Raw genomic sequence first — 57,671 nt, 5'->3', positions numbered from 1 at the left:
ACGATCATTGACCGACAGCAGGCCGTGATGGCGGAAGAAGCGCACGAAGAACAGCAGCGGGAATTGCGCGATATCCGCGATGCTGGCAGACCAGATCGCCGCGCCCATCGGCAGCAGGTAATGCTCACGGAAGACCTGTGAGTAGCCATTGGCATCCAGGTAGCTGCCCAGGGTCGCGCCCTCGGCGAGCTTGCCGTTGTCCAGATCGGCGGCAGCCTGCTTGTTGAAGCGCAGGATGTCGCGCAACAGGCGATAGAAGCGCGGGCGCAACAGGTTGCGCTTCTGGGCGAACAGCGACAGCAGGGTGTGGCCGTTGTACTCGAAGTCCTCGGCGGTGGTGTGCACCGAGAAGCTCATCTCGGTGGGCTGGTAAGCCACGTCGAGGCGTTCCAGCAGACGCTGGAAATGCGGATAGGTGCGGTCGTTGAAGACGATGAAGCCGGTGTCGATGGCCCAGTCGCTGCCATCGGCGCACTGCACATCCATGGTGGCGGTGTGGCCGCCCAGGCGCTCGGCTGACTCGAAGACATGCACTTCATGCTTGCGACTCAGGTAATAGGCCGCTGACATGCCGCTGATGCCGCTGCCGATGACGGCAATGCGCTGGCGGGGTGGAGGCGCTGTCGCGTAGGTCGTTGTCGTGTTCATGCCACTCCAGAAGTAGAACGCACCATGTCGTCATGAGCAGAACTGTTGCCGGCCTATCGGCCTGGGCAGGTCTCGTCGGGCTTGCCTGCCGCGTACTCAGTCGCGGGTCATGCGTAGTCCGATGCTGCGTCGCAAGATGGCGGGCAGGATGCCCAGCAACTTGACCAGCAGCGTGAAGCGTCTCGGGAAATGGATATCGAGCCGATGACGCGCGAGTCCCGTCACGATCGCCTCGACCGCCTGATCGACAGTGACCTGCATCGGCATCGGGAAGTCATTGCGCTCGGTCAGCGGTGTCTTGACGAAGCCGGGGTGAATCACGCTGACATCGATGCCCTGGTTGTCGAGGTCCAGTCGTAGCGACTCCAGGAAGTAGCTCACTGCGGCCTTGGAGGCGCCATACGCCTCGGCTCGAGGCAACGGCAGATAGGCCGAAGCACTGGAGACCGCTGCCAGCTGCGGTCGCTCACCGTCGTCTGCCGCTGCCATGCGCAGCAGCGGCAGGGCGCTTTCGATCACATCCACGGCGGCCTGGAAATTGGTCGCGAATACGCGGTGGACCAGATCTGCCTCGAATTCCCGTGTATCCAGATATTCGCAGGTGCCAGCGTTGAGCAGTGCAAGGTCGAGTCCACCAAAGCGGGCCTCTATCTGGCTGGCCGCCGCGCGGATGGCCTCACGGTCGGTGAGGTCGAGCGTCACGACCAGCGCTTCCCCGGGGCCTTGCTCGGCATCGGCTGCGATGGCCTCCAGCTTGTCGGCGGAGCGGGCGCTGAGGGCGACCCGGTGGCCATCCGCCAGCAGCCGGCGCGCCAGTCCTTCGCCGATGCCGGAGCTGGCGCCGGTCAGCCAGATACGTTTGCGAGCCTTTGCGGATGTCGATGTGGTGCTCGAATCATGACTGGCCATTTCCCCTCCTTGGCGTAAGTGTGTCTGGTGTGCCTGTCTGCGTCTTCAGCCTGTGTCTGGCCGGTAGAGCCTTGCTGGCACTGACTCAGAGAACGCCGGGTGTGTCCGTATGGATGTCGCCAGGGCTCAACCCTCTGCTGCTCAGTCCATGCGCCGTTTCAGCAGGCCGATCACGCTGCGCAGGACGGGCACCTGCTCGTAGAGCAGCTCGCCGGCATCGAAGAAGTCACGGTGCTGGATGACTTTCCCGTCTCGGAACTCGAGGCGCGAGGCACCCTGCACGCTGATGTCCTTGCCCCCGTTCAGACGGGGATGGCGATAGGTCATCGTCCAGCTGAGCCAGGCAAGTCCCTGTTCATTGCCTTCATCCGCAGGGCCGGCGGCTTGCGCAGGTATCGGCCCCAGCGGGTGATGAAAGACGAAGTCGATGGCGGCGACATTCATGTACAACCCTGAGAAATAGGCGTTGAGTGCCGTCAGGCCGCGGACTTCATGCAGGGGGTCGCGAAAGACGATATCGTCACTGTAGACTGATTTGAGCAGTTCTGTAGAGGTTTTGTCCAGCTTTTCGTAAAGACGACATACCCGAGTCAGGGCTGGGCTCATCTCGTCGGGTAGCGATTGCATGGCAATGCTCCTGAGGGGGAGGTATACAAGAGCGGCCTGCTGGAGATCAGCAGGCCGCTTGAGGGGTCATTCGCTTTTTGACAGCGCCTTGAAGGTATCCAGCGCCCGCTGGCGGGCGGCCTTGTGGTCGACGATCGGTCGTGGGTAGCCCGTCCGTTGACAGTCATCCGCACTGGGCTGGTGGCGCCGCTTGGCCGGCAGCTCGGCCAGCTCCGGCACCATGCTCGCGATGAACTCGCCGTCCTTGTCGAAGCGTTGCCCCTGGGTGGTCGGGTTGAAGATGCGGAAATAGGGCGCGGCATCGGTGCCGGTGGAGGCCGCCCATTGCCAGCCACCATTGTTGGCGCCCAGCTCACCATCGACGAGATGGGTCATGAAGAAGGCCTCGCCACGCCGCCAGTCGATCAGCAGATGCTTGGTGAGGAACATCGCCGTCACCATGCGCAGGCGATTGTGCATCCAGCCGGTCTGCACCAGCTGACGCATGGCGGCATCGACGATGGGGTAGCCGGTGCGGCCCTCGCACCAGGCGGCGAAGCCTTCGTCATCCTCGCGCCACTGCAGGGCCTCGGTATGGCGCTGGAAGGGACGGTGGCGATTGACGCGCGGGAAGCCGACCAGGATGTGCTGGTAGAACTCACGCCAGATCAGCTCGTTGACCCAGCTGGTCAGGCCGACATTGCCATCGGCGAGGCTGCCATTCTCTGCCAGCACGGCGGCGTAGCATTGGCGAGCCGAGATCATGCCCAGCGCCAGATAGGGCGACAGCTCGCTGGTGCCCCGGGTGGCGGGGATATCGCGCAGCTCGTGGTAGCGGCGCGCGCGGAAGGTAAGGAAGCGTTCCAGACGCTCCTGTGCGGCCTCTTCGCCGGCCGGCCACAGCTCGGCGTCCAGCGCTGTCGTCGGTTCGCCCTTGAGTGTCTCGGGCAGTGGCGGGATGGCGTCGCCGTGGATCTCGCGCCCCATGGCATCGCGGGGCGTGGCTTGCACTTCAGGCGCCTCATTCAGCGCCAGACGTCGGGAATCGACTTCCTTGTGCCAGCGCTTGGAGAAGGGCGTGAAGACGCCGTAGTAATCGCCCTTGCCTGTCAGCAGCTCGCCGGGCGTGAAGGCCAGCATGTCGGTGTAGCGATGCAGGCGGACGTCGCTCTCGGCCAGGCGCTCGCGCACGAGCCTGTCGCGCTCACGCTCATTGACGGCATATTCGTCATTGAAGTGCAGGGCCCGGACGCCCAGCTGATCGCACAGTGCGGCCAGCGCCTCGGGCACCTTGGCGAAGGTGTCGCAGTCGAGCACCTTGAGCGGGATGTGATAGCCAGCGAGTGCCTGTTGCAGGACATGCAGGCCGCGGCGCATGAAGTCGAGCTTGTTGGCGCCGTGACCGTGCTCGACCCACTGCGCCAGGCAGGGGGCGACGACGGCCACGACCGGGCCGCGTGCGGCGGCCTGCGAGAGAGCCGTGTTGTCATGTACGCGCAGGTCACTGCGCAGCCAGACCAGCTGCAGGGGAGCCCCCGCTGGCGCGGAGGCGGAGGAAGAGGTGGATGGTGAGTCAGATGACATCGGGGCTCCTTGGCGATCGGTGAAACCAATGCCGAGCAGGAGCCTGCGTTCAACGTGCCATCAAGGACCTCAGGCGAGCGACCGCCTGAATCGGGTCGGCCCCCAGGCCTTCGATGGGCCCGTCTACCAGCTCCTGCTGGCGAATCTGAGCGACCGGGCCAGCGATGGCCAGCGGCACGCTCAATTGTTCTGCGACCCGCGGCAACTGACGGCGCATGACATCCGAGCGCTCTGCCTGGGTGCCGACCAGTACCACGGCCTGTGCCTGCAGGCGCTCTGCGGCCAGCGGCAGCTCCGCCAGCGGCAGTGGGCCATCCAGCAGACTGACGTGATAGCCGGCGTCGCTGGCGACCAGTGCGAACAGCAGCAGCCAGCTAAGGCCCGGTTCTTCCGGCAGGCGCGTCAGCGTGATGTGCGGGGCGTGACGCTCCTGATTGGCAAACACCAGCCGGGCACCGATGCGCGAACGCAGGAAGCTCTCGAAGAAGCACTGGGCCAGGCGGGTGCCGAAGGTGGCGGTACCGCGCTCCTCGAGCTGTTCGAGCAGCGGACGCCACAGGCGCTCGACCACGCTGCTGACCGGGTACAGTGCCAGACTCTGGTTGTACAGCTCGGCCAGACGCGCCTCGTCCTGGGCATCGATGGCGGCCAATGCCAGCTGCTGCTGGCCGCTCCAGCTGCCTTCGTCCGGCATCGGCGTGCTTTCCGGCTGCGGCTGGTCGAGAAGCTCGCGTACCTGGCTGACAGGTACTCCGCGGTTGAGCCATTGCAGGATGTGTTCGATCCGCTCGATGTCCTCGCGGGCATACAGGCGATGCCCCTTGGGCGTACGGCGGGGCTCGATCAGTCCGTAGCGGCGTTCCCAGGCTCTCAACGTGACCGAATTGACGCCGGTCAGGCGAGAGACTTCGCGGATCGGAAACAGCGGCGAACTGGCAGTTTCCGTGGCCTTGTCAGTCATGAATGGTGTTACCTCTGGCGGTGACGAGGCATCCCGGGTGAAGCACAGGTGAGGACGACACACAGGGTAAAGTTGAAGTGTCGTCACATGGGGCGCTGTGGGATACCGGCAATGCATCTTGTGCACTAGCTGTACATGTGGGCATCAGGATGGCGCAGCCGCCAGAGCCTGACAAGAGGCAAGCTGCGCCGCATCCTCGGTGCGCATGTTTTGAAGGTGCATCACAGCGCCTTCGACGCAGGAGGTCCCGTCATGAAATTGGCCATCTAGGCGTTGTCCTGTTGCTCCACAATCTGGATCAAGGCCTCGACAAAGGCCGGATGTGCTCCCACCGGGTCAAGCAGGCTGATGGGGCAGTCGGGGTGCTGGCGCTGCGATTCTTCCAGCATGGCGGGCACGTCTTCACGCAGATGACGGCCGGCCGCGAAGAACAGCGGCAGGATGTCGATACGCGCGGCACCGTCTGCCGCCAGGGCATCGATGGTGTCGGTCAGCAGCGGGTCGCACAGTTCCATATAGGCCAGGCGCGTCGGACGCTTGAGGCGGGAAGCCAGTGTGGCTTCCAGTGCCTCGAAGGGCTCGCGCCAGCGCGGGTCACGTGACCCATGGGCCAATAGAATCAAGGCGTTGTCGTGATCTGTGGACGTAGTCATGCAGCTATCCTGTGGGCGATGAGGGGTCGCGGCAGCGTATCAGCTGTCGGCGAGGGTGTTGAGCAGCTGTTCGGCTACCTCGTGCCCTGACAGCCAGGCGTCCTCGACTCGCGGGCCACGCAGGGCGTCTCCGGCCAGCCATAGCCCGGACGCCCCTTGGCCGCAGACATTGTGGGCTTGGGCGTTCTGGTCATCGCCATTCCGGCCGGCTGCCGCTGAGGTCTGCGGCAGTGTCTGGGTCGGATGGGCGTAACGCCAGCGATGCGCCGCGAGGGTGACCTTGCCCCGGCTCCAGCCCGGCGCCAGCTCGCAGATCTCGGGCAGTGTCTCGAAGGCCTTCCACAGCAAGGTCGCGACCTCCTGTGGCGACTTCTCCAGGTTCGCCCGGCTCCAGCCAGCGGTCGCCAGCAGGCTCAGGGTCTCCTTGGCATGTGACGGTGTCTGGCGGCCGGGGCGCGAATGCTGGCGCATCACGCAGCGCAGGGGGCCATCATCACCGCGGCTGACCAGCAACCCTTGCCAGTCATCGTCGCCCCCCAGCGCGGGAAGCGGCGTCTCCAGAGTGGCCATCAGTGTCCAGGTCGGTGCCATCTCCACTCGGGCCAGCGCCTCACTCAGTGCCGGGGCAAGCGAGTTCTCGCAGAGCGCCACCCCCTGGGTGTCGGTGCCGGCCGTGCTCAGCAGGGCACGTGCCTGCGGCGCCGGCGCGCTGATCACCACGTGATCGAAGGGGCCGTGCTGATCACCGTCGCTGTCCTCGAGCCGCCAGCGCTTGTCTGATGCCGTGCCATCGTCCGCGATCAGGCGCGTGATGCGCGTCTCGCTGTGCAGGCTGGCGTGGGCCGGCAGCTGTTCGCTGAGGTGGCGGCTCAGGGCGCTCATGCGCGGACTGGCCACGTAGCGGGTGGAATCATCGCGCAGCCGCTGCCATTGGCTCTCGTCAGACGCCGGCTTGCCGAGGCTCAACAGTCTCTCACCCCAAGTTGCGACGACGCCTGCGGCCCGCCACTGCTCGAGCGCGGACTGGAAGCGTGGATCACGCGCCGTGAAGTATTGCGCGCCGATGTCGATGGGGCCTTCGCTAGTGCGGCGACTGGCCAGGCGTCCGCCGGGGCCGCGCGCCTTCTCGAATAGCGTTACCGCATGGCCCTGCGCGGTCAGTCGGGTGGCGGCAGACAATCCGGCGATACCGGCACCGATGATGGCGATGGACGATACTGGCATCTGGAGGCGACTCCTGCGCGGGCGGTGTTCAGGGGGGACGGGTCGTCATGTGACCCGACAGCAGATACGCTAAAGTTAACTTCTTGCGCATAATTGTACAATATAAGTATAGATTCATGGCGAAAGTCGGCACACTCGATGCTTCATCGCCGAGGAGGGCAACATGCGAATATTGATAACAGGTGCAACGGGGTTCGTCGGCCTGGCGCTGTGTCAGTCACTGGCCGCTGCGGGCCACTCGCTGGCGGTCGTATCGCGCCGCCCGGAGCGTGCTGAGCGCCAGTTTGCCGACCTGGGGCTGACGGTGGTCGCGGCGGATTCGTCACTGGCCTTCAAGGATTGGCAGCCCGAGGGCATCGTCAATCTGGCGGGGGAGTCGATAGCCGGGCGGCGCTGGAGCGAGGATCACAAGCGTGAGCTGCGCCGTTCGCGGCTGGAGACCACCGAGCATCTGGTGATGCTGTGTCAGCAGCTGGCTGCCGAAGGCCATCCGCCGCAGGTGATGGTGTCCGGTTCGGCGATGGGCTATTACGGTGCACAGCCCAAGGCGGGCGAGCCGGGCGATGTCGAGATAGATGAACAGGCGACGCCCCACGATGATTTCAATCACCGCCTGTGTCGCGACTGGGAGGCGGCCGCCATGCCCGTCACCGAATACGGCGTGCGACTGGCCATCATCCGCACTGGCCTGGTGATGGAGGCCGATGGTGGCACACTGGCCAAGCTGCTGACGCCCTTCAAGCTCGGGCTCGGGGGGCGGCTGGGCGATGGACGCCATTACATGCCGTGGATCCACCGCCACGACATGATTCGCATCATCGAGCGCCTGCTGGCGGATGACAGCCTCAGCGGCGCCTTCAATGCCAGCGCGCCGCACCCGGTCACCAATATGGGCTTCACCCACGCTCTGGCCCGGAGTCTGGGGCGTCCGGCGATCCTGCCGCTGCCGGCCAAGGCGCTTGAACTGGGGCTGGGGGAAATGAGCACCCTGTTGCTGGAGGGCGCCCGCATGGTGCCGGCGCGTCTGCTGGCTGCCGGCTTCACCTTCGATTACCCGACCCTCGACGTGGCCTTCGCCGATATCCTGTCACGCAAGTGAGCCTTGGCAGGAAGGCGATGCTAGAAGGGCAGTGGCGCTTCCAGCACCAGTGGTAGGGCATCGCTGTCGCTGGCTGGCGGAATCACCAGGCGTGCCGCATGCAGCAACAGGCGCGGGCTGGCATTGAGTGCCGCTCCGCGCGCATAGAAGCCATCGCCGATGATCGGATGACCGAGCGCCAGCATGTGCAGGCGCAGCTGGTGTGAACGGCCGGTATGTGGCGTCAGCGAAACACGGCTGGCGGCGAGGGGCTGCGACGTACCATCCGGGCGCTGGCCCGCGAGCGTCAGATGCTGCTCGACCCGATAATGCGTCAGTGCCGACTTGCCATGCGTGAAGTCAACGATCTGACGCGGGCGGCGTGGCCAGTCACAGCGCAGCGGCAGGGCGATGCTGCCCTCGGCGGGCGTGAGATGACCTGCCACCACGGCCACATAGCGTTTCTCGATGGTGCGTGACTGGAAGAGCCGCGACAGCCGCCGCTGGCCCTCGACATTGCGCGCCACCAGCAGCACACCGGACGTCGCCACATCCAGGCGATGCACGGCGCGCGTATCCTCGCTCAGCTGGCACAGGCGCGAATGGACACTGTCGAAGCGCGAGGGATCACGCCCCGGCACCGAGGGCAGCTCGGCCGGCTTGTCGATGGCCCACCAGTCATCGCCTGCCGCCAGCAGCGACAGCCCCACCCTTGCGACACGCTCGCCTTCCTCGGCCAGGCGCTCTCCTTGCCAACCTTGCCCTGACGCTGCCTCGCCGCTCTCTGGATATGATCTCGCCATGGGGGTGCTCTGTAGTAATGAAACGAAAGGATGAAACGAAAGGGGTGCAACGCAAGTGGTGAAGCGTAAGTGATGAGCCGTGAGTCGTGACGCGCAAGCGATGGCATCGTCGCGGCCGCTGGGCGATCTGGCAAGTCCAGCGGGCCATTGTCGCTGGCGCATACGGCAAAACGCCCCGCCTGCCGATGGCAGGTGGGGCGTTTCAGGTTCATCACTGACGACTGCGGTCAGCTCAACGCTCGTGGGCATCCACGGTGACGATGACGCGCACGCTGTCCAGACGCAGACGGGTGGTCTCGATGGCACTGTCCAGCGCGGCACGCTCCTGGCGCAGTGCTTCGAGCTCTTCCTCGCGCACGGCCGGGTTGTGGCTGGCCAGGGCTTCCAGGCGCGCCAGTTCGGCACTGAGCTGCTCACGCATCTGCTGCTGGGCCTGCTCGACGATGGTCGGCAGTTCGCGTTCGGCTTCCTGCTCGGCATCGCTCATCAGCTTGCGCAGCGTGGCGTGGCTCTGCTTGATCAGGTCGCGCGCGACCGCCTTCTTGACCGGCTTGAGGTTCTTGGCCAGACCGCCGAAGGACACCTTGTCGGACAGGTTGCTGCCGGTTTCATCCAGCAGCACGCGGATGGCGGTCGGCGGCAGGAAGCGGCCAAGACGCAGGCCGCGCGGCGCGGTGGACTGGGTGCGGAACACCACTTCCGTCATCAGGCGGCCACCGGGAATCGCCGGGTGCTTGAGCAGCGCCAGCGCGGTGTTGCCCATCGAGCCGTCCAGGATGCGGACCAGCATCTCGCGCACCAGCGGGTGCTCCCACGACAGGTGCTGCACGTCTTCGCGTGACAGCGCGGTGGCGCGGTCACTGGTGACGCTGAAGCCTTCCTCGCCCTTCACCAGTCCCGGCAGGCCGTCGAGCATGTGCGGGCCCGGCGCCAGATAGGTGATGCCGTCGCCGAGGTCCCGGCTCTCGATGCCGAAGATGTCGAAGGCGCGCTCCAGATAGCCGGGCAATGCCTTGTCATTGTCCAGCGTCTCGATGGCGGCGATGACTTCCTCGGCGCGCTCGTGACGGCAGGCATTGAGTTCCAGCAGGCGGTTGCGGCCGGACTGACGTTCTTCCTGCAGGGTATCGAAGCGCTCGCGGGTCTGCTCGATGATGCTGTCGATCTCTTCGCTGTCGAGCAGGGCTTCTTCCAGCTCGTCGCCGAACTGGGCGTAGAGCTCGCTGCCGATGCCGTGCGGCGCGCTGAAGGCGTCCATGCCGTCACGGTACCAGCGCAGCAGCTGGGCGCCCGGTGAGCCTTCGAAGACCGGCACGTGGATCTCGATCGGGAACTGCTGGCCGATGCGATCCAGGCGCCCGATGCGCTGTTCGAGCTGGTCCGGGTGCACCGGCAGGTCGAACATCACCAGGTGGTGGCAGAACTGGAAGTTGCGACCTTCCGAGCCGATTTCCGAGCACACCAGCAGCTGCACGCCTTCCTCTTCGGAGGCGAAGGCCGCGGCGGCACGGTCGCGCTCGACCAGGCTCATGCCCTCATGGAAGACCGGCGCATGCACGCCGCCCAGCACGCGCAGGCCTTCGGACAGCTCACGCGCGGTATCGGCGGTATGGCAGATCACCAGCGCCTTCTCGTTGCCGAGGTCAGTCAGGGTTTCCAGCAGCCACATGACGCGCGGGTCGATCTGCCACCAGGGTTCCGCGTTCATGCGGTCATCGGGCAAGGCGCGATACATCTCGTCGAGGAACAGCACCACCTCGGGGTGGTTCATGCCGGTCTCGATCAGCAGGTCATCGAGGTAGTCCTCGTCACGCTCCAGCTTGCGCACCACGCGACGGTAGGAGGAGGGCAGTTCCAGTTCATGGACGTGCAGGCGACGCTCGGGGAAGCCGGCGACATGGGTGCGCGAGTTGCGGAACATCACGCGGCCGGTGCCGTGGCGATCGAGCAGCTGATCACGCAGCTGACGACGCGCGCTGTCGCGCTGGGCATCGTCGGCATCACTGGCCATCAGGGTGTCGAGCAGGGCGCGGCTGTCGCTGTCATCCAGCACGCTGGCGAGGCTGTCGAGGCCGGACTGATCGGCGGGCAGCGCTTCCAGGGCGTCGATGGCGCTGGCGACGGCCACATAGCCCTGTTCCTCGGCCTTGAAGCGCTCGATGTCGTGATAGCGCTCCGGGTCGAGCAGGCGCAGGCGCGCGAAGTGGCTCTCTAGCCCCATCTGCTCCGGCGTGGCGGTCAGCAGCAGCACCCCGGCGGTCTGGCGAGCGAGGGATTCGACACAGGCGTAACCCGGGCCCACCTTGTCTTCGCTCCAGTCGAGGTGGTGGGCCTCATCGACGATCAGCATGTCCCAGTCGCAGGCGGCAGCCTGGACCTGACGCGACGGGTTGGCGAACAGCCAGTCCTGGCTGGCCAGAATGATCTGGTTGCCTTCGAAGGGGTTGCGCGTGCCGTAGGCCTTGCACTGCTCTTCGTCGAGCAGCGAGACATCCAGCGCGAAGCGGCGCAGCATCTCGACCAGCCACTGGTGGGTCAGGCTGGCGGGCACCAGGATCAGCGCACGGCTGGCGCGGCCGCTGAGCAGCAGGCGGTGCAGGATCAGGCCGGCTTCGATGGTCTTGCCGAGGCCGACTTCATCGGCCAGCAGTACGCGCGGCGCGTGACGGCGCGAGACTTCATCGGCGATGTAGAGCTGGTGCGGCACCAGATCGACCTTGGGACCGGACAGGCCCAGCGCCGGGCTCTGCTCGACACGATGGAAGTGGCGCAGGGTGCGGTAGCGCAGGTCGAACCAGTCATTGCGGTCGACCTGGCCGGTCAGCAGACGGTCACGCGCCTGATTGAACTGCATCTTGTCGTTCAGGCGCGCTTCGGGAAGCTCGATGAGCTCGCCGGCATGCTCGCCGCTGCGCTCACAGATGTAGACGATCTGGCCGCGCACTTCCTTGAAGTCATCGACGATCAGCCATTCGCCATCGTCGGACTGGATGCGGTCGCCATTGCCGAAGGCCACCCGGGTAAGGGGCGCTTCGCGTAGACTGTAGGTGCGGGTTTCTTCGCTGGCGGCAAAGAGCACGGTGACGGTACGGAAGTCGACATTGAGGATGGTGCCAAGGCCGAGATCAGCCTCGCCGTCACTGATCCAGCGCTGACCGGGAATGAAGTCGCTCATGAAGCCTCGGGGTAGGACAAAGACGGGAATCGGGAATACAGGGGCGCGGTATCTTACCGGATCAGACGCCGTGGCTTAAGCGCCTTTTCTTGTGGCGAGCGTCTTTGTCGCACCAAGCGAGGCCACCGGCGTGTCGTCCTATGGCTGTGACGCCGGTAGCAGGGCGTCCAGCTGAGCGCGGCTCAGTTCGCCGATATGACGCTCGATCAGCTGTCCGTCGCCATCGAAGACCAGTGTCGCGGGCAGGCCCTGCGCCTCGGCCAGCGCCATCAGCTGCATGGCGGGGTCGAGCAGCGCGTACTCGAGCGTCAGCTGTTCGCTTTTCAGAAAGCGGGTCACCGCCAGCGCCTGCTCGCCCTGATTGGCCAGTACCACGGTGACGCCGGGTCTCCGATCGGCCTCTGCCAGCAGTGGCATCTCGCGGCGGCAGGGCGGGCACCAGGTGGCCCACAGATTGACGATCACTCGCTCGTTCTGGATGTCATTCAGCGCGACGGGGCGCCGATCCAGATGATGGAGGGTGATGGCAGGCATCGCGTCGAGGGCGGAGTCGTTGCCCAGCGGGTCGAGCTGCTTGAGGCCGAGGAAGGCGGTCAGGCCGAGGGTCAGGCTGCCCAGCGCGATGACCTGGCGAATCGTGCCATGCCGGCGCAGCAGCCACAGGCTGGCCAGGGTCGCGGCCAGCATGCCGCCGAACAGGTGATAGCCCGGTTGCCACAGCTTGAGGATATCCAGCGGTGCCTGCTGATAACTTGCCCAGTGCAGCGCGACATGAGTGAGGCGCGCACCGATCACCCAGCTGACCAGCATGCGATTGAACCAGCGCGAGGGGCTCAGCGGCGGTGAATCGTGAGCGGGCGCGGTCGTACCCCTGGCGTGCATGCGTGCCAGCAGACGAATCAGCAGCGAGAACTCGATCAGCATCACCAGGGCTGCCACGAAGGCATAGAGGCGTTCGACGGAAATCAGGGCAGGGCCCAGGGCGATGGCATCCATGCGGTTATCCTCTGGCGGTGTCCGGGAGAGCGTTCAGGGCAGCAATACCTGTCGGCCTGTATGTGGCAAGCGCTTGGAAAACGCTCGGCAGGCGCTGCAGGCGCGAGGCTCGAGTATGCGATAATCGATGGACTTCGACATCCACGCCCCGCGCGCTGAGCATTGCTCCGCCGCCGAGGACGCTCCAAGGATATCCCCATGCTGTCACATCATTATGACCGTAGCCGTGCCATCGCCGTTGCCAGTCAGGCCAGCGGCCTGATCGCCATCGTCGCGCTGGAGACCTGGCTTGGCGATGCCGCCCGCCTCTGGCAGGGGCTGGTATTCGCCCTGATGCTGGCCTTCGGACTCGGCCTTGCCCTGCGCAGTTACTACCTCAAGCAAAAGGCCCGCCGCGACCGTGAACGTGCTGGTCGCGAGCGGGCCCGCAAGGCGAGTGACAGCTGGATGTCCGACTGACTCGCCGCTCGATATGGCTCAGTGCGCGCTATGAATCAGTCACCCTGCAGGCGGTAGCCGTCGCGCTCCATGCAGTATCTCAACAGTGTGTGCATGGGGCATCCTGAGGCGTAGCGCGTCGGGGGGGGGCGTCGCAGGCGCGAGCAAGCAGAAGGAGGCTGGTGAGGCAGGAAAAACCTTCCAGCATCAAAAAAGCCGCTGATCAATGATCAGCGGCTTTTTCATATGTCTGGTCGGAGTAGCAGGATTCGAACCTACGACCTCTGCCTCCCGAAGGCAGCGCTCTACCAAGCTGAGCTATACTCCGATGCGTCGTGAGCTTGTCTCGACGGAGGTGAATTATACGCAGGCAGCTTTGCTTTGCAAGCCCTTGAGGCCAAAAAGTTTTATCTGAGTCTCAAGGGACAATTCGGCTGTCGAGAAGCGCGCTTCCATTCACCTCATCCTGCTGGCGCTTCTCGCCACGTTGACGGCGGTCTTCTCCTGCCATGATCGACTGACCGATGACCTGCCAGGCAGGCCATCGTCTTGCGCATATCAGGCCTGGCGGCCGACACTCAACAGCGCGATGCGCTCGAGGCTGTCGCGGAATTCGCTCTCCGGCAGCGCCTTGAGCTCGTTCAGGGCGTTGTCGGCCATCTCCTGGGCACGGCTGCGGGTATAGTCGAGACCGCCCGTGAGGCGTACCACTTCCAGTACCTCGTCGAGCTGCTCCAACCCACCTTTCTCGATGGCGCCGCGCACCAGGCTGGCCTGAGCCGGACTTCCGACCTGCATGGCGCGAATCAACGGCAGGGTCGGCTTGCCTTCGGCCAGGTCATCACCGACGTTCTTGCCCATGGTCTCGGCATCGCCCTGATAGTCGAGCAGATCATCGATCAGCTGGAAGGCGAGGCCCAGGTAGCGGCCATAGTTCTGCAGCGCGCTGACCTGTGCCGGCGTGACAGTGTCGTCGGTTTCCCTGGCCAGAATCGCGCCGGCATGGGCGGCCGCCTCGAACAGCATGGCAGTCTTGCCGTGGATGGTCTCGAAGTAGGCGGCTTCATCAATGTCGGCGTTGCCGATATTGGTCAGCTGCAGGACTTCGCCCTCGGCGATGGTGCAGGTGGCGGCGGAGAGTATCGCCATCACGTCCATCGAGCCGACTTCGACCATCATCTGGAAGGAGCGCGAATAGAGGAAGTCACCGACCAGCACCGAAGGCGCATTGCCCCAGGTGTCATTGGCGGTGGAACGGCCGCGCCGCAGGCTGGATTCATCCACGACATCATCGTGCAGCAGGGTCGAGGTGTGCATGAACTCGATCAGCGCGGCCAGATGAACGTGTTTCTCGCCTTGATAGCCCAGCGCGCGGGCTGCCAGCAGCACCAGCACCGGGCGCAGGCGTTTGCCACCACTCTGGATGATGTACTGACCGATGGTCTGGACCAGCGGCACGCGCGACTCGAGCTGCGCGAGGATGGTGCGGTCGACGGCGGCGAAGTCATCTGCCACTGCCGCGTGAAGGGTCGATGCGTCGGCTTGCATGAGATCGTCGTGCCCGTAGCGAGAGGTGAGGCCGCCGTGGCGTGCCGTTTGGCGGTAATGCTATGGGGCACCCCTATGGCCGTCAAGGCGTGCACCCGCGCAAGGACGCTGGCTGGCGGCCGATTGGTCGCGTAAACCTTGACATTGCTTGTCGGTCGCGGCACGTGGCGCTATAATACGCGGCCGTGACTCATCCCGCTCCCTGTCAGATGGCTCCAGAAGGGGCGCCACTCGCAGCAGGCCACCCAAGAGCACACCCTTGATGAGTTCGATGGAGAGAATCATGTACGCAGTTATCAAGAGCGGTGGCAAGCAGTACCGCGTTCAGGAAGGCCAGACCCTGAAGCTCGAGAAGCTTGAAGTCGCGACTGGCGAAGCTATCCAGTTTGACGAAGTCCTGATGGTCGCTGAAGGCGACGACATCAAGGTCGGCGCTCCGCTGGTTGAAGGTGCCAAGGTTTCTGCCGAGGTCGTGTCTCACGGCCGTGGCGACAAGGTCACCATCATCAAGTTCCGTCGCCGGAAGCACTCCATGCGTCGTGCGGGCCACCGTCAGTGGTTCACCGAAGTCAAGATCACTGGTATCTCTGCTTAATTGCAGCGCTACCCACCATAGGAGAATTATCCAATGGCACATAAGAAGGCGGCGGGCTCTACCCGCAACGGTCGCGATTCTGAATCCAAGCGCCTTGGTGTGAAGCTGTTCGGTGGCCAAGCGGCTATCGCCGGCAACATCATCGTGCGTCAGCGCGGCACCCGTTTCCACGCTGGTACTGGCGTCGGCATCGGCAAGGACCACACTCTCTTCGCTCTGGCCGACGGCCACGTGAAGTTCGAGACCAAGGGTCCGAAGAACCGCAAGTTCGTCAGCATCGTTTCTGCCTGAAACGTCTGACAGCTTACGCAGACTGGACGATGCCCCGGTATCGTGGGACGGTCTGCAAGGAAGCCCCGCTCAGGCGGGGCTTTTTTGTCGCATGACGGCCCGGGTCGTCGTCAGGAGAGAGCAGCATGCAGTTCCTTGATGAAGCGTCGATCATTGTAGAGGCCGGACGTGGCGGCAATGGTTGCCTGAGTTTTCGCCGTGAAAAATACGTGCCGCGCGGTGGTCCCGATGGGGGCGACGGTGGGCACGGCGGCAGTGTGTATCTGATCGGGGATGACTCGCTCAATACCCTGATCGACTTCAAGTTCCAGCGCTACTACCAGGCAGAGAGCGGCGATGCCGGTCAAGGCCGCCAGATGGCAGGCAAGGCGGGTGAGGACCTGATCGTCAAGGTGCCGGTCGGCACCACCGTGATCGACGAGGAAACCCTCGAGATCATCGGTGACGTGACGGAAATCGGCCAGCTGGTACTGGTTGCGCAGGGTGGACGTCGTGGGCTGGGCAACATCCACTTCAAGTCTTCCACCAACCGCGCGCCGCGTCAGACTTCCAAGGGGACCTGGGGCGAGCGCCGCAACCTGCGTCTCGAGATGAAGGTGATGGCGGACGTCGGTCTGCTCGGCATGCCGAATGCCGGCAAGTCGACGCTGATCCGAGCCGTCTCCGCCGCCAAGCCCAAGGTCGCCAACTACCCGTTCACCACCCTGGTGCCGAACCTCGGTGTCGTGAAGATCGGTAGCCACCAGCACTTCGTGATGGCCGATATTCCCGGTCTGATCGAAGGCGCGGCGGATGGTGCCGGCCTGGGACTGCGTTTCCTCAAGCACCTGACGCGTACGCGCCTGCTGCTGCACGTGGTGGATATCGCCCCCTTCGACGAGAGCGATCCGGTGCATGCGGTCGAGGCGATCCTCAAGGAGCTGGAGAACTTCTCCTCGGCACTGACGGAGCTGCCGCGCTGGCTGGTGATCAACAAGGTCGATCTGCTGGCGGAAGAGGATCGTGACGCGATGGTCAAGGACCTCGTCCAGCGTCTGGGCTGGGAAGGCGAGCTGTTCGTCGTCTCCGCGGCCAGCGGTATCGGCACCCAGGAGCTGGTGCAGGCCGCACACCGCTGGCTGGGCGAGCAACGCCTGCAGCTGGCGGAAGATCCGGAAGCTGCCGAGGCACATGCCGCCCTGCTGGCGCGCATGGAGAACGAGTCGCTGGAGCGCGCTGAAGAGCGCCTGACACGTCGCAAGCGCAAGAAGGATGACGAAGAAGAGGACGATGACGACTTCAATGACGACGATTACGACGTCGAAGTCGAATACGCGCCCTGAGGTCTCAGTTTGTCCGGTGGCTGTCCTGCGCGGTAGCCACTGAGTGACGAGCGACCCGCTGCGCGATTCACGCCCCGCCCCGAACCTCATGGTCTCGCGGCGGGGCGTTTTCGTTGTCGGGGCCGGCGAGGAGTGATGACAGCGGGCTGGCGGGAGCAGACAATGGCAAGCAGGGAGGCAGGGCCTGCCGGCGAGGGATTACATGACAGGAGAGAGCGCGGTGTCGGAGCAGAAGGTGGCGGAAGTGGCGGAGCTGGGCAGTCAGACGGGGCGCGAGGCCTTGGCCAGTGCACGGCGCGTGGTGGTCAAGATCGGCAGTGCGCTGCTGACCGACGACGGCCGCGGGCTGGATGACGCCGGCATCGGGCGTTGGGTCGATCAGATCGCGGCGCTGCACGCGCGGGGTGTCGAGGTGATCGTGGTGTCCTCCGGGGCGATCGCGGTCGGCATGTCGCGGCTGGGCTGGTCAGCTCGCCCCAGCGGTGTGCATGAGCTGCAGGCGGCAGCGGCGGTCGGTCAGAACGGCCTGACCCAGTGCTATGAAGAGCATTTCCATCGTCATGGCCTGACCACGGCGCAGATTCTGCTGACTCACGATGACCTCTCCAACCGCAAGCGCTACCTGAATGCACGCTCGGCGCTGCGCACCCTGGTCGACCTGCGGGTGGTGCCGGTGATCAACGAGAACGACACCGTGGTCACCGACGAGATCCGCTTCGGCGACAATGACACCCTCGGCGCGCTGGTCGCCAATCTTCTCGAAGCCGATGTGCTGTTGCTGCTCACCGATCAGGAAGGCCTTTATGATGCCGATCCGCGTCATGACCCGGCGGCCAGCCTGATCGAGGAAGCCCAGGCCGATGACCCGATACTGGTCAAGGTGGCCGGCGGCGGCGGTTTGCTCGGGCGTGGCGGCATGGCGACCAAGGTGCGCGCGGCGCGTCTGGCGGCGCGCAGTGGCGCATTGACCGTGATCGCTTCTGGTCGTCAGCCCGAGGTCATCACTCGGCTGGCTTCCGGTGAGCGCTTCGGCACGCTCCTCTTGCCGGAGCATGCACCGATCGCAGCACGCAAGCGCTGGATCGCGGGACAGCTGCAGGTGCGCGGCACCCTGACGCTGGATGCCGGGGCCGTCAATGTGTTGACCACGCGTGGCTCCAGCCTGTTGCCGGTGGGCGTCAGGAAGATCGAAGGCGCTTTCAAGCGCGGTGACCTGGTGCAGTGCGTCGATGAATCCGGCCAGCGCATCGCCAAGGGCCTGGTGAATTACAGCGCCGAAGATGCCGGACGGATTCTCGGCCTGCCCAGTCATCAGATCGAGGCGACGCTGGGCTATATCGAGGCGCCGGAACTGATCCACCGCGACAACCTCATCGTGCTGTAGCACCCATGAGGCCTGCTTCCTGGCTCTGTGCCTGGGTCTGTGCCTAGGGCCGGTACAGGCAAGCTCAGACTGGCGATATACGCTCGGGTCATGCTAGACTTTGCCGTCCTGTCGGGTGCTGGTCCGCCCCGATGGCGAAGGTTTGACGGGGCTTCCACGTCAAGTCGCTGATTTCTCGAAAGTCTTCACATCAGTGTCGAAAGACGAGAGATGATCGGACTCGCTGTCGCGGTGCGACAACGTCTTCCAAATTCAAGTTCATGAGTACGCGCCTACGGGTGGACTCATAAGGAGCATCAAAGTGGCAAATTCCAAGCAAGCACGTAAGCGCGCTCGTCAGGCTGAAGTTCGTCGTCAGCACAACTCCGCACAGCGTTCCGCCGTGCGTACCAGCATCAAGAACGTGCTGAAGACCGTCAAGACTGGCGATCACGCTGCTTCCATGGCCGCTTTCAATGTCGCGCAGAAGGTCCTCGACCGTTACGCCGACAAGGACATTCTGTCCAAGAAGAAGGCCGCTCGTCTGAAGAGCCGTCTGAACACTCGCGTCAAGGCACTGGCTGTCTAAGACGTGTGAGTGTGAAAAAACCGGCTTCGGCCGGTTTTTTTGTGTCTGTCTGTCGAGTGGATGGCATCGGTGTCAGGTCAGGGAAGCGAGAGGGGTGTCAGGGTGAGCAAGCCGCAGGATGAGTCGCCCGCAGGCGAGAAGGAAGTCAGGGAAGAAGATGGCAGGGCCGAAGCTGCCGCGCAGTCCGCTTCACAGGCGAGTGCCCAGGGCGAGACCCGTTCGGGCGACAGCCTGCCGGTGCGGGGTGGTCTGTTGCGCTCGGGGTTGATCGTCAGCGTGATGACGATGCTGTCGCGCGTGCTTGGGCTGGCGCGCGATGTGACCATCGCATCACTGCTGGGCGCCGGCAGCGGGGCGGATGCCTTCTTCGTTGCCTTCAAGGTCCCCAACTTCATGCGCCGCCTGTTTGCCGAGGGTGCCTTCAACCAGGCCTTCATTCCGGTGCTGTCGGAGTATGCGACTCGCCGGACGCGGGAGGAGGTCCGCGAGTTGCTGGACGCCGTCAGCGGCAGTCTTGGCGTCGTACTTGCGTTGATCACCGCGCTCGCGATGCTGTGCGCGCCCTGGCTGGTGTGGGTCTTCGCGCCCGGGTTCGGTGACGATGCCGGCAAGCTGGCGCTGACCGGTGACATGCTGCGCCTGACCTTCCCGTATCTGCTGCTGATTTCGCTGACCGCCTTTGCGGGCAGTGTGCTCAACACCTGGAATCGCTTTGCGGTGCCGGCCATCACGCCGGTGCTGCTCAACCTGAGTCTGATCGGCGCGGCGCTGTTGTTGGCCCCTCGCTTCGAGACACCCGCCATGGCGCTGGCCTGGGGCGTGTTGATCGCCGGTGGCGTGCAGCTGCTGTTCCAGGTGCCGTTCCTGTTGCGGCTTGGCCTGATGCCCAAGCCATGGCCGAATTTCGCCCATGAGGGCGTGCGCCGCATTCTCAAGTTGATGACCCCGGCGCTGTTCGGTGTCTCGGTCTCGCAGATCAATCTGCTGCTGGATACCGTGCTGGCCTCGTTTCTGGTCACCGGCAGCGTGTCGTGGCTCTATTACTCCGACCGTCTGGTCGAGCTGCCGCTGGGCATCATCGGCATCGCCATCGGGACGGTGATTCTGCCGGCGCTCTCCAAGCGCCACGCCGAGCAATCACTGGAGCACTTCCAGAAGATGCTCGACTGGGCGCTGCGCTCGGTACTGTTGATCGGTGTGCCGGCGGCGCTGGCGCTCGGCGTGCTGGCCGAACCCCTGCTGATCACGCTGTTCCACTACGGCGCGATGACCGACAACGATGTGGTGATGTCGGCCCAGAGCCTGCGTGCCTACAGCTTCGGCCTGCTGGCCTTCATGTTGATCAAGGTGCTGGCGCCGGGCTTCTATGCGCGTCAGGACACGAAAACGCCGGTCAAGATCGGTATCATCGCGATGGTCGCCAACATGGCCTTCAACCTGGCGCTGATCGTGCCGCTGGCGCACGCCGGGCTCGCGCTGGCCACGGCGCTGTCGGCCTTCCTCAATGCGGGCCTGCTGGCACGCGGTCTGTATCGTGACGGCGTGCTGCGCTTCCAGTCCGGTTGGGGACGCTATTCGCTGACGCTGATCGGCGGTTGCGCCCTGATGGGCGGCGGCCTGATGTGGCTGTCGCCGGACTGGACCACCTGGCTTGGTTGGGGCCTGTGGGAGCGCTGTGCGATGATGGGAGCGCTGGTCGTCGGCGGTGTGCTGGCCTATGCGGTGTGGTTGGGGCTGTGCGGTGTCCGCCCGCGCCATTTCCGCATGCAGAGCTGAGTCTGCTGCCCGGGTGCCACGCAGGTTGGTGTCCCCGGTTCCAGCTGTTTTCTCCCTGGTGGGGCAACGGTGGCTGTCAGCGCCGTGCCCCTTCGCTATAATCGACCACTTTCGGCGGCTTGTGTGATGCACGCATGGACTTGATCAGAGGACTCCACAATCTCGCCCGCCTGCGCAAGCAGGATGGCAGTCGCGGCTGTGTGGCCACCATCGGCAATTTCGATGGCGTGCATCTTGGCCACCAGGCGATTCTGGAGCAACTTCGCGAGCGCGCGGCGGCCTATGGCCTGCCCGCCACGGTGGTGGTGTTCGAGCCGCAGCCGCGTGAGTTCTTCGCGGGTGACAAGGCGCCGCCGCGGCTGACGCGTCTGGCGGACAAGGCGCGTCTGCTGGGCAGCCATGGCGCCGAGCGCGTACTGTGTCTGCCCTTCAATGAGACGCTGCGCTCGCTGTCGGCACGCGAGTTCATCGAGCAGGTGCTGATCGATGGGCTCGGCGTGCGTCATCTGGTGGTCGGTGACGACTTCCGCTTCGGCTGCGATCGCGCCGGAGACTTCGCGTTGCTGGAGCGCATCGGTGCCGCCGAAGGCTTTGCGGTGGAACATACCCGCACCTTCGAGATCGCCGGTGAGCGTGTTTCCAGCACCCGTGTGCGTGAGGTGCTGGCTGCAGGCGACATGGCGCTGGCCGCCTGGTTGCTGGGGCGCGCCTACCACTGGCAGGGACGCGTGGTCGCAGACCGCCAGCTGGGTCGCACGCTGGGCGTGCCGACCGCCAACCTGCCGCTGCCGAATGCGCCGCTGGCGGTCTCCGGCGTCTACGCGGTGATGGCGCACCTTGCCGACGGCCGCGACTGTCCGGCGGTGGCCAACATCGGCTGGCGCCCGACGGTCGGTACGCCGCGGCCGGTGCTCGAGGTCCATCTGCTGGACTTCGCAGAAGACCTCTATGGCCAGCCGATGCGCGTCAGCTTCTGCGCCTTCCTGCGTGGTGAACAGCGCTTCGATGGGCTGGAGGCCCTCAAGGCCGCCATCTACGCCGATATCGCCCTCGCGAAGCGTTTCTTCGCGCTGGCCGCGGGCGAGATGCCTGCCGGTGATGAGCAGGCGTTGCTCGATTGCATGACCTCGATGGCTGACCTGCCGCTGGCCAGCCGTCCGCTGAGCGCACTGATGACGGATGCGCCGACGGCACCCTTACACGGCACTGCTGAGGTGTCTGATTCCACAGCTCGGGAAGCCCAGGCTTCCCGCCCCCACGACGGCTGACCCGAAAGGCTATGAGCGACTACAAGCACACTTTGAATCTGCCCGATACCGACTTCCCGATGCGCGGCAATCTCCCCAAGCGTGAGCCGGAGCAACTGGCGCGCTGGAACGAGATTGACCTCTATGCGCGTCTGCGTGAAGCAGGCAAGGGCCGTCCGAGCTTCGTGCTCCACGACGGCCCTCCCTATGCCAACGGCAATATTCACATCGGTCATGCCGTCAACAAGATTCTCAAGGACATCATCGTCAAGTCCAAGACGATGGCGGGCTTCGACGCGCCTTACGTGCCGGGTTGGGACTGTCATGGTCTGCCCATCGAGCACAAGGTCGAGACGACCCACGGCAAGCACCTCGAGTCCGAGAAGGCGCGTCATCTCTGCCGTGAATACGCTGGCGTGCAGGTGGAAGGTCAGAAACACGAGTTCATCCGTCTCGGCATCGTCGGTGACTGGGGCAACCCGTATCGCTCCATGGACTTCGCCAATGAAGCCGGTGAGATCCGTGCGCTGGCCGAGATGGTCAAGGGCGGTTATGTCTTCAAGGGGCTGAAGCCGGTCAACTGGTGCTTCGATTGCGGCTCTGCGCTGGCGGAAGCGGAAGTCGAGTACGCCGACAAGACCTCTGATGCCATCGACGTCGCCTTCGCGGCAGACGACAGTGCGGCACTGGCCAAGGCCTTCGGCCTCGAGTCATTGAGCAAGCCGGCGGCGATCGTGATCTGGACCACCACTCCGTGGACCATCCCGGCCAACCAGGCGCTCAACGTTCACCCGGACTTCGTCTACTCGCTGGTCGACACCGGCGAGCGCATGCTGGTGCTGGCCGAGGAGCTGGTCGAGGACAGTCTGGCGCGCTTCGGTCTGAGCGGTGAGACGCTGGCGACCGTCAACGGCGCGGCGCTGGAGCTGATCAACTTCCGTCACCCGATCTACGATCGTCTGTCGCCGGTCTACCTGGCCGACTACGTCGAGACCGGTGCCGGTACCGGTATCGTCCACTCCGCGCCGGCCTACGGCGAGGATGACTTCCATACCTGCCGTCGTTACGGCATGAGCTTCGACGAGATCGAGAGCCCGGTGCAGGGCAATGGCGTGTACGTGCCGGACCTGCCGGAATTCGGTGGCCAGTTCATCTGGAAGGCCAATCCGAACATCGTCGCGCGTCTGGAAGAGCTCGGCGCGCTGATGGCGCACGAGAAGATCACCCACAGCTACATGCACTGCTGGCGCCACAAGACGCCGGTCATCTATCGCGCGACGGCCCAGTGGTTCGTCGGCATGGACTTCCCCGGCACCGATGGCGTGACCCTGCGTGACAAGGCGCTGTCCGCCATCGAGGACACCGCCTTCATCCCGGCCTGGGGCCAGGCGCGTCTGAAGAGCATGATCGCCAACCGTCCGGACTGGTGCATTTCGCGTCAGCGCAACTGGGGCGTGCCGATTCCGCTGTTCCTGCATCGCGCGACGGGGGAACTGCACCCCGACAGCGTGGCGCTGATGGAAGCGGTCGCCGATCGCGTCGCCGAGCACGGCATCGACGCCTGGTGGTCACTCGACAGCCAGGAGCTGCTGGGCGATGAGGCCGAGAACTACGAGAAGGTCACCGACACGCTGGACGTGTGGTTCGACTCCGGGACGACACACTGGCATGTGCTGCGTGGCTCGCACCCGCATGGTCATGAGGAAGGCCCGCGTGCCGACCTGTACCTGGAAGGCTCCGACCAGCACCGTGGCTGGTTCCACTCGTCACTGCTGACCGGCTGTGCCATCGATGGCCATGCGCCCTACAAGGCGCTGCTGACTCACGGTTTCACCGTGGATGCGCAGGGTCGCAAGATGTCCAAGTCCGTCGGCAACGTGGTCGCGCCGCAACAGGTGATGGACAAGCTGGGCGCCGACATCCTGCGCCTGTGGGTGTCCTCCAATGACTACTCCGGCGAGATGGCCGTCTCGGACGAGATCCTCAAGCGGACCGCCGATGCCTATCGTCGTATCCGCAACACCTCGCGCTTCCTGCTGTCCAATCTGAACGGCTTCGAGCCCGAGCGTGATGCGCTGGCCTTTGACGACATGCTGGCGCTGGACCAGTGGGTGGTCGATCGTGCCGCCCAGCTGCAGGCACGTGTCGAGCTGGCCTACGAGGAATACCGCTTCCTCGACATCTATCAGCAGGTGCTGACCTTCTGCTCGCGTGAGCTGGGCGGCTTCTATCTGGATGTCATCAAGGACCGCCAGTACACCACGCAGCCGAACTCGCGTGCGCGTCGTAGCTGCCAGACGGCGCTGTATCACGTGATCGAGGCACTGGCACGCTGGATGGCGCCGATCCTCTCCTTCACCGGTGAAGAGATCTACGCCAACATTCCGGGCCCGCGCAAGGACACCATCTTCCTCGAGACGGCCTACACCGGCCTGACCACCCTGGCGGATGATGCCCCCATGGGGCGTGAGTTCTGGGAGCAGGTGCTGCACGTCAAGCAGGCGGTCAACAAGACGCTGGAAGGCGCGCGTAACGCCGGTCTGGTCAAGAACGGCCTGGCGGCGGAAGTCACTCTCTACGTCAATGACGAGCTCAATACGCTGCTGGCAAGTCTCGGCGACGAGCTGCGCTTCGTGATGCTGACCAGCGGCGTGACCCTGGCGCCTCTCGAGGCGGCCGGTGAGGCAGAAGAGACCGACGTGTCCGGCCTCAAGGTGGCGGTCAAGGTCAGCGAGAATGCCAAGTGCGAGCGTTGCTGGCACCACCGTCCGGAAGTCGGCACCCTGCCGGAACATCCGACGCTGTGCAGCCGCTGCGTGACCAACCTGCCGGATGGCGAAGGCGAGACGCGTCACTTCGCTTGATCGCTGATGCGACCGAGGCATCGTTCAGCCTCCGCTGAGCGCTGATATCGAACGCCGGGCTCTGGCCCGGCGTTCGTGTCTTGCCGGTCGCAGACTCATTTCACGACAGGAAGGTAACATGACGTCTTCTTCACAAGGCCCCGCGACGGATACTCCCTCGGCCGGCAGTGAGCCAATGCGCTCGCCGCTGCGCTGGTTATGGTTGTCGCTGGTGATCGTGGTGCTGGACCTGGCCACCAAGTGGCTGGCCAGCAGTTCGCTGGTCTATGGTCAGGCCAACGAAGTGCTGCCGATCTTCAATCTGACGCTGCTCCACAACACCGGCGCGGCGTTCAGTTTTCTGGCCGGCCATGATGGCTGGCAGCGCTGGTTGTTTGCGGGCATTGCGGTGGTGGCAGCCATCGGCCTGAGCATCTGGCTTGCGCGCCTCAAGCGTCACGAGACCTTCACCGCGCTGGGCATCGCGCTGGTGCTGGGGGGCGCGCTTGGCAATCTCTATGATCGTGTCGTGCATGGCTACGTGGTGGACTTCCTGTCCTTCCACTGGGGCAATGCCTTCTTCCCGGCCTTCAACGTGGCGGATGTCGCCATCAGCCTGGGAGCCGTGGCACTGATTCTTGAATCTTTCCGTGGCCGCTCCGAATGAGCGCCACAAGCGAGGTCAGCATGAGCGAGCATCGTATCGCCGATAACATGGAGGTCAGCCTCCATTTCCGTCTGCGTCTGGAAGACGGCACCGAGGTGGACTCCACTTTCGACAAGACACCGGCCTCCTTCCAGGTGGGTGACGGCAATCTGCCCCCGGGCTTCGAGCGTTCGATCATGGGCATGGCGGCGGGCGAGACCGGCAGCTTCACGATCACGCCGGAGCATGCCTTCGGTCAGCACAATCCGCAGAACGTCCAGACCGTGGCGCGCAAGAGCTTCGATGAAGAGATCGAGGTCGGCATGGTGATGTCCTTCGCCGAGCCGTCGGGCTCGGAGCTGCCGGGCATCATCCGCGAGATCGATGAGCGTGACGTCAAGGTCGACTTCAATCACCCGCTGGCCGGGCGTACCCTGACCTTCGAGGTCGAGGTGCTGTCAGTCGCCCCCGCGACCACGCACTGAGTCTTCTTTCCCTAGGTGTGCTCCCCCGTGAGTGCACCTCGCCATCAAGCGGAGCCTGTCATGCAGATCAAGCTGGCCAACCCGCGCGGTTTCTGCGCCGGAGTGGATCGCGCCATCGATATCGTCAACGGGGCGCTCGACGTGTTCGGGCCGCCGATCTACGTGCGTCACGAGGTGGTGCACAACCGTTTCGTGGTCGACTCCCTCAAGGAGCGCGGCGCCATCTTCGTCGAGGAACTGCACGAAGTGCCGGATGACGTCATCGTCATCTTCTCGGCGCACGGTGTCTCACGTGCCGTGCAGGAAGAGGCCGAGCGTCGCAACCTCAAGGTCTTCGATGCCACCTGTCCGCTGGTGACCAAGGTGCACATGGAAGTCCTGCGCTATGCGCGCAAGGGCCAGGATTGCGTGCTGATCGGTCATGAGGGCCACCCCGAAGTGGAGGGCACCATGGGCCGCTATGACACTTCCAGGGGTGGCACCATCCATCTGGTAGAAGACGAGTCCGATGTGGCGAGTCTGGAGGTCAAGGACCCGGAGAAGCTGGCCTTCGTCACCCAGACCACACTGTCCATGGATGACACGGCGCGCGTGATCGATGCGCTGCGCGAACGCTTCCCGGCGATTCAGGGCCCGCGCAAGGATGACATCTGTTACGCGACCCAGAATCGCCAGGATGCCGTGCGCATGCTGGCGGAAGCCTGCGATGTGGTGCTGGTGGTCGGCAGCCCCAATAGCTCCAATTCCAATCGCCTGCGTGAACTGGCGGAGCGCATGCAGACCCCCGCCTGGTTGATCGACGATGCGCAGCAGATCGAGGCCAGCTGGCTCGAGGGGATCGGCAGTATCGGTATCACCGCAGGGGCCAGCGCCCCCGAAGTGCTGGTGCAGGGCGTGATCGATCGCCTGATGGCGCTGGGAGCCTCGGCACCCGAGGAACTCGAGGGTCAGGAGGAGAACATCGTCTTCTCCATGCCTAAGGAACTCAAGGAGCGCTTGATCGCCTCGGACCAGATCCGCGAGCTGTAACACCTTGTAAGTTCCTGCCGGTGAAGAAGCCGCGACTCTGTCGCGGCTTTTTTGTGGGTGCCATTCGCATTTTACCATTCAATTCAGCAGTTTCTTGTATAAGTGACAGCATTCTTGAGCACGATCGTTGATCAATCTGGTGCGCATTGAAAAAAAATGTAATACGTGGTTACCGAAATGATACATAATGGAGGTATAGTTCGTACTCTGGAGAATCCCCCATGCCACGACTGTTCTCGGTCACCGGTGTCAGCAGTGCAGGTGCACGCCGTGAGCCGAAACCGGGGCGCGGGGCACCTGGCAGGCGTCGGGCTCAGGGCTTCACCCTGATCGAGATGATGATGGTGGTCGCGATCATCGGCATTCTGGCGGCGGTCGCCATTCCCTCCTATCTCGGTTATGTGGAGCGCAGCTGGCGCTCGCATGCCCAGCAGGCGCTGGGGCAGCAGGCCAGACAGCTGCATGGCTTCTACTATCAGAATTTCTCCGAGGCACCCGTGGGGGATGATGACCAGCCGACGGATGGCGTCAGCCGTATAGAGGATGGTGGTGGCAATCTTCGCTACCTGATCACGTATCGCAGTCTGTCTGCCTCGTCCTTCGTCCTGCAGGCGACGCCTCAAGGGGCACAACTCAATGACGACTGCGGCGTACTGTGGATGGACCAGGACATGAATACCGGTGCCGAAGGAGGAGGCCGGTGCTGGTGATGATGAGTCCCCAAGAGACAGACTCGAGTCCGGCATGGCCGGTCGACCCTCAGCGGCAAGGAGACGTATCTCTCATGCGCCAATCCCGTGGTTTCACCCTGATCGAGCTGGTCGTGGCGGTGGCGATCATTGCCATCATCGCGACCTGGGCGGTGCCGGCCTGGCAAGGCCTGGTGCAGCGCTCTCAGGTGGAGTCCGATGTGCGTGCCCTGACCCATGCGCTCGGCATGGCGCGCAGCACCGCCACCACGCGCGGTGTCGATGTGAGTGTCTGTCCCTATGCGCCGAGCGTGGCCACCCCCAACCCCACGGCCTGCGACGATGACTGGGCGAGTGGCTGGGTCGTCTATATCGGGAGCACTTCCAACTTCACCCTCGACGATCGCCTGTGGATTCATCAGGACAGCAATGCGGTTGCCCAGTCGGGTGGCGCCGCCAGGATCACCTACAACGATCGCGGCACGCTGACTAGTGGCAACAGCACGCTGGTGTTCTGTGCGGCGTCCGATGCTACCTCTGTGGTAGTGGCTCCTTCAGGCCGTGTCCGCCTTGAATCCGGGGGGGACTGCTCATGACAGCATCGTTGATGACCACATCCCTCAGGAAAGTCCTACAGCCGAGAGCGCTGAGGGAGGCATTGCTGACGCGCCTGCAACGGCGCCGTTGCACCCGGCATTCTCAGCGCGGCGTCGGCCTGATCGAGGCGCTGGTCGCGGTCATGCTACTGGGGGTTTCCCTGTTGGGGCTGGGGTTGTTGCAAGTTCAGACGCTTCAGCATCAGCGCGTCAGCTACAGCAATACCGTGGCACAACTGCTGTCGCTGGACATGGCTGAACGTATCCGCGCCAACCTTGAGGCCATCGACCAATATGATGACGCCGACACCACCAATGCGCCGGCGGATGGATGCAGCTCGGACTGCATACCCTCAGAGCTGGCGGACCAGGACATCATTGATTGGCGTGACGCCATCATCGGCTCCACGCTGACCAGCGGCGTCGGCAGCGTGGAAGTCGACGAGCGTGTCGTCGGCGGCGCCGGCATCGGCGTTCACGACGTCAGTGTCCAGGTACAGTGGAGTGACCCCATCAGCGGGGGAGTTGACCAGCAGACCTATCGTTTCGAGGTAGAGCCATGAACCGCTGTTTACCTGCATCGGCCCGCCGACGCTTGGCCCCCGACACTGCCCGTCCGCATGGCTTGAAGCGCCAGGCGGGCGTGGGGCTTGTCGAGCTGATGATCAGCCTGGTGCTGGGGCTGCTGATCACGGCGATGGCGGTGCAGATGTTCTCGACCTCACGCAGCACCGTGAGCACCCAGGAGGCGCTTTCCTATCTGCAGGAATCGGCCCGTTACGTGTCCTTCCGGCTCCAGCCACTTATGCGCAATGTGGGCTACGCAGGTTGTGCCAATAGCCGCGATATCACCAATGCCAGCTCGGTGGATGCCTCCCACGACCTCACGGCGCCTTTCGGTGGTCAGCAGCGTACCCAACGGGGCCTCAGCTATTTCAATCTGACGTTCGTCGCTGCCAGCAAGGATGGCGATGAAACCACGCTGACCAGCAGCATGACGTCGCTGGGTGGCCCACTGTCCGTGCGCAACGGTAGCGAAGATGCCTTCGTGACCAACGAGTATGCGCTGGTCAGTGATTGCAGCAGCACCGATGTCTTCAGGGTGTCGGGCACCACCCAGGGCAATGTGGAAACCAATGACACTCTGTCACGCTCCTACGGCAGCTCTCAGTCCTCGAACGCCTATCTCTACCCGGTGCAGGCCTGGGAGCTGCGGCTGGATGACCAGGCCAACGATTCCTCGGTGCGTGCACTGTATCTCGATCGAATCGATGCCGCTTTCGCACGGGAAGAACTGGCCTCCGGCGTACAGGGCTTCGATGTCAGCTTCAGTCTGGATACCACCGGCAACGGCAGTGTCGATCGCGTCAAGGTGCCGGCCGCCACGGTGCGCAGCGAAGGCCGTTGGGATGAGGTACGCCGTATCGAGATCGCTCTGACGCTCGAGAGCCTGCCGGGAGTGGTACCGGGCGGGAATAACGATGGCCGTTTGACGCGAACCTTCAATCTCACGTTCACACCGCGCAATCTGCAACTGAGGGGCAGTTGATGAATACCTCGTCTTCAATGTCTACCGTCTGCGCGGCCACCCGGGGGCCAGCACGTCAGCAAGGCATCGCCTTGCTGATCGTGTTGATCATGCTGGTCGTGATCGGGCTGCTGGCCGTCACCGGGGTCGAGGACAGTCAGCTGCAGACACGCATGGCCGTCAACAGCCGGAACTTCGAGCAGTCCTATTACAACGCGGAAACCAGTCTGAGCATCGGTGAGCGTGCGCTGCAGGATAGCCTGGAGGATGGTACCTGGAGCCTTGACAGCTTCGATGATTCAGCTGGCCTGATGCTGGCACTGCCCGAGGATGCGCCGCCGATCAACCCGCTCTCGGAAGCGGATTGGCAAGCCAACGGTATCCAGACGCTGGACAGTGATACCGGTGCGGTCATCGGGGCCTATGTGATCGAGTATCTAGGCAAGGTCGGCGAGCCGCCGCTGAATGCCAGCAACGAAGTGAATGCGGTGGGCACGCGCCTGGATGCCTTCCGTATCAACGCGATGGGCACTGGGGGCGGCAATGGTGCCTCCTGGACAGTAGTGCAAAGCGAGATGGAACTGGGCCCTTACTTCTGAGAGGAGCAAGAACATGCGTTATCTGCTGAGTGGTGCCCTGTGCCTTGTCGCCTTGCCCTGTCTGGCGGCTCCCGGGGAAATTGCCCGCGCTCCGGTCACGGAAGCGACCGGAGTCCAGCCCAATATCCTGTTCATTCTGGATGATTCGGGCAGCATGGCCTGGGAGGATACCCTTAACAAGGGGGTCGAGCATTGGGGTTACCAGCCGGCTTCCTCGCTGATGGGGTACACCGGGGTGTATTCCAAGAGAGGGATCTGGATAGAGAACAATCATGATGCCGATGATCGTATCGTTTACTCATCAGACCTTGGCGGGGCGATCGGGGCCTGCATGGGCTTCAATGTCATGGCCTACAACCCTGCGCTGACCTACACCCCCTGGGCGGGCGCTGATCGAGCGGGAATCGCCTATCAGAACATGAGCCTGTCGAATGTCCGTGAAGATCCCTACGAGCCTACCAGCTGGGCCAGGATGAGCGATGACGCCTACTACGTCCGCTGGGACGACAATGGTGATGGGGACTATGACTACGGTGAATGCGGCGTCTATCGCAGCAATTCTGGGCGCCTGTATCTGGACGATGATCATGTCGTTGAAGTGGAAGACCTGTCCGCGGCTCAGCAAGTCAATTTCGCCAACTGGTTCACCTACTATCGCGACCGCATGCTGGTGGCCAAATCTGCCATGGCCGGTGTGATCAACGCCAATGAGTCCCGGGTCGGGCTGCGCACCATCCAGAGCCGCAACAATCGCAACGTTGCGGACATGACGGATACTGATGAGCGTGAAGCCCTGCTGGAGGAGCTGTTTACCGCCTATCCCTCCGGTGGCACTCCTCTGCGTACCGCGCTCAAGAGCGCCGGTGAGTATTACTCCAGCACTGGTCGTTCGGCTCCCATTCTGAGTGCGGATGAGGGCGGCATGTGTCAGCAGAACTATTCCATATTGATGACCGATGGCTACTGGAATGGCTCCAGCCCCAGTGTCGGTAACGTCGACGGTGGCAGCGGCGAATTCATCAGTGCCAGTCACCGTGACAGCTATTCCAATACGCTTGGTGATGTCGCGATGAAATATTATCGCGAGGACCTGCGGACTGACTTGATCGACAGCGTACCGACCATACCGGGAGTGGATGAAAACTCCGCTCAGCACATGGTGACCTACACCGTCGGTTTCGGTGTGGATGGCTCGCTGTCCGAGAACCCTGCTGATCTTGAATCTGCCTTTACCTGGCCGCAGCCGGTCGCCAACGCCAATACCACCATCGACGATCTTCGCCATGCGGCCTGGAACGGGCGTGGTGAATATCTCAGCGCCGCCAATCCGCAGGCATTGATTGATGCGTTGAACAATATCGCTCAGTCGATCGCAGGACGCGCGGCCAGTACCGGTAGCCTGGACATCAGCAGTGGTGGGCAGACCAGCGGCGCGTACGTGATTCAGACCATCTATGATCCCGCTGATTGGTCGGGCGATGTCGTTGCACGCAAGATCGGCACCAATGGCACCTTGAGCGCCACCTCTGATTGGTCCGTCGCGGAGTGGTTGCGTGAGGATGATAGCCGTAGCTCCAGCCGCAAGGTGATTACCTACAATCCGGGGATCTCTGAAGTGGATGAGAAGGCCTTCTTCTTCGATATCGAGGAGGCCGGATCACTGGAGGCCGAACAGATTCTCGATCTAGTCGGATTCCTCGATGAGACGCTATTGACCGATACTGTGCTGATATCCGTGCGTGAAGCTGCAAATGGCGTATCTGGCATCATTGGCAACGGGCTGGGTCTGGGGTTGGGCAATGGCAATGGCCTTGCCAATGCCGTGGGACTGACCGGTGGACAGAGCGGAGTGCTAGACCTGGTCGGCGATACCGTGACGCAGTTGACAGGGCAGATCCTGGATACCAGTGGCACCTTCCTGAAACTCAATGGCACCCCGCTGGCCGTGAGGACCTCAGAGCTCGAGAACCTCATCGGCTATCTCAAGGGCGATGACGAGTATGAAGGGACCTTGTTCCGCGATCGTGATGACAACTATCTAGGAGATATCGTCCACGCCTCGCCGGCGATCGTCGGGCCGCCTTCGGCCAGCTATCGCAATGACATGGAAGTGTCTTCGTACCGCTCCTTCAAGACGCTGTATGAGGACCGCCAGAACATGATCTACATCGGTGCCAACGACGGCATGCTGCACGCCATCGACATGGAGACCGGTGAAGAGAAGTTCGCTTACATGCCGTATGCCGCCTTCAGCATCGAGAGCGGGCGCGGTATTCGCCAGCTCGCTGATCAGAACTATGTGCACCAGTACTATGTCGATGCCACTCCGGTCGCGCGTGACGTGCATGTCCAGTTGGGCGATGAGGATGCGCCCGGTTGGCACTCGGTCCTGCTGGGTGGGTTGGGCGCTGGTGGCAAGGCGGTCTACATGCTGGATATCACCGATCCTGAAGGCTTCGAGTCATTGGGTGAATCCAATGGCACCTCACCGGCCGAGATCGTGCAGTGGGAATTCACCCACGAGGACCTTGGCTATACCTTCAGCGATATTCAGGTAGCGCGTCTGGACGACGGCAAGTGGTATGCCATCTTCGGCAATGGCTACAACGCCGACAGCGATGGGCGTGCCAAGTTGTTCATCGTGGACCTGGAAGACCCCGACAACTATGCGCTGCTGGATTCTCAACAGGGCAGCAATGCCGGCGGGTCGTGCACCTCTGCCAGCAGTGACTGCAATGGCATGTCGAGTCCTGAGCTGGCTGACATCGACGCCGATGGCATCACCGACTGGGTCTATGCCGGCGATCTGCATGGCAATGTCTGGGTGTTCGACATGCGCGAGTTCTCGCTGAGCAACATCGGCAGCAGCGAAATATCGCGTCTTTTCCAGTCATGTGCCGTTGCCCTGAACAGCACGTCATCGACCTGTCCGGCAGCTTACCGACAGCCCATCACATCGCGGGTAGCCGTGGCACGCAGCGGTGTCTTCAACAGCACCGTCGATACGCCGTACCTGAATGTGTACTGGGGCACCGGGCAATTGCTGACGCTGCAGGATGCGGTCGATACCTCGACCCAATCCTTCTACAGCGTGCTGCATACCGGGTCTTCGACTCGTCGTTATCACGGCGAGCTGGAAAAGCAGAGCTTCTCCAATATCAGTGGTGTGAGTGACGCGCGTACGGTCACAGGGGTAGGCGTCGATTATTCCAATCAGAACAACAATGGTATGCAGTACGGCTGGTACCTGGAGCTACCGGACTCCGGTGAGCGTCTGGTGACCATCCCGGCTGTCCGTGGTGATCTGATTGTCTTCAATACCACCATCCCGGGCTCCAATGGTCCCTGTACTGGCGGTGCCAGCGGTTGGCTGAATGCGCTCAGCTTGCGCAATGGGCTACAACCGGTGCGCAGCTACAACAATGTGCAGCAGGTCTTTGATTACAACGATGACGGCGAGGTCAACGCGAGCGACAACGTAAACAATCAGGTCGTGCTATCGATCAAGACAGAAGGCGAGCCCACCTCACCGAAATTCCTGGGTGATACCCAGTACGTCGGCCAGGGCGGTACCAATCAGGTGGTCGAAATGGCCATGGATTTCGGGATCGACGGCCTGGAAGGCCGTAGTGCCTGGTATCAGCTGCGCTAGGAGAGAGACCATGAAGACATCACGACTCAAGCTGACTAGTAGTGGACTGATGCTGGCGGCGGGCTTGCTCTTCACGAGCTGGAGCTCCCAGGCCCTGGCGGAAGATACCCCGATTCCGCTGGTCATGGAGCAGAGCGTTACCGGCGTCATCGATGAGCGTGAGGGAGATCAGCTGCTCGTCGACGACATGGGTTTCGTGCTTCAGCCGGAGAGCCGGATACTCACCCGCAATGGGCGCGAGCTGAAGGCCTTCCACCTCACGCCGGGGCAGAAGGTCGAGGTGCGCTTCGACCCACGTGGTGAGCCGAAGCAGGTCATCGACATCACGCTGCTGCGTCGGGGGCGCTGATGATCAGGCGAACTGCAGGTTCTCGAGCACAAGGCGGCTTCGGTCTGCTGGAGCTCATGATTGCCGTGGCCATCATCGGCATTCTGGCGGCGATCGCCTATCCCAGCTATCAGGACCAGGTGGAGCGCTCACGTCGCACCGACGCCACCACCGCCTTGCTGGCGCTTGCGCAGACCCAGGAGCGCATCATGGCAACCTGCGGTGAATACGCGACGGCCAGCGTGACAGCGGCGACCAGCTGTGGAGATGCGCTCGGAGCCGGCGGCGATGGTATCGGGCTGGGGCAGGCAGATGCTGTCAGCGAGGAAGGTTTCTATAATCTGGCCGTTGCGGGAGATGCAGACAGCTATACCCTGACCGCTACTGCTACCGGCAGTCAGGCCAATGATGAGGACTGTGCCACCTTTACGCTCACGGAGTTGGGAGTGAAGGGGGCGGCAGTCCTTGAGGACTCGGAAGGCACTGACAGCAGCGATTGTTGGTAGGCACTGACAGCCGACATTGCATGGCAAGCGCATGAAGCCTCGATCTACGATGATCGGGGCTTTTTGTTTGGTGAGTGAGGTCCAGTCGAGAAATATGGAATAACGGTGATTCTGGGGAGTTTTCGGGATGATGGGTAATCTTGTGTAACATAATGATTCCATCTGTGGTTCATAGACGTTAAATTGCCCAATTTCACGCCCTGCAGGGTGCTTTGGTCTGCGTGGCTTTCAGGGGTAAGACGATGCAGCTTTTTCCTGCACTTCGGCATGGATGTCAGCAGGGCCGCCAGCAAGGCTTCACGTTGATTGAGCTGATGATCACGCTGGCCATTCTCGTGATCACGATCACGGTTGCCGTCCCCGCCTGGCAGGGGGTGGTCGCGCGCAACGCCGTCACCGGCACGGCCGAGACGCTCGTGTCTTCCATCAACTATGCGCGTAGCGAGGCGGTGGCCAGCGGCAACGACATCACGCTCTGCCCTCTGAATGCGCAGGGTGACGCCTGCATGAATTCCACCAGCTGGAGCAATGGCTGGGCGGTGGTGCAGGGCAGTCAGGCCGAGGCCCGGGCGTCGCTGGGCGATGACCTGTTGCGCGTGTTTGATGCCGCCATCACCGTGCAGGCGGGTGTTGCCGGCGTGACTTTCGATGATCAGGGCGCGACCTCTGATTCCACCTGGTTGTTGATCTGCGATCAGTCAGGCGGGCAGGGCCATCGCCAGCTTGAATTGACTCCCATTGGACGAGTGTTGACGGAGACTTATGGCAGCGATGACCAGAGTTGCTGAGCTTGGCGTGTCCCGTGCAAGCGGTGGCCAGCAAGGTACCAGCCTGCTGGAGGCGTTGATCGCTCTGCTGTTGATGGGGCTGACATTGCTGGGGTTCGGGCTCATGCAGATGGAAAGTCTGCAGGCCAACAACGAGAGTTACGCGCGTACCGAAGCCCGTATTCTCCTGGTCAGCATGGCTGAGCGCATTCAGGCCAATCCCGATGGCGTGGATGACTACGATGGGCTTTCCACCGCGGGGGCAGGAAATCCGGGCGGTTGTCCCTGCAGTGTTGCCGAGCTAGCGGCCCGTGATGTGGCGGTGTGGGCGGACAGGCTTGAGGACAGCAGTCTGAACGCGCCAGTCGGGTCCATCGCCAGCAGCGGCAGTGACCTTCTCACCCTGACCCTCGGCTGGAGCGGTGCCGCGCAGCTCGGGCAGAACGAAGACAGCATGGACGCCGATGCTCAGGCATTGAGCGAGACCCTACAGATACGAGTGGTGCCCTGATGTCGTCGAAAGCCTCCCTCCCGCTGCGAGCCTTCGCGTCGCGCTCGCCTCGGGCGCCGCGCTCGATTCCCTCACGGCGTGCCCAGCAGGGCGTCGGCCTGGTCGAATTGATGCTGGCGCTGGTGCTGGGACTGTTCATTTCCGCCATGGCGCTGGAATACTTTCTGGCCTCGCGCTCTACCCTCAACACCACGTCTGCCGTGTCTTACCTGCAGGAGTCTGCGCGCCATGTCACACGCCGCCTGCAGCCATTGGTGCGCAATGCCGGCTTTTCCGGCTGTGCGTCGGTGAGCAGTGTCAGTGATGGTACCGGCAGCCATGCGCTGTCCGATTCTCCTCTGACGGCCGAGTCCGACACGGTGGCGGGGATTACCTACGACCGTCTGGCCTTGCAGGTACCGGCGCTGGGAGCGCAGCGCGGTTGGCAGCTCGGGGCGAGCGTCGCCCAGGGCGATACCTCGCTGACCCTTGAGGACTACACCTCCGGCACGCTGGAAACGGATAGCGTCGTGCTGCTCAGCGACTGTGAGAGCGGCGACATTGCACGCCTCTCGGGTGATGGAAACAACTCGCTCGAGCTGTCGAGCGCCGTCGAGCACGGCTATGGCGGCACCATACAGACCCAGGCGTATGTCTATCCGCTGCAGCGTTGGTACCTGTTGCTGTCACAGGCCGATGACGACTCCCCCGTTCGGCTCTGCCTGAACGGCGAGGATGTCGATGGCGATCCGGCAGCAGGGTGTGGCGAAGAAGTGGCACGATACGTCGAAGCACTGGACCTGACCTTCGATACGGCCTCCGGCAGCGGTAGCGCGAGTCGCTTTGCAGTGGAGCGCAGCGTGGCGGAAGTGGAAGCCGCGAACGACTGGAGCAGCGTCAGACGGATCCACATCCGCCTGACCCTCAAGACGCCGCCGACGATCAATGTCGAGGGAGAGGGGGGGGGGGAGTTGCAACGCACCTTCGATATCACTCTGAGCCCGAGGAATATCGGTCTATGAACCAGTCGAGTTCTCCCCGTCCGCCGCGCCAGCAAGGCATGGCATTGCTGGTCGTGCTGATCATGCTGATCGTGGTGGGCGTGATGGCGGTGACGGGCAATGAAGATACCCAGTTGCAGACCCGCATGTTGATGAATACCCAGTTCTATGACAACGCCTATGCGGAGGCCGAGAGCCTTCAGCAGCAGGCGGAGAGTCGTCTGCTCGAGGGGGAGCTGACCCTGGATGATTTCGATGGGGACGGCTTCTACGACGTGACGGCGGGGGAGGAGCTGGGCTTCGATCCTCTGCAGGCAGATGCCTGGGAGGGAGAGGGGGTCTTGAGCGGTGATGCGGCGGACAACGGCAACTATGTCATCGAGTATCTCGGAGAGACGACGGAAGGCGTGCTGAATGACGATAACCTGAGCAGCAGTCAGTTGTTGAATGCCTTTCGCATCACGGCCGCCGGTTGGAGTCTTGAGAGCGCTGGTGACCCTGATAGCAGGAAGCGTGCACTGGCAGTGGTGCAAAGCGAAATCATGATGGCCGATTGAAGGGAATCTATCGATGAAATCGAAGCACTCACCCCGCCGCAGCGGCTTGCGTCGTCTTCACCTTCCAGCCCTGATGTCAGGCGGACTGATGATGGTCACCCTGCCCGTGCTGGCAGACAGCGACACGCTACTCCAGTTGCCCACCACCCAGAGCGTCGGCGTCACCCCCAATGTCCTGCTGGTGCTGGATGACTCGGGCTCGATGTCTTTTGAAGACACTTTTGAGGGTGGAGAGTCTGAGCAGTCTTACGATCTGGTTTACAATGATTGTTGGACCAAGGGTAATCGCACGATTTGTGGAGATTATCAGCCACTGGACTTGGATAATAAGTTCTTTTGTGCGGAAGAGAATAAGCAGGCCTACGACCCGGATCAGACTTATCTTCCCTGGAAAAAAGGCAAGTCTGAAGAACGTTATGACAACATGGATCCTACTGCTGCATGGATTGACTTCAGTAAAGGAAGTTCATGGGATAATGTGGTTGATTTGACCGATCCGAAACTTAACTTTCGTTACTATACTGGGCAGGGGTGCAAAAGCAATACGAAAGTCATGATATCTAGCCCAACTCTTTCTAAGGAAGAAAAAGTTAACTATGCAAATTGGTTTACTTACTATCGTAATCGACTAAGCGTAGGTAAAGCCGCGAGTTTGGAGCTATTGTCTGGTACCGATTATCGCACTGGTTATTTGACTATAAATCCGCGATCTGGGTCAGAAAAAGTTATTGTTGATGATATAGTCGATAAAATTGTTGAGTTAGTGACCAATGTTTTAGGAGTTGTGGTCGAGTTAGTGACTACAAGTGATAGCGGTAACAAGCATCTAGAAGAGGTCCAAAAGGCTATAGTAGATACGGAGATAAGTGACAGTTCGAGCTATCGTGGGACACCCTTGCGGGAAGCACTTTACCATGCAGGTGAATACTATAAGGGAAATTATCCAACCTTAGGTAACTCTCCTATTCTCTCTAATGACGAGGGAGGGATGTGCCAACAGAATTTCACAGTGTTGGTTACAGATGGTTTTTGGAACTCAGGCAGTACAGCCTTATCATCTGAGCTCGAAGATACTATAGGCGATGCTAATAAAGATGGTAGGTCATGGTATAACCTGGTTTATTCTTGGTTCTCCTATAAGTATGTTGAGGCTGGTAGCACTACCTTGGCAGATGTGGCCTATTATTATGCTAATAATGATTTGCTTCCTGATTTTGGGAGCGGCACCTATGAAAATCAAATAATGACGACCTACACTGTCGCATTTGGAGTTGATTCAGACAGTGATGAATGGAGTGATAAAAAGCGTGTTCTGGAGAGCAGCTCCAGCACCATCGATGACCTGGAACAGGCCGCCATCGATGGCGGCGGCTCCTACTTCAATGCCTCCAGCCCGACGGACCTCGTCTCGGCGCTGGCGGCAATCGCCTCCGAGATCGTCGCGGTCGGCAACAGTGTCAGTGGTCTCTCCACCAACCTGACGACGGCCAGTGTCGAGACGGACAGCCGACTGGTCGAGAGCCGCTATTCCGCCTCGACCTGGACGGGAGACGTGGTGGCCTCGTCGGTCCAGGAGGGCAAGGAGGTCGAGGACGACGACCAAGTCTGGAGTGCTGCCACCCAGCTGAGTGAGGCATTGGAGGGTGAGAATGGCCTTGAATCGCGTACGGTCTTCACCATGTCCGGCGGCAATGGAGTCGAGTTCACGACCGACAACGTGGGTCGCTTGAGCTCCAGCCAGCGCAACGATCTCGCGCGCATGGAGGTCGGTGGCAACTCCACCGATGACCATGTGAAGGCGGCGATCGAGTGGTTGCGGGGCAGCGATGAATACGAAGGTGATGGTCTGCGTAATCGCACTGGCGTCCAGCTGGGAGACATCATCGGCTCATCGCCTGTCGTCGTGACTCGTGACGACTCGACGACACAGGGCAGTGTTTTCGTCGGGGCCAACGACGGCATGCTGCATGCCTTCGACCTCGAGACCGGCAACGAGCAGTTTGCCTACATTCCGGAGCTGCTCTACAGCGAGGAGGACGACGCAGGGCTGGGGTATCTGACGGATCCGGGCTATCAGCATCGCTACTACGTCGACGGTGAACTGCGTCTGGCCAGCCTGAATGGTGAGGAGTGGCTGGTATCCGGTCTCGCTGGCGGTGGACGCGGCCTGTTCGCACTGAATGTCACCAAGGCCGTGGCAGGCGAAGACTTCGACGAAGATGATGTGGTGCGCTGGGAGTTCGGTGCCAGCGACGATGATGACATGGGGCATGTCTACGGCAGCGCGCATATCGTGTCACTGAACAACGGTGATAGTGCGGTGCTGGTCGGCAATGGGCTGGAAACGGCCGATGAGAACGCTGCGCCGACGTTGTTCGCGCTGGAGCTTGATGGCGTCAACGCCGGCGGCGTGATCGCCAAGCTGTCCCCCAGCGGGGTGACCGGCGGACTGGCGAACCTGCAGGTCGCGGACCTCGACAGCAATGGCACCGTCGATTTCGCCTATGGCGGAGACCTGCAGGGGCGACTGTGGAAGTTTGACCTCAGTGACGACGACAGCAGCAAGTGGAGTGTCACGCGCCTGTTCACGGCCTGTGCTACCAGCCTGACTGGCGGGGAGTGCCAGACGGATGCGTTGCAACCGATCACGGTCAAGCCGACGCTGAGCCGTTACTCCGGAGGCACGCAGACCATGTCTTCGCCCAACCTGCTGGTGTCCTTCGGAACCGGGCAGGACATGTACGCTGATGCCGAGGACGAAGCCTGGGTCACCCAGAGCCTCTACACCGTGCTGGATGCCGGCGGCAGTCATACCAGCCTGACGCGCAGTGACCTTGAGGCACGCAACTTCGTCAGCGGCAGTTACACCAACGGCGAGCTGACAGGCCGGACCCTTGGCGGCGACAGCTTTGCCTACTATCCCAGCCAGCTCGAGGATCAAGACACGGATCGCTTCGGCTGGTATCTGGATCTGGATGCCTCCGAGCAGGAAGAGCTGGTCGAGCCGGCCAATCTGCTCTCCAACCTGGTGGTCTTCTCCACCAGCACGTCCAGTACCGGAACCAACTTCTGTGAAAGTACCGGCGGTGGGTGGCTGGTCGCGCTGGATACCGAGACAGGCCTGCCGACCTATGACGATAGCGAAGGCAGCTATGTGACCATCTTCGATTTCAATCAGGATGAGGCCTTCAGCGCCGATGACCTGGTCGGCACTCTCGTTGATGACACCGTCGCCGTCGGCAATGTCATCGTCAGCGTCAAGTTGAGCGGCACACCGACGTCCAGTGTCAGTGTCGGCGATACGGTCTACGTGGGCACCAGTTCGCTGGGCAGCGAGGAGGGCGGTGTCTCGTCCTATGATCTCAACGTATCCAGCTCGACGGACACCGGCCGTGTCTCCTGGTATCAACTGCGCTGAGCCCGCCTCGTACATCAGGCCAGGATGACACGCTGCGCCGCCACGCCTTCCCCCGGGTGGCGGCGCCTTGCCTTTCAGCAAGGTCTACTTCCTTCAGGCAGGCTTGCCCGGAGTCTTTTAGCCGAGTCTTGCGCCTTGGTCTTTCACTCAAGTCCTTCGTCTTAGCCTTTCACCCAAGTCCTTCATTCACGTTCTTCAAGGAAGCACTTCATGGCCAGTCTTCTCTCTTCCCGTTCGCGTCTGTCTCGGCGCCGGTACGCTTCAGGCTTCACCCTGACGGAGATCATGATCGTGATCGTCATCGTCGGCATTCTCGCGGCGATCGCCTACCCGAGCTATCAGGATCAGGTAATCCGCTCGCGTCGTGCCGATGGGCAGGCGGCACTGATGTCATTGGCCCAGGCCCAGGAGCGCTACATGGCGCGTTGCGGTGGCTACGCGACCAGCATCGCCGGCGACAGTGATTGTGATGAGGAAGGGCTGGGACGTGCCACCGAGTCGCCGGAAGGCTATTACACCCTGAGCCTGGAGGATGGCGCCACGACGACCCGCTTCACGCTCATCGCGACCGCGGTGGCGCCTCAGAGTGCCGATGCCGACTGCCCCGCGCTGACTCTTACCAATACCGGTGTCCGCGACACGACCGGCGATGGTGATTGCTGGTAGCCGTGAAGCGCTCGGCTATGGCCAATGCTGGAGACTCGGCGCAATGCTGGATTGCCTGCGGCTCGCTTGCACCACCTTGCGGGCGGCGTATTCTTGATCCCTTTCCCGGGCTGATGGCAGGAGCGAACAGGCGTGAATGACTTTGTGGTGGTAGGCGGTGGCGTGATCGGCATGCTGACTGCGCTGGAGCTGGCAGATGGCGGGGCCGAGGTCACGCTGGTCGAGCGAGGCCAGTGTGGGCGTGAGGCGTCATGGGCGGGCGGGGGTATCGTCTCGCCGTTGTATCCGTGGCGTTATAGCGCGCCGATCTCGCGCCTGTCTGCCTGGTCGGAAGGCTTCTATCCCACGCTGGCCGAGCGCCTGATCGAGACTACCGGTATCGACCCCGAATATCGCCAGCAGGGTCTGCTGTACCTGAATGTCGAGGATGCCGAGCAGGCACTGGCCTGGTCCCGGGAATATGCCAAGCCGCTGACGCGCGTGGACGCCGACTTCGTCTATGACAAGGCTCCGGCGGTCGCGTCCGGTTGCGAGTCGGCGCTGTGGATGCCGACGCTGGGCAGTATCCGCAATCCGCGTCTGGGCAAGTCACTGCGTGCCGCGCTCGACGCTCACCCGCGCGTGCGCCTGCTGGAGAATGTCGCGGTGCAGGGCATTCTGCTGCAGGACGACACCGCCATCGGCGTACAGACCGCCAATTCGGTGCTGTCTGCCGGACAGGTCGTGGTCTGCGGTGGTGCCTGGAGTCGAGAGATTCTGAGTGAGGCGGGGCTTGCGCTGCCGGTGCGGCCGGTACGCGGCCAGATGGTGCTGTTCAAGGCGCCCAAGGGGCTGGTGGAGCGCGTGGTACTCAAGAATGGGCGCTATGTGATACCGCGGGGCGATGGTCGCATCGTGGCCGGCTCGACGCTGGAGGAGGTCGGTTTCGACAAGGCGACCACCCTTGAGGCACGCGAGTCACTGATCAAGAGCGCCTGCGAGATCATCCCCGCGCTGGCGCAGTGTGAGGTCGAGCACCACTGGGCGGGACTGCGCCCCGGTTCGCCGACCGGCACGCCCTTCATCGGTGCCGTGCCTGAACGCCGCCACCTGCACGTCAATGCCGGCCATTACCGCAACGGGCTGGTACTGGCGCCGGCCTCGACCCGCCTGCTGGCGGATCAACTGCTCGGGCGTACACCGATCATCGACCCAGCCTCCTATCAGCCCGAGGCCCTGCTGGCCGAGATCGCTGCGCTGGATACATCATCAGATGCCGTCGAGACCCGCTGGGCCTGAGGGATTGTGTGTTGTCGTTCGCCAGCGAGCATCTCGTCTCGGTGGCGAATCATTTGCGCGGTCCTTCGTCGAGGAAGTGCTGCTGGTGTTCCTGGCAGCAGAAATGCAGCGCCTCATGGCGGATGGCGTCATTTTCCGGCAGATGCAGATCGCAGTAGGCGCAGCGCACCATGTTCTGCGCTTCGCGCTCGGCAGGTTGGCCGTCATTGTGGCTGTCCTGACTCAGCTTCCATTGGCGATACATGCGGTAAAGGCGCAGGCCGGCCCAGAACAGGGCGACGAAAACCAGCAGACGGATGATCAACAGGCTCATTCCTATATGACTCCCAGATGAGGCGGCGCGCGTGGCTTTTGCCAGCGGCGCGACCTTGCGGGACAATGGCGGCCAACATGATGACAGGTGGGCCGGTGCACGGCTCAGTGATCTGAGCCAGATGTCTGGCCACAGTGTACTGGCCCCTTATCGAACCGCCAATCGAGAGATCCTTACCGCATGCAAGATCTGACTCTGGTGATGGCCCAGCTCGACCCGCTGGTCGGTGATATTCCCGGCAACACTGCGCGTGCCATCGAATCGGTGCGTGAAGCGAGTCTTGAGCACAAGGCCGATGTCGTAGTGCTGCCCGAGTTGTGTCTGACCGGCTACCCGCCGGAAGACCTGCTGCTGCGCGAGTCCATGGAATCCCGCCTCGAGGAGGCGCGCGCCCAGATGGCGAAGAAAGTCGCGCCGGGCGTGATGGTCATCGTCGGCTACCCCGGCATGCGTGACGGCAAGCGCTATAACCTGGCCGGCGTGCTCAAGGATGGTGAGTGGATCGCCGAGTATGCCAAGCAGGCCTTGCCCAACTATCAGGTCTTCGATGAGCAGCGCTACTTCACGCCGGGCACCGAGCCGTGTGTGGTCGAGTGCCGCGGCGCCCGTCTGGGCATCGTCATCTGTGAAGACCTGTGGGACGGCACGCCGGTCCGTCAGGCGCGGGATGCCGGTGCCGAGATTCTCGTCAGCCTCAACGCCTCGCCCTATCACCTGGAGAAGCCGGCCGAGCGCAATCAGCTGTTCGCCGAGCGGGCAGCCGAGGTCAATTGCCCGCTGGTCTACGTCAACCAGATCGGCGGTCAGGATGAGCTGGTCTTCGACGGGGGCTCTGCCGCCATCGATGCCGACGGCAAGACCTGCGTGCAGGCGCCGTGGTGGGATGTCGGCCTGATGCCGGTGCAGTTCCTCAAGAAGGAAGGTGGCAGCTGGGCGCCGCAGAGCGGCGAGATCGCCGAGCTGCTGTCGCCGGAAGAGTCACTCTACTGTGCACTGGTCACCGGGCTGCGTGACTACGTCAACAAGAGTGGCTTCAAGGGTGTGGTGCTGGGGCTTTCCGGGGGCATCGATTCCGGCCTGTCGCTGGCCATCGCCGTTGATGCACTGGGCGCGGACCGCGTGCACGCCGTGATGATGCCGTATCACTACACTGCGGTCATCTCCAAGGAAGACGCCGCCGAGCAGGCCAAGCTGCTGGGTGTGAATTACGAGGTGATGCCCATCGCGCCGATGGTCGAGGCCTTCACCGAGACCCTGGCGGAGAGCTTCGCCGGCAGCGAGCGCGACACCACCGAGGAGAATCTGCAGTCGCGGTGCCGTGGCGTGCTGTTGATGGCCATCTCCAACAAGAAGGGCCTGATGGTGCTGACCACCGGCAACAAGAGCGAGATGGCGGTGGGTTACGCCACGCTCTACGGCGATATGGTCGGCGGCTACAACGCGCTAAAGGATGTCTACAAGAGCTGGGTGTTCCGTCTCGCCAACTGGCGCAACACCATGGGCCCGGCGATCCCGGAGCGCGTCATCACGCGCCCGCCGTCCGCCGAGCTCGCCGAAGACCAGCTCGACAGCGATTCGCTGCCGGACTACGACACCCTGGATGCGATTCTCACCCACTACATCGAGGGTGACATGAGTGCCGAGGCGATCATCCGCTCAGGCTTCGAGGAAGAGGATGTCTATCGCGTGGTGCGTCTGGTCGACCGTACCGAGTACAAGCGTCGTCAGGCACCGGTCGGCGTGCGTGTCACGCCGCGGGGCTTCGGGCGTGATCGTCGCTACCCGATCGTCAATGGCTGGGTGGCTGGCGAATGACGGATTGCGGATTCTTTTCGCAAGACGCTGAAAGCGCCTGAATTCGACGATTCTGGCCATGCTGGCAGCACGAAAAAGCCCGTGATCGATGATCACGGGCTTTTCGATGGTGTTGCCTGCCAGTCGTCAGACCGTCAGGTCGTCAGCCTTCACGTAACGCGGCTCGAAGGTACGGCCATCCAGACGTTCATTGTCCGGATCATTCTGGATCAGCACCTTGAGCGTCTCGCTGGCACGGTCACGCAGACCGAGGCCCAGATAGCCCTCGACCATCACGGCCAGCGCGTCGCGGGTGGCAGGAGTGTTAGGGTAGTGCTCAATGACCCACTCACCACGCTTCACGGCAGCCAGATAGGCCTGCTTGCGCAGGTAGAAATCGGCTGTCTGCAGCTCGCCGCGTGCCAGTACGTTGCGCAGATAGATGATGCGCTGACGGGAATCTGCCGCGTAGGTGCTGTTGGGGAAACGACGTACCAGCTCACCGAAGTCGACGTAGGCATCGCGTGTCGCGCCCAGGTCACGCTTGGAAATATCGATCAGATCGAGGGATTCCAGGCTGAAACGGCCCGCGCTGTACGCTGCCAGTCCACGCATGTAGTAGGCATAATCGACCTGCGGGTGATCGGGGTGCAGGCGAATGAAACGGCTGGCCGCGGCGCGTGCCGCCTCCCAGTTGTCGACCTGGTAATAGGCGTAGATCAGCTCCAGCTGCGACTGTTCGGCGTAGCTGCCGAACGGGAAGCGAGTATCCAGGGCTTCAAGTTGTTGCACAGCGGAGTTGAAGCGGCTGGTATCCAGAGAAACCTGGGCCTGACGATACAGGTCCTGCTCCTGAAGATCCGGTGCCGGCTCGTTGGACGCACAGCCAGCCAGCAAGGTGCTGGCCAGGGCGAGGGCAGTCAAGGGAAGGGCGCGCATCGGTTTCCTCATCTCGGGCAATCCATGGCGGGCATGCTAGAATCCGCCGATCCGCACTCACTATAAAGCAAAGGCCCTTTCGTGCGAAACGGCCTCAGAGAGCAATATGGCAGACACCATCAACCGCGAAGAGCGGATCCCGGAGGCGATGATTGGCATGCGCCTTGATCAGGCCTGCGCCGAGATCTTCTCCGACTATTCCCGCGAGCGTCTCAAGCACTGGATCAAGACCGGTGCGCTGACCCTCGACGGTGCCGCCGTAAAACCTCGCGAGAAGGTCTATGGCGGTGAACGTCTGGCCCTGACCGCCGAGCTTGAAGAAGAAGTCAGCCACGAGCCGGAAGATATCGAGCTCGAGATCGTCTATGAAGATGACGACGTGCTGGTCATCAACAAGGAGCATGGCATGGTCGTGCACCCGGGCGCGGGTAACCACGATGGCACGCTGCTCAACGCCATCCTGCATCATTGTCCGGGCAATTCCATGATGCCGCGTGCCGGTATCGTGCATCGTCTCGACAAGGACACCAGCGGACTGATGGTGGTGGCCAAGTCATTGACCGCCCAGGCGGACCTGGTCGAGCAGCTGCAGGCCCGTACCGTGTCACGCGAGTACGATGCCGTCGTCACGGGCGTGTTGACCTCCGGTGCTACCGTGGATGCGCCCATCGGGCGTCACCCCAAGGACCGCAAGCGTCAGGCCGTTACCCACAGTGGCAAGCCGGCGGTCACCCACTTCCGCGTGGTGGAACGTTTCCGGGGCCACACCCATATCCGCTGCAAGCTGGAAACCGGGCGTACCCACCAGATTCGCGTGCACATGGCGCACCAGCGCTATCCGCTGGTTGGAGACCCGGTCTACGGCGGGCGTCTGAAGCTGCCGCCGGGGGCCAGTGACCCGCTCAAGGAGCTGCTGCGCCAGTTCCCGCGTCAGGCACTGCATGCCCGCCGTCTCGCCTTCATCCACCCGATCACGGGCAAGGAAGTCGAATTCCGCGCCGAGATGCCGGGTGACATGCTGGTGCTGATCGACTATCTCAAGGAAGACATCGCTCGCTGAGGCGGCAGGCTCGCGCGACACGCCGCACAAGGAGAGGTTATGCACGACGAGAGTCTACGCCCGACCCTGATACTGCCGGACTGGCCCGCGCCGAGCCCGGTGCAGGCCTTCGTGACCACGCGTGAGAGCGGCCCCAGCCAGGGGCCGTATGCCGGCTTCAATCCGGCGCTGCATGTGGGGGATGACCCGGCGATGGTGGCGCAGGTGCGTGAGCTTCTCGCGGCGGAGGTCGATGACGGCCGTCCGCTGGCGTGGCTGGATCAGGTGCACGGCACTCAGGTGGTGGATGCCTTCGATGTCTGCCATGCCGAGGGCCGGCCGGATGCGCCGCCACGGGCGGATGCCTGCATCAGTACCGGCACCGGGCAGGCCTGTGTGGTGATGACGGCGGACTGCCTGCCGGTGCTGTTCTGTGATCGGCAGGGCACGCGTGTCGGCGTGGCACATGCGGGTTGGCGCGGGCTGGTCGCAGGCGTGCTGGAAGCTACCATCGAGCGTCTCGGCGATGACCCCGGCGAGCTGATGGCCTGGCTGGGGCCGGCGATCTCCAATGCGCAGTTCGAGGTCGGCCCCGAGGTGCATGATGCCTTCATCGCGGACCTGCCTGAGGCCGATGATGCCTTCGAGGCCAGTCCCTACCGGCTTGGTCACTACATGTGCGACCTCTACAAGCTGGCACGTCTGCGTCTCGAGCGTGCCGGAGTCGGTCATGTCAGTGGTGGCCACTTCTGCACCGCCTCGGAGTCGCGTTTCTACTCCCACCGGCGTGATGATGGCGTGACCGGGCGCCTCGCCACGGTGATCTGGCTGCGCTGAGGCGCCGAGCAGAAATCACTGTCCAGGGGCCTGGTCTGCGCATTCCACAAGCTCGACATTCAGTACCCACAAACGCCCCGTTGACCTGATGTCCCAGGTTGGCGGGGCGTTTCTGTGTGTGGCAAAGGTGATGGCCGGCGGGGCGGGAAACTGACCTGGATCAGGCAAATGGCACAACATGCTGCAGTGCGGCGAATCCTGCCTTGAAAGCCGTGCGCCAGTCCCCATCTTGAGAGTCAGATACGAAAAGTTACAGGCGAAGCTCCTGAGAAAAGGAGTACCGCCATGACTCTCAGGAGACAGCACCATGCGCATCGACAAACTGACCAGCAAGCTGCAGAACGCTCTGGCGGATGCCCAGTCGCTCGCCGTCGGGCGAGGCCACAATGAAATTCACCCGCAGCATCTGCTGCTGGCCCTGCTTGAAGACCGCGATGGCGGTCTCAAGGCACTGGTCAACAAGGCGGGCGGCGATGCCACCAGTCTGATGAGTGGTCTCAAGCGCCAGCTGGATGACCTGCCGACCGTGTCCCAGTTCGACGGCAATGTCGCGCCCTCGCAGGCCCTCGGCAAGCTTCTGAATCTGGCCGATCGCGAAGCGCAGAAGCGCGGCGATCAATACATCGCCTCCGAGCTCGCGCTGTTGGCCGCGCTGGAGCTGGGCGGTGATCTCGGCAAGCTGTTCACCTCCTCGGGCATCAAGAAGCCCGCCCTGACCTCCGCCATCGATGCACTGCGCGGTGGCGAAGCCGTGGGCGATGCCGATGCCGAGAACAATCGCGAAGCGCTCAACAAGTACACCCTGGATCTCACCGAACGCGCACGGGATGGCAAGCTCGATCCGGTGATCGGGCGTGACGAGGAAATTCGTCGCACGATCCAGGTGCTGCAGCGCCGCACCAAGAACAACCCGGTATTGATCGGTGAACCTGGTGTCGGCAAGACCGCCATCGTCGAGGGGCTGGCCAGCCGTATCGTCAATGGCGAGGTGCCGGAAGGTCTCAAGAACAAGCGCGTGCTGTCTCTCGACATGGGCTCGTTGCTGGCGGGGGCCAAGTTCCGCGGCGAATTCGAGGAGCGCCTCAAGTCGGTGCTGAAGGAGCTGGCGCAGGAAGAAGGCCAGGTCATCCTGTTCATCGACGAGCTGCACACCATGGTCGGCGCGGGCAAGGCCGAAGGCGCGATGGACGCCGGCAACATGCTCAAGCCGGCGCTGGCGCGCGGCGAGCTGCACTGTGTCGGTGCCACCACGCTTGACGAGTATCGCCAGTACATCGAGAAGGATGCCGCACTCGAGCGCCGCTTCCAGAAGGTGCAGGTCGACCAGCCCAGCGAGGAAGACACCATCGCCATCCTGCGTGGCCTGAAGGAGCGCTACGAGGTACACCACGGGGTCGACATCACCGACAGCGCCATCATCGCCGCTGCACGCCTGTCCTCGCGTTACATCACGGACCGCCAGCTGCCGGACAAGGCGATCGATCTGATCGATGAAGCCGCGTCACGCATCCGCATGGAGCTGGATTCCAAGCCGGAGGAGATGGACCGTCTCGATCGCCGCCTGATCCAGCTCAAGATGGAGCGGGAAGCGCTCAAGAAGGAGACCGACGAGGCGGCGCTCAAGCGCCTCGGCGCGCTTGAGGACCAGATCTCGGAGCTGGAGCGTGAATACGCCGACCTCGATGAAGTCTGGAAGGCCGAGAAGTCCAGCATCCAGGGCGCGGCCCAGTTCAAGGCGGAGCTGGAACAGGCGCGTATCGATCTGGAGCAGGCGCGTCGTGCCGGCGACCTCAGCCGTATGTCGGAACTGCAATACGGCGTGATCCCGGGGCTCGAGAAGCAGATCAGCGAAGCCGGCGAAGGCGAGGCGGATACCTCTGCTCACGTGCTGCTGCGCTCCAATGTCACTGAGGAAGAGATTGCTGAGGTCGTCTCGCGCTGGACCGGCATCCCGGTCGCCAAGATGCTCGAAGGCGAGCGTGACAAGCTGCTGCGCATGGAAGAGGCGCTGCACGAGAAGGTGATCGGTCAGGACGAGGCGGTGATCGCGGTGTCCAATGCGGTGCGTCGCTCACGCGCGGGGCTGTCGGATCCGAATCGTCCCAACGGCTCTTTCCTGTTCCTTGGCCCGACCGGCGTCGGCAAGACGGAGCTCTGCAAGTCACTGGCCAGCTTCCTGTTCGACACCGAAGAGGCGATGGTGCGCATCGACATGTCCGAGTTCATGGAGAAGCACTCCGTGGCTCGTTTGATCGGCGCGCCTCCCGGCTATGTCGGGTATGAAGAGGGCGGCTATCTGACCGAGGCCGTGCGCCGCAAGCCATACTCCGTGCTGCTGCTCGACGAGGTCGAGAAGGCACACCCGGATGTCTTCAACATCCTGCTGCAGGTGCTGGAAGATGGCCGTCTGACCGATGGCCAGGGGCGTACCGTCGATTTCCGCAACACCGTGATCGTGATGACCTCCAACCTGGGCTCGGAAATGATCCAGCGCATGAGCGGCCTCAATGGCGAGCTGGCGGAAGACGATGGCAGTACGGAAAGTGCCGACGAGCGTGCCGAGCGCAAGGCGGCCTTCCAGTACGACGACATGAAGACGGCGGTGATGGAAGTCGTCGGCAATCACTTCCGACCGGAGCTGATCAACCGCATCGACGAAGTGGTCGTGTTCCACGCGCTGGGGCAGGCGCAGATTGCTTCCATCGCGGGCATCCAGCTTGAACGTCTCAAGGCGCGTCTGGCCGATCGCGATCTCGGCTTCGATATCACCGATGCCGCGATGGCGCTGCTGGCCAAGGCAGGCTTCGATCCGGTCTATGGCGCTCGTCCGCTCAAGCGCGCCATCCAGAGTCGTATCGAGAACCCGCTGGCCCAGGCGCTGCTGGGTGGCGACTTCGTGCCCGGTGATGTGATCCGTGTCGACGAAGAGGGCGGGGAACTGACCTTCACGCGCTGAAACGTGTGCCCGTGAGCGCCGCCCCACCGTGACGAAAACGCCCTTCCGCTTGCGGAGGGGCGTTTTCGTGTCTGCCGTCCGAACGCAAATAGACAACCCAGCGTGAGGTAGGCTGAAATTCACGAAGCAGAAAATTGCGATTTTATGGCTGTTGGTGAGGTTTTGCGCACGCTTATGGCCGGATTCGTTGTTACCGGTGTGGCATTTGGCGCAGGCGGCGCACACTGGCGTAAGGTTGAGTTGACAGCCACTTGCGGCTGTTGGACTCTTGACCATTCCTGATTGCGGGCGCGGCCATTCGGGCGACCCTCGAAGCGCCGCGTGAAGGACAGACGCTGAGTCGCTGTCCGCCTGTCAAAGGATACGCCGGTCCGGGTACGCCAACCGTACCGACCGGCCATCAGCCCCGACCGCATCCAACCGATGCGACAAGAGTGCAGGCCCTAACCGGGCCGCAGACGCCAGGGTTTGGCATCAGGTGCCGCAATTTCTGCGGTAGCGACATTCAGGTCGCACTCGATCCGGCTTGCGCATTGCCGCCGGACGCACTCGAGACCTCCAGGGGAGAATAACCAAGTGGAATTGCTTTCCGGCGCTGACATGATCGCCCGCGCCCTGCACGACGAGGGCGTGGAATATATTTACGGCTACCCCGGTGGAGCGGCGCTGCATATCTATGACGCCCTGTTCCGCCAGGACAAGGTCCAGCACATTCTGGTCCGTCACGAGCAGGCCGCGACCCACGCCGCCGATGGTTACGCGCGCGCCTCCGGCAAGCCGGGTGTGGTGCTGGTCACCTCAGGCCCGGGCGCGACCAATGCCGTCACCGGTATCGCCACGGCCTACATGGACTCGATTCCCATGGTCGTGCTGTGTGGCCAGGTCGCCAGTCACCTGATCGGTGAAGACGCCTTCCAGGAAACCGACATCGTCGGTGTGACTCGCCCGATCGTGAAGCACAGCTTCTCGATCAAGCATCCGAGCGAGATTCCCGAGGTGATCAAGAAGGCCTTCTATCTGGCTTCCAGTGGTCGCCCGGGGCCGGTCGTCATCGATATCCCGAAGGACATGACCGCCCCGACCGAACGCTATGAGTACAGCTACCCCAAAAAGGTACGCATGCGCTCCTATAGCCCGGTCACCCGCGGCCACAGTGGTCAGATCAAGAAAGCCGTCGAATTGATGCTCAAGGCACGTCGCCCGCTGTTCTTCACCGGTGGTGGCGTGGTGTCCGGGCGTGCCAGCGAAGCGCTGACTGATCTGGTACGCCGCCTCAACTTCCCGATCACCACTTCGCTGATGGGCATCGGTGCCTACCCGCAGGGGGATCGGCAGTGCCTGGGCTGGCCCGGCATGCACGGCTCCTACGAGTCGAACAATGCCATGCACCACGCCGATCTGATCATCTGCATCGGTGCGCGCTTCGATGACCGCGTGACCAACAACACCTCGAAGTTCTGCCCGACGGCCAAGATCATCCACGTCGACATCGACCCGAGCTCGGTCTCCAAGACCGTGCGCGCCGATGTGCCGATCGTCGGTCCGGCCGATGCCGTGATCAACGAGATGATCAGCCTGGTGCAGGGCCGTGAGCTGGCCAATCCTGACGCACTGGAGGCCTGGTGGTCCCAGATCGATGGCTGGCGTGCCGAGCGTGAAGGCAAGCTGTATGAGCCGTCCGCCCCGGGCGAGCCGCTCAAGCCGCAGCAGGTGGTGGAAGCCGTGCACCGTGCGACGCGTGGCGAAGCCTTCGTCGCCACTGATGTCGGTCAGCACCAGATGTTCGCCGCCCAGTACTACAAGTTCCAGCGCCCCAACCGCTGGATCACCTCCGGTGGTCTGGGCACCATGGGCTTCGGCTTCCCGGCGGCCATGGGCATCAAGATGTCCTACCCGGAAGACGATGTGGTGCTGTTCACCGGTGAAGGCAGCTTCCAGATGATGATGCAGGAGTTCTCGACCTGTAAGCAGTACGGGATCGGGGTCAAGATCATCAACCTCAACAACCAGTCGCTGGGCATGGTGCGTCAGTGGCAGGACCTGAACTACAAGTCCCGTCACTCGCATTCCTATATGGAGTCGCTGCCTGACTTCGTGCAGCTGGCCGGCGCCTATGGCTTCCGGGCCATCAAGGTGCACACGGTGGAGGAGCTCGAGCCTGCGCTGGAAGACGCCTTCCGCAACAAGGACGAGCTGGTGTTCCTCGACATCTATGTCGACCCGCGTGAACACGTCTATCCGATGCAGGTGCCTCTCGGCTCCATGCGTGACATGCTGCTTACGAAGACGGAGCGGACCTGATGCGCCATATCATCTCCATTCTGATGGAAAACGAACCGGGCGCGCTGTCACGGGTCGTCGGCCTGTTTTCACAGCGCAACTTCAACATCGAGACCCTCAACGTGGCCCCGACCGAAGACGCGACCCTGTCCCGTCTGACCGTCACCACGGTCGGCGAGGATCGCGTCATCGAGCAGATCACCAAGCACCTCAACAAGCTGGTGGATGTGGTCAAGCTGGTGGATCTCACCGAGGGTAGCCACATCGAGCGCGAGCTGATGCTGGTCAAGGTCAAGGCGTTGGGTGCCCAGCGTGACGAGATCAAGCGCACGGCGGACATCTTCCGTGCCCAGATCGTCGACATCACGCCGAGCCTCTACACCATCCAGATCACCGGCGACGGTGGCAAGCTGGATGCCTTCCTGGCGGCGATGCAGCCGGTAGGCGTGCTGGAAGTGGCGCGTACCGGTGTCTCCGGCATTGCCCGCGGTGAGAAGGTATTGAGCCTGTAAGACGGTGGTGGTGGAAACGCAAGTCAAGAACGGCGCCCCTCGGGGCGCCGTTTTCGTTGCTGCGCCATTTTCGTTGGCTCGCTACCAGGTATCAGTCAGCGGGGCGCTGCGGCGAGCCGGGCAGTTGCTCCCACAATGCGCGCACCAGCGGGTGACGCAGGCGTTTTTCCTGTACGCACAGGCCGACCTTGTAGGGGGTCAGCGGCGGATCGACATCGAGAATGCGCACCTGATCGGCCAGCGGCGAATTGTCGAGCACGATCTGTGGCACCACGCCGATCCCGAAGCCTAGCCCGACCATGCTGACGATGGCCTCGTTGCCGGCGACCTGGGCATATAGGCGAGGCTTGATGCCACGCTCATGGCACCAGGCATCGAAGCGCTCACGCGCCAGGCCGGTCTCCGACAAGATCATCGGCACGCGGGTCCAGTCGATGTGGTCATCACTCGCCGCCGAATCGTCCGCCTCGTCGATGCCTTCCAGCTGATGGCCGGGGCCATCACGGCGCGGGGCAATGAAGCGCAGCGGCGACTCGGCGAAGTCGGTGAAGGCTAGTCGGGAAGGCAGCACGTCGGGGCGCGCGGCGATCGCCAGGTCCTCGTGGCCCATCAGGACGCGTTCCAATGCCACGGCGGGGTCGCCGGTATGCAGCTTGAGCTCTACATGCGGATGGCGGGCACGGAAGGTGGCCAGAATCTCATACAGGAAGCTGTAGCTGGCTGTCACCGAGCAATACAGGGAGAGCTCGCCGCGCAGTTCATCGCTGTCTTCCAGCAGTGACTGGCGAATGTCATCCCATTGACTCAGGAGTTCGCGAGCATGACGACGGAAGCGTTCACCCGCCGGTGTCAGCGCGACGCTGCGGTTGTCGCGCTCGAACAGGCTGACGCCCAGCTCTTCTTCCATGGCCCGGATGGCCCGTGACAGTGCAGAGGCGCTCAGGTGGCAGGCTGTGCTGGCGCGCCCGAAATGCAGCGTTTCGGCGAGGGTCAGGAATTGCTTGAGTTGGCGATTGTCCATGCCGGAGTCCGCTGTCGGTGAGTGCTGAAGGGAGAAATGGCTTGTGTTGCGTATTGCGGCATATGATGGTGCAAATATAGCATTTTACGCAATGCTTGGGTGCAGGTAAGGTGGACTCATCGCCGCGCAGGAGGAGGACGGCAGACCTTGATTCAAGGCGCACGACCTCCCGGGGACGCAGAGCGGCCGAGACAGATGGCCGTCGGCGCTGGACACTGTCATACGCCTTTCCCTCGCGGGAAGGGTCGCAAGAACAACAGACACTCTTTCAAGATCTCACGCCATCCCGCTGACGGGGTGAGCCGCCAGGAGCAATGACGATGAAACTCTATTACGACAAGGATTGTGACCTCTCCCTCATCCAGGGCAAGAAAGTGGTCATCCTCGGTTATGGTTCCCAGGGCCACGCCCACGCGAACAACCTGAAGGAATCCGGCGTCGACGTCACCGTAGCCCTGCGTCGCTCTTCCTCCAGCTGGGCCAAGGCCGAAGCGGCTGGCCTGAAGGTTGCTGAAGTCGAGGAAGCGGTCAAGGCTGCCGACCTGGTCATGATTCTGGCGCCGGACGAGAACCAGAAGGCCATCTACGAGAACCAGGTGGAACCGAACCTGAAGCAGGGCGCGACCCTGGCCTTCGCTCACGGCTTCAACGTCCACTACAACCAGGTCGTGCCGCGTGCTGACCTCGACGTCATCATGATCGCGCCGAAGGCACCGGGTCACACCGTGCGTTCCGAGTTCGTGAAGGGCGGCGGTATCCCGGACCTGATCGCCATCCACCAGGATGCGACTGGCCAGGCCAAGGACATCGCACTGTCCTACGCGGCAGGCGTCGGCGGCGGCCGTACCGGCATCATCGAGACCACCTTCAAGGACGAGACCGAAACCGATCTGTTTGGCGAGCAGGCTGTCCTGTGTGGTGGCGCGGTCGAGCTGGTCAAGATGGGCTTCGAGACCCTGACCGAAGCGGGCTACGCGCCGGAAATGGCCTACTTCGAGTGCCTGCACGAGCTCAAGCTGATCGTCGACCTGATGTACGAAGGCGGCATCGCCAACATGAACTACTCCATCTCCAACAACGCGGAGTATGGCGAGTATGTGACCGGCACCGAAGTCATCAACGAGCAGTCCCGTGTCGCCATGCGCAATGCGCTCAAGCGCATCCAGAGCGGTGAATACGCCAAGATGTTCATCCAGGAAGGCAACACCAACTACCCGTCCATGACGGCCCGTCGTCGCCAGAACGCCGAGCATCCGATCGAGCAGACTGGTGAGAAGCTGCGCGGCATGATGCCGTGGATCACTGCCAACCAGCTGGTCGACAAGTCACGCAACTGATCCTGACTATTGGATCCGGCGTGAAATGAGCGGGGCGCTCTCCATCAGGAGGGCGCCCCGCTTGCGTTGTTGCTCTATAAGCGCTATCGAATGGGGGAGGGAAGTGACAGTCGACGGTGAGGCCGCTAGGGTGTCACCACTATTCGCGCTCACTGGCAGGTGTAGAATGTGGTTACCCTGCCACGACGAGGCATGATGCAAGGAATCCCATGACTGACGAAAATCGACATCCCGGCGCAGACGAAGTCCCCGAAGCACAGACACGCCGCAGCAGTTCAGTGCTGGACAAGGTAGTGGAGGAGTTCACCGACGACAGCGAAGTCGTGGAAGAAGCCATCGAGGACGGCAAGCCCGTTCGTCGGCGTGGCATCTATCTGCTGCCCAACCTGTTCACCACCTCCGCGCTGTTCTCCGGCTTCTTCGCTGTGGTGTGCGCGCTGAACGGGGAGTTTGCCAACGCCTCCATCGCCATCTTCGTCTCGATGGTGCTCGACGGCCTGGACGGTCGTGTGGCGCGCCTGACCAACACCCAGAGCGCCTTCGGTGCCGAGTACGACAGCCTCGCGGACATGCTGTCCTTCGGCGTGGCGCCGGCGCTGGTCACCTTCAGCTGGATTCTGCAGGATGTCGGCAAGATCGGCTGGATCGCCGCCTTCGTCTACGTGGCAGGCGCTGCACTGCGTCTGGCGCGCTTCAATGTCCAGATCGGCTCCACCGACAAGAAGTGGTTCATCGGTCTGCCGAGTCCGGCAGCGGCGGCACTCGTGGCCGGCTGCGTATGGACCATGCACAACTTCGACGCCGAGACCTTCGCCTTCAAGTCGCTGATGGTCTTCGTGGTCGCGGCTGCCGGTATCCTGATGGTGTCGAACATCCGCTACTACAGCTTCAAGGAAATCGACCTCAAGGGGCCGGTGCCCTTCGTGGCGCTGCTCGCCATCGTGCTGGCCTTCGTGGTCATCTCGCTGGAGCCGTCCGTGATGCTGCTGGGCCTGTTCGGTTGCTATGTCGCCAGTGGCCCGATCATGGCGCTGGGGCGCAAGCTGCGCGGCAACAAGTAAGCGTCAGCTGCCAGCAGTGTGATGATCGATATTCGGCCCCGCCATTCTTGGCGGGGCCGAATGCGTTGCTGGCCAAGGGAAGATGTCAGCAAGCAAAAACGAGGCAAGAGCAAGAAGATGAAGAGAGACAAGATCGAGGAGAGAAGAGAAGGGCTGAGCGGAGATGTCATCTGCATGTCCCGAGAATGACAATCTCTTGAAAAAGCCCTTGCCCTCACGGCGGTTCGTGCGTAAAGTACGCATCCGCTGCCGGGGACGCATGGCGTTACCAGCGGTGAAAGAGGTTTGCAGGTGATTGTTTTGCTTGATGTTTTTGAAGCACGCTTCGAAATCATCGATTGACAATCCCGGGCGATTCGCTAGAATGCGCCGCACTCCTTACGGGACAGGTGATCGGGCAACGCTCCTCACCGCTTGATGATGCTTAGAGGCAGTCGATTGACTCATCATCAAGTGCTTGACTTCTCAAGCGTTCCGGGTAGAATGTGCCTCCTCGCTTCACAGCGATGCTCTTTAAAAATTTGATCAGGTAATTCGTGTGAGCGCTTGCTGATGAGTGGTGACAAGGTCGCCAAATATCGGAGCAAGCCTCTCACGAGAAGTTTGACTCTGAACCAAGTTTGGTCTGCTTAACAGACTATCAAGCTTTCAACTGAAGAGTTTGATCATGGCTCAGATTGAACGCTGGCGGCAGGCTT

General features: G+C 62.6%; 51 protein-coding genes and 1 tRNA gene (1 of these 52 running past the window's edge). 36 read left to right on the top strand and 16 right to left on the bottom strand.

Annotated elements, in window-relative coordinates:
• The 7 genes from MKZ40_RS14840 to MKZ40_RS14810 all read right to left on the bottom strand — a co-directional run.
• Positions 1-648, bottom strand: partial view of an FAD-dependent oxidoreductase gene (locus MKZ40_RS14840; RefSeq protein WP_175090319.1) — the start only. Its footprint begins 699 nt before the window's first position; only the first 648 of its 1,347 coding nucleotides appear in the window; its start codon is at positions 646-648; the stop codon falls past the left edge of the window.
• Between the two features lie 96 nt (positions 649-744).
• On the bottom strand, positions 745-1,557 hold the full coding sequence (locus MKZ40_RS14835) for an SDR family NAD(P)-dependent oxidoreductase (RefSeq protein WP_175090320.1): 813 nt from the start codon (positions 1,555-1,557) through the stop codon (positions 745-747).
• Positions 1,558-1,698: 141 nt separating this feature from the next.
• Positions 1,699-2,184 carry a nuclear transport factor 2 family protein gene (locus tag MKZ40_RS14830; protein WP_254627168.1) on the bottom strand — a complete coding sequence of 162 codons (486 nt, stop codon included), beginning with the start codon at positions 2,182-2,184 and terminating at the stop codon, positions 1,699-1,701.
• A gap of 66 nt (positions 2,185-2,250) precedes the next feature.
• Complete coding sequence (phrB, locus tag MKZ40_RS14825) at positions 2,251-3,747, bottom strand: deoxyribodipyrimidine photo-lyase (RefSeq protein ID WP_175090321.1); 1,497 nt, start codon at positions 3,745-3,747, stop codon at positions 2,251-2,253.
• Between the two features lie 49 nt (positions 3,748-3,796).
• A complete protein-coding gene (locus MKZ40_RS14820) occupies positions 3,797-4,708 on the bottom strand; it encodes a MerR family transcriptional regulator (protein ID WP_175090322.1) in 912 nt (303 codons plus the stop codon).
• A 266-nt stretch (positions 4,709-4,974) separates the two neighbouring features.
• On the bottom strand, positions 4,975-5,361 hold the full coding sequence (locus MKZ40_RS14815; RefSeq protein WP_175090323.1) for a CbiX/SirB N-terminal domain-containing protein: 387 nt from the start codon (positions 5,359-5,361) through the stop codon (positions 4,975-4,977).
• 39 nt (positions 5,362-5,400) lie between these two features.
• On the bottom strand, positions 5,401-6,585 hold the full coding sequence (locus MKZ40_RS14810; protein WP_175090324.1) for an FAD-dependent oxidoreductase: 1,185 nt from the start codon (positions 6,583-6,585) through the stop codon (positions 5,401-5,403).
• A gap of 163 nt (positions 6,586-6,748) precedes the next feature.
• Here MKZ40_RS14810 and MKZ40_RS14805 point away from each other — a divergent pair, with 163 nt between their 5' ends.
• A complete protein-coding gene (locus tag MKZ40_RS14805; protein ID WP_175090325.1) occupies positions 6,749-7,684 on the top strand; it encodes a TIGR01777 family oxidoreductase in 936 nt (311 codons plus the stop codon).
• Positions 7,685-7,704: 20 nt separating this feature from the next.
• Here the strand turns inward: MKZ40_RS14805 and MKZ40_RS14800 are convergent, their stop codons facing one another.
• From MKZ40_RS14800 to MKZ40_RS14790, 3 genes are all read right to left on the bottom strand, one after another.
• Complete coding sequence (locus MKZ40_RS14800) at positions 7,705-8,466, bottom strand: RluA family pseudouridine synthase (RefSeq protein WP_175090326.1); 762 nt, start codon at positions 8,464-8,466, stop codon at positions 7,705-7,707.
• Between the two features lie 232 nt (positions 8,467-8,698).
• Positions 8,699-11,641, bottom strand: coding sequence for an RNA polymerase-associated protein RapA (rapA, locus tag MKZ40_RS14795; protein ID WP_175090327.1), 2,943 nt, complete (start codon positions 11,639-11,641; stop codon positions 8,699-8,701).
• 138 nt (positions 11,642-11,779) lie between these two features.
• Complete coding sequence (locus MKZ40_RS14790) at positions 11,780-12,637, bottom strand: TlpA disulfide reductase family protein (RefSeq protein WP_175090328.1); 858 nt, start codon at positions 12,635-12,637, stop codon at positions 11,780-11,782.
• A 198-nt stretch (positions 12,638-12,835) separates the two neighbouring features.
• Between MKZ40_RS14790 and MKZ40_RS14785 the strand changes: the two genes are divergently transcribed.
• Positions 12,836-13,096 (top strand): hypothetical protein, encoded by a 261-nt coding sequence (locus tag MKZ40_RS14785; RefSeq protein ID WP_175090329.1) that lies wholly within the window; start codon positions 12,836-12,838, stop codon positions 13,094-13,096.
• A gap of 230 nt (positions 13,097-13,326) precedes the next feature.
• Here the strand turns inward: MKZ40_RS14785 and MKZ40_RS14780 are convergent.
• Both MKZ40_RS14780 and ispB read right to left on the bottom strand, forming a co-directional pair.
• Positions 13,327-13,403: transfer RNA gene (locus MKZ40_RS14780), tRNA-Pro, on the bottom strand.
• Positions 13,404-13,633: 230 nt separating this feature from the next.
• A complete protein-coding gene (gene ispB / locus MKZ40_RS14775; protein ID WP_107335841.1) occupies positions 13,634-14,623 on the bottom strand; it encodes an octaprenyl diphosphate synthase in 990 nt (329 codons plus the stop codon).
• Positions 14,624-14,906: 283 nt separating this feature from the next.
• Here ispB and rplU point away from each other — a divergent pair, with 283 nt between their 5' ends.
• The 26 genes from rplU to thiO all read left to right on the top strand — a co-directional run bounded on the left by rplU (position 14,907) and on the right by thiO (position 42,884).
• A complete protein-coding gene (gene rplU / locus MKZ40_RS14770; RefSeq protein WP_043335971.1) occupies positions 14,907-15,218 on the top strand; it encodes a 50S ribosomal protein L21 in 312 nt (103 codons plus the stop codon).
• 33 nt (positions 15,219-15,251) lie between these two features.
• Positions 15,252-15,509, top strand: coding sequence for a 50S ribosomal protein L27 (rpmA, locus tag MKZ40_RS14765; RefSeq protein WP_043335969.1), 258 nt, complete (start codon positions 15,252-15,254; stop codon positions 15,507-15,509).
• 125 nt (positions 15,510-15,634) lie between these two features.
• Positions 15,635-16,831, top strand: coding sequence for an Obg family GTPase CgtA (gene cgtA, locus MKZ40_RS14760; protein ID WP_175090330.1), 1,197 nt, complete (start codon positions 15,635-15,637; stop codon positions 16,829-16,831).
• A gap of 220 nt (positions 16,832-17,051) precedes the next feature.
• Positions 17,052-18,215 carry a glutamate 5-kinase gene (gene proB, locus MKZ40_RS14755; RefSeq protein ID WP_282627961.1) on the top strand — a complete coding sequence of 388 codons (1,164 nt, stop codon included), beginning with the start codon at positions 17,052-17,054 and terminating at the stop codon, positions 18,213-18,215.
• Positions 18,216-18,516: 301 nt separating this feature from the next.
• The gene (rpsT, locus tag MKZ40_RS14750) at positions 18,517-18,783 is read left to right on the top strand and encodes a 30S ribosomal protein S20 (RefSeq protein WP_043335965.1); all 267 of its coding nucleotides are present in this window, start codon (positions 18,517-18,519) and stop codon (positions 18,781-18,783) included.
• Between the two features lie 237 nt (positions 18,784-19,020).
• Positions 19,021-20,559 carry a murein biosynthesis integral membrane protein MurJ gene (murJ, locus tag MKZ40_RS14745; RefSeq protein ID WP_282627962.1) on the top strand — a complete coding sequence of 513 codons (1,539 nt, stop codon included), beginning with the start codon at positions 19,021-19,023 and terminating at the stop codon, positions 20,557-20,559.
• A 134-nt stretch (positions 20,560-20,693) separates the two neighbouring features.
• A complete protein-coding gene (gene ribF, locus MKZ40_RS14740) occupies positions 20,694-21,827 on the top strand; it encodes a bifunctional riboflavin kinase/FAD synthetase (protein WP_175090333.1) in 1,134 nt (377 codons plus the stop codon).
• A gap of 11 nt (positions 21,828-21,838) precedes the next feature.
• Positions 21,839-24,670 (top strand): isoleucine--tRNA ligase, encoded by a 2,832-nt coding sequence (gene ileS / locus MKZ40_RS14735; protein ID WP_175090334.1) that lies wholly within the window; start codon positions 21,839-21,841, stop codon positions 24,668-24,670.
• A 118-nt stretch (positions 24,671-24,788) separates the two neighbouring features.
• On the top strand, positions 24,789-25,316 hold the full coding sequence (gene lspA / locus MKZ40_RS14730) for a signal peptidase II (protein ID WP_054556926.1): 528 nt from the start codon (positions 24,789-24,791) through the stop codon (positions 25,314-25,316).
• 20 nt (positions 25,317-25,336) lie between these two features.
• On the top strand, positions 25,337-25,780 hold the full coding sequence (gene fkpB / locus MKZ40_RS14725) for an FKBP-type peptidyl-prolyl cis-trans isomerase (RefSeq protein WP_175090335.1): 444 nt from the start codon (positions 25,337-25,339) through the stop codon (positions 25,778-25,780).
• A gap of 60 nt (positions 25,781-25,840) precedes the next feature.
• A complete protein-coding gene (ispH, locus tag MKZ40_RS14720) occupies positions 25,841-26,809 on the top strand; it encodes a 4-hydroxy-3-methylbut-2-enyl diphosphate reductase (RefSeq protein ID WP_175090336.1) in 969 nt (322 codons plus the stop codon).
• Positions 26,810-27,030: 221 nt separating this feature from the next.
• Positions 27,031-27,519 (top strand): type IV pilin protein, encoded by a 489-nt coding sequence (locus MKZ40_RS14715; RefSeq protein ID WP_175090337.1) that lies wholly within the window; start codon positions 27,031-27,033, stop codon positions 27,517-27,519.
• Between the two features lie 74 nt (positions 27,520-27,593).
• Entirely contained in the window at positions 27,594-28,094 is a 501-nt protein-coding gene (locus MKZ40_RS14710) for a GspH/FimT family protein (protein ID WP_175090338.1), read from the top strand.
• 11 nt (positions 28,095-28,105) lie between these two features.
• Positions 28,106-28,657, top strand: a complete 552-nt coding sequence (gene pilV / locus MKZ40_RS14705) for a type IV pilus modification protein PilV (protein ID WP_175090339.1) — start codon at positions 28,106-28,108, stop codon at positions 28,655-28,657.
• Complete coding sequence (locus tag MKZ40_RS14700) at positions 28,654-29,643, top strand: PilW family protein (protein WP_175090340.1); 990 nt, start codon at positions 28,654-28,656, stop codon at positions 29,641-29,643. The genes pilV and MKZ40_RS14700 overlap by 4 nt, the downstream gene beginning before the upstream one ends.
• Positions 29,643-30,221: a hypothetical protein gene (locus MKZ40_RS14695; RefSeq protein WP_175090341.1), complete on the top strand. Its 579-nt coding sequence runs from the start codon at positions 29,643-29,645 to the stop codon at positions 30,219-30,221. The genes MKZ40_RS14700 and MKZ40_RS14695 overlap by 1 nt, the downstream gene beginning before the upstream one ends.
• A gap of 13 nt (positions 30,222-30,234) precedes the next feature.
• Entirely contained in the window at positions 30,235-33,873 is a 3,639-nt protein-coding gene (locus MKZ40_RS14690) for a PilC/PilY family type IV pilus protein (RefSeq protein WP_175090342.1), read from the top strand.
• Positions 33,874-33,883: 10 nt separating this feature from the next.
• Positions 33,884-34,222, top strand: a complete 339-nt coding sequence (locus MKZ40_RS14685; protein WP_175090343.1) for a hypothetical protein — start codon at positions 33,884-33,886, stop codon at positions 34,220-34,222.
• The gene (locus tag MKZ40_RS14680) at positions 34,222-34,707 is read left to right on the top strand and encodes a type IV pilin protein (RefSeq protein WP_175090344.1); all 486 of its coding nucleotides are present in this window, start codon (positions 34,222-34,224) and stop codon (positions 34,705-34,707) included. Before MKZ40_RS14685 ends, MKZ40_RS14680 begins: the two co-directional genes overlap by 1 nt.
• Positions 34,708-34,949: 242 nt before the next feature.
• A complete protein-coding gene (locus MKZ40_RS14675) occupies positions 34,950-35,495 on the top strand; it encodes a GspH/FimT family pseudopilin (RefSeq protein ID WP_175090345.1) in 546 nt (181 codons plus the stop codon).
• Positions 35,479-35,985: a hypothetical protein gene (locus MKZ40_RS14670; RefSeq protein ID WP_153636659.1), complete on the top strand. Its 507-nt coding sequence runs from the start codon at positions 35,479-35,481 to the stop codon at positions 35,983-35,985. The genes MKZ40_RS14675 and MKZ40_RS14670 overlap by 17 nt, the downstream gene beginning before the upstream one ends.
• Positions 35,985-36,986, top strand: a complete 1,002-nt coding sequence (locus MKZ40_RS14665) for a hypothetical protein (RefSeq protein ID WP_175090346.1) — start codon at positions 35,985-35,987, stop codon at positions 36,984-36,986. The genes MKZ40_RS14670 and MKZ40_RS14665 overlap by 1 nt, the downstream gene beginning before the upstream one ends.
• On the top strand, positions 36,983-37,522 hold the full coding sequence (locus MKZ40_RS14660) for a hypothetical protein (RefSeq protein ID WP_175090347.1): 540 nt from the start codon (positions 36,983-36,985) through the stop codon (positions 37,520-37,522). The genes MKZ40_RS14665 and MKZ40_RS14660 overlap by 4 nt, the downstream gene beginning before the upstream one ends.
• A 1,243-nt stretch (positions 37,523-38,765) precedes the next feature.
• Positions 38,766-40,940 (top strand): PilC/PilY family type IV pilus protein, encoded by a 2,175-nt coding sequence (locus MKZ40_RS14655; RefSeq protein WP_175090348.1) that lies wholly within the window; start codon positions 38,766-38,768, stop codon positions 40,938-40,940.
• Between the two features lie 210 nt (positions 40,941-41,150).
• Complete coding sequence (locus MKZ40_RS14650) at positions 41,151-41,606, top strand: type IV pilin protein (RefSeq protein ID WP_153636655.1); 456 nt, start codon at positions 41,151-41,153, stop codon at positions 41,604-41,606.
• Between the two features lie 132 nt (positions 41,607-41,738).
• A complete protein-coding gene (gene thiO / locus MKZ40_RS14645; RefSeq protein WP_175090349.1) occupies positions 41,739-42,884 on the top strand; it encodes a glycine oxidase ThiO in 1,146 nt (381 codons plus the stop codon).
• Positions 42,885-42,933: 49 nt separating this feature from the next.
• On the opposite strand, the gene MKZ40_RS14640 is transcribed toward thiO, so the two are convergent.
• A complete protein-coding gene (locus tag MKZ40_RS14640; protein ID WP_166020093.1) occupies positions 42,934-43,197 on the bottom strand; it encodes a PP0621 family protein in 264 nt (87 codons plus the stop codon).
• Positions 43,198-43,377: 180 nt separating this feature from the next.
• On the opposite strand from MKZ40_RS14640, the gene MKZ40_RS14635 reads away from it, so the two are divergent.
• Positions 43,378-45,012 carry an NAD+ synthase gene (locus MKZ40_RS14635; RefSeq protein WP_175090350.1) on the top strand — a complete coding sequence of 545 codons (1,635 nt, stop codon included), beginning with the start codon at positions 43,378-43,380 and terminating at the stop codon, positions 45,010-45,012.
• 126 nt (positions 45,013-45,138) lie between these two features.
• Here the strand turns inward: MKZ40_RS14635 and MKZ40_RS14630 are convergent, their stop codons facing one another.
• Complete coding sequence (locus MKZ40_RS14630; protein WP_107335861.1) at positions 45,139-45,930, bottom strand: outer membrane protein assembly factor BamD; 792 nt, start codon at positions 45,928-45,930, stop codon at positions 45,139-45,141.
• 106 nt (positions 45,931-46,036) lie between these two features.
• On the opposite strand from MKZ40_RS14630, the gene rluD reads away from it, so the two are divergent.
• The 5 genes from rluD to ilvN all read left to right on the top strand — a co-directional run bounded on the left by rluD (position 46,037) and on the right by ilvN (position 53,554).
• Positions 46,037-46,990, top strand: a complete 954-nt coding sequence (rluD, locus tag MKZ40_RS14625) for a 23S rRNA pseudouridine(1911/1915/1917) synthase RluD (RefSeq protein WP_054556942.1) — start codon at positions 46,037-46,039, stop codon at positions 46,988-46,990.
• Between the two features lie 39 nt (positions 46,991-47,029).
• Positions 47,030-47,806 carry a peptidoglycan editing factor PgeF gene (gene pgeF / locus MKZ40_RS14620; RefSeq protein WP_175090351.1) on the top strand — a complete coding sequence of 259 codons (777 nt, stop codon included), beginning with the start codon at positions 47,030-47,032 and terminating at the stop codon, positions 47,804-47,806.
• A 307-nt stretch (positions 47,807-48,113) separates the two neighbouring features.
• Positions 48,114-50,762, top strand: a complete 2,649-nt coding sequence (gene clpB, locus MKZ40_RS14615; protein ID WP_175090352.1) for an ATP-dependent chaperone ClpB — start codon at positions 48,114-48,116, stop codon at positions 50,760-50,762.
• Positions 50,763-51,338: 576 nt separating this feature from the next.
• The gene (locus MKZ40_RS14610) at positions 51,339-53,063 is read left to right on the top strand and encodes an acetolactate synthase 3 large subunit (protein WP_175090353.1); all 1,725 of its coding nucleotides are present in this window, start codon (positions 51,339-51,341) and stop codon (positions 53,061-53,063) included.
• Positions 53,063-53,554: an acetolactate synthase small subunit gene (gene ilvN, locus MKZ40_RS14605; RefSeq protein ID WP_043337227.1), complete on the top strand. Its 492-nt coding sequence runs from the start codon at positions 53,063-53,065 to the stop codon at positions 53,552-53,554. The genes MKZ40_RS14610 and ilvN overlap by 1 nt, the downstream gene beginning before the upstream one ends.
• Positions 53,555-53,645: 91 nt before the next feature.
• Here the strand turns inward: ilvN and ilvY are convergent, their stop codons facing one another.
• Positions 53,646-54,575, bottom strand: a complete 930-nt coding sequence (gene ilvY, locus MKZ40_RS14600) for an HTH-type transcriptional activator IlvY (protein WP_175090354.1) — start codon at positions 54,573-54,575, stop codon at positions 53,646-53,648.
• Between the two features lie 320 nt (positions 54,576-54,895).
• Here ilvY and ilvC point away from each other — a divergent pair, with 320 nt between their 5' ends.
• On the top strand, positions 54,896-55,912 hold the full coding sequence (ilvC, locus tag MKZ40_RS14595) for a ketol-acid reductoisomerase (protein WP_043337232.1): 1,017 nt from the start codon (positions 54,896-54,898) through the stop codon (positions 55,910-55,912).
• A 209-nt stretch (positions 55,913-56,121) separates the two neighbouring features.
• Complete coding sequence (gene pssA / locus MKZ40_RS14590; RefSeq protein WP_175090355.1) at positions 56,122-56,973, top strand: CDP-diacylglycerol--serine O-phosphatidyltransferase; 852 nt, start codon at positions 56,122-56,124, stop codon at positions 56,971-56,973.
• Positions 56,974-56,976: 3 nt separating this feature from the next.
• Here the strand turns inward: pssA and MKZ40_RS14585 are convergent, their stop codons facing one another.
• Positions 56,977-57,318 (bottom strand): hypothetical protein, encoded by a 342-nt coding sequence (locus tag MKZ40_RS14585; RefSeq protein WP_282627960.1) that lies wholly within the window; start codon positions 57,316-57,318, stop codon positions 56,977-56,979.
• Between the last annotated feature and the right edge of the window lie 353 nt (positions 57,319-57,671).

This window comes from Cobetia sp. BMC6 (assembly GCF_029991385.1).
Lineage (GTDB): Bacteria > Pseudomonadota > Gammaproteobacteria > Pseudomonadales > Halomonadaceae > Cobetia.
The sequence above is the reverse complement of the archived record's forward strand: the minus strand, read 5'-3'. Positions and strand labels throughout refer to the sequence as shown.

Coding starts and splice junctions, on each gene's coding strand:
- MKZ40_RS14835 (WP_175090320.1), bottom strand. CDS start 1,557: ATGGCCAGTCATGATTCGAGCACCACATCGACATCCGCAAAGGCTCGC.
- MKZ40_RS14830 (WP_254627168.1), bottom strand. CDS start 2,184: ATGCAATCGCTACCCGACGAGATGAGCCCAGCCCTGACTCGGGTATGT.
- phrB (WP_175090321.1), bottom strand. CDS start 3,747: ATGTCATCTGACTCACCATCCACCTCTTCCTCCGCCTCCGCGCCAGCG.
- MKZ40_RS14820 (WP_175090322.1), bottom strand. CDS start 4,708: ATGACTGACAAGGCCACGGAAACTGCCAGTTCGCCGCTGTTTCCGATC.
- MKZ40_RS14815 (WP_175090323.1), bottom strand. CDS start 5,361: ATGACTACGTCCACAGATCACGACAACGCCTTGATTCTATTGGCCCAT.
- MKZ40_RS14810 (WP_175090324.1), bottom strand. CDS start 6,585: ATGCCAGTATCGTCCATCGCCATCATCGGTGCCGGTATCGCCGGATTG.
- MKZ40_RS14805 (WP_175090325.1), top strand. CDS start 6,749: ATGCGAATATTGATAACAGGTGCAACGGGGTTCGTCGGCCTGGCGCTG.
- MKZ40_RS14800 (WP_175090326.1), bottom strand. CDS start 8,466: ATGGCGAGATCATATCCAGAGAGCGGCGAGGCAGCGTCAGGGCAAGGT.
- rapA (WP_175090327.1), bottom strand. CDS start 11,641: ATGAGCGACTTCATTCCCGGTCAGCGCTGGATCAGTGACGGCGAGGCT.
- MKZ40_RS14790 (WP_175090328.1), bottom strand. CDS start 12,637: ATGGATGCCATCGCCCTGGGCCCTGCCCTGATTTCCGTCGAACGCCTC.
- MKZ40_RS14785 (WP_175090329.1), top strand. CDS start 12,836: ATGCTGTCACATCATTATGACCGTAGCCGTGCCATCGCCGTTGCCAGT.
- ispB (WP_107335841.1), bottom strand. CDS start 14,623: ATGCAAGCCGACGCATCGACCCTTCACGCGGCAGTGGCAGATGACTTC.
- rplU (WP_043335971.1), top strand. CDS start 14,907: ATGTACGCAGTTATCAAGAGCGGTGGCAAGCAGTACCGCGTTCAGGAA.
- rpmA (WP_043335969.1), top strand. CDS start 15,252: ATGGCACATAAGAAGGCGGCGGGCTCTACCCGCAACGGTCGCGATTCT.
- cgtA (WP_175090330.1), top strand. CDS start 15,635: ATGCAGTTCCTTGATGAAGCGTCGATCATTGTAGAGGCCGGACGTGGC.
- ribF (WP_175090333.1), top strand. CDS start 20,694: ATGGACTTGATCAGAGGACTCCACAATCTCGCCCGCCTGCGCAAGCAG.
- ileS (WP_175090334.1), top strand. CDS start 21,839: ATGAGCGACTACAAGCACACTTTGAATCTGCCCGATACCGACTTCCCG.
- lspA (WP_054556926.1), top strand. CDS start 24,789: ATGACGTCTTCTTCACAAGGCCCCGCGACGGATACTCCCTCGGCCGGC.
- fkpB (WP_175090335.1), top strand. CDS start 25,337: ATGAGCGAGCATCGTATCGCCGATAACATGGAGGTCAGCCTCCATTTC.
- ispH (WP_175090336.1), top strand. CDS start 25,841: ATGCAGATCAAGCTGGCCAACCCGCGCGGTTTCTGCGCCGGAGTGGAT.
- MKZ40_RS14715 (WP_175090337.1), top strand. CDS start 27,031: ATGCCACGACTGTTCTCGGTCACCGGTGTCAGCAGTGCAGGTGCACGC.
- MKZ40_RS14710 (WP_175090338.1), top strand. CDS start 27,594: ATGCGCCAATCCCGTGGTTTCACCCTGATCGAGCTGGTCGTGGCGGTG.
- pilV (WP_175090339.1), top strand. CDS start 28,106: ATGACCACATCCCTCAGGAAAGTCCTACAGCCGAGAGCGCTGAGGGAG.
- MKZ40_RS14700 (WP_175090340.1), top strand. CDS start 28,654: ATGAACCGCTGTTTACCTGCATCGGCCCGCCGACGCTTGGCCCCCGAC.
- MKZ40_RS14695 (WP_175090341.1), top strand. CDS start 29,643: ATGAATACCTCGTCTTCAATGTCTACCGTCTGCGCGGCCACCCGGGGG.
- MKZ40_RS14690 (WP_175090342.1), top strand. CDS start 30,235: ATGCGTTATCTGCTGAGTGGTGCCCTGTGCCTTGTCGCCTTGCCCTGT.
- MKZ40_RS14685 (WP_175090343.1), top strand. CDS start 33,884: ATGAAGACATCACGACTCAAGCTGACTAGTAGTGGACTGATGCTGGCG.
- MKZ40_RS14680 (WP_175090344.1), top strand. CDS start 34,222: ATGATCAGGCGAACTGCAGGTTCTCGAGCACAAGGCGGCTTCGGTCTG.
- MKZ40_RS14675 (WP_175090345.1), top strand. CDS start 34,950: ATGCAGCTTTTTCCTGCACTTCGGCATGGATGTCAGCAGGGCCGCCAG.
- MKZ40_RS14670 (WP_153636659.1), top strand. CDS start 35,479: ATGACCAGAGTTGCTGAGCTTGGCGTGTCCCGTGCAAGCGGTGGCCAG.
- MKZ40_RS14665 (WP_175090346.1), top strand. CDS start 35,985: ATGTCGTCGAAAGCCTCCCTCCCGCTGCGAGCCTTCGCGTCGCGCTCG.
- MKZ40_RS14660 (WP_175090347.1), top strand. CDS start 36,983: ATGAACCAGTCGAGTTCTCCCCGTCCGCCGCGCCAGCAAGGCATGGCA.
- MKZ40_RS14655 (WP_175090348.1), top strand. CDS start 38,766: ATGACGACCTACACTGTCGCATTTGGAGTTGATTCAGACAGTGATGAA.
- MKZ40_RS14650 (WP_153636655.1), top strand. CDS start 41,151: ATGGCCAGTCTTCTCTCTTCCCGTTCGCGTCTGTCTCGGCGCCGGTAC.
- MKZ40_RS14640 (WP_166020093.1), bottom strand. CDS start 43,197: ATGAGCCTGTTGATCATCCGTCTGCTGGTTTTCGTCGCCCTGTTCTGG.
- MKZ40_RS14635 (WP_175090350.1), top strand. CDS start 43,378: ATGCAAGATCTGACTCTGGTGATGGCCCAGCTCGACCCGCTGGTCGGT.
- MKZ40_RS14630 (WP_107335861.1), bottom strand. CDS start 45,930: ATGCGCGCCCTTCCCTTGACTGCCCTCGCCCTGGCCAGCACCTTGCTG.
- rluD (WP_054556942.1), top strand. CDS start 46,037: ATGGCAGACACCATCAACCGCGAAGAGCGGATCCCGGAGGCGATGATT.
- pgeF (WP_175090351.1), top strand. CDS start 47,030: ATGCACGACGAGAGTCTACGCCCGACCCTGATACTGCCGGACTGGCCC.
- clpB (WP_175090352.1), top strand. CDS start 48,114: ATGCGCATCGACAAACTGACCAGCAAGCTGCAGAACGCTCTGGCGGAT.
- ilvN (WP_043337227.1), top strand. CDS start 53,063: ATGCGCCATATCATCTCCATTCTGATGGAAAACGAACCGGGCGCGCTG.
- ilvY (WP_175090354.1), bottom strand. CDS start 54,575: ATGGACAATCGCCAACTCAAGCAATTCCTGACCCTCGCCGAAACGCTG.
- ilvC (WP_043337232.1), top strand. CDS start 54,896: ATGAAACTCTATTACGACAAGGATTGTGACCTCTCCCTCATCCAGGGC.
- pssA (WP_175090355.1), top strand. CDS start 56,122: ATGACTGACGAAAATCGACATCCCGGCGCAGACGAAGTCCCCGAAGCA.